The organism is Francisella halioticida (assembly GCF_002211785.1).
Lineage (GTDB): Bacteria > Pseudomonadota > Gammaproteobacteria > Francisellales > Francisellaceae > Francisella > Francisella halioticida.
The window spans coordinates 288,358-346,028 of record NZ_CP022132.1 but is presented as its reverse complement, the minus strand read 5'-3'; the positions used below and the strand labels follow the sequence as shown (position 1 = coordinate 346,028).

Sequence of the window (57,671 nt, the reverse complement as noted above, 5' to 3'; positions counted from 1 at the left end):
CTAGATAAATTAGGAAATAGATAAATGAGTAAAAAAAGAGTAACGTATACAGCTGATTTTAAAGCTAAAGTAATTATAGAATTGCTAGAAGGCGATATGACAGTTAATGAGATAGCAAGTAAGTATGATTTACTTCCTAAAAACGTGCACAATTGGAAGCAGCAATTTTTATCTAATGCTTGCTTAGCATTTGATAAAAGCTCTGTTGTTAAGGAGTATAAGCAGGAAATAGATGAGCTTAGAAAAGATAAAGATGCAACAAGTAAAAAACTAGTCGAGGTAATAGTAGAGAGGGATTTTTTAATGGGAAAGCTAAAAAGCTTGGTATCATCAAATGATAGAGTAAACTCTGTAGATACTAAGCTAGAATTATCTTTAAATAATCAGCTTAAACTATTATCTGTATTTAAGAGTGTGTACTATTATACACCAATATCAAAATTTAGTAGTAATGATGATATTAAACTATTAAATGCAATAGATTTGATACATACTAAACATCCATATTATGGTACGAGAAGGCTAGTAAAGTTGCTAAATAGATTAGGATTTCTAGTTGGAAGGAAGCTAATCAAAAGTGCTATGGAATTCATGGGTATTAAGGCATTGTATCCTAAAAAAAAGACAACTGTCATTAATAAGCAACACAAGAAATATCCATACTTACTTAATGTATTTAAAAATGAGACGAATCAGGTTGTTATAGATAAAGCTAATAAGGTATGGAGTGCTGATATCACGTATATTAGACTAGAATGTGGGTATGCATATTTAGTAGCCATAATAGATTGGCATAGCAAGAAAACACTAGCTTGGAAGATTTCTAATACTATGGATACACATCTAACAACTAGTGTGTTAAAAGAAGCGTTATTTAAATATGGTAAACCTGATATCTTTAACTCTGATCAAGGAACTCAATATACAGCAAAAGAGCATATTAAAATATTATCTGATAATAAAATAAATATATCTATGGATGCTAAAGGAAGATCTATAGATAATATTGCAATTGAGAGATTTTGGAGAACACTGAAATATGAAAATGTTTATCCGGCATCATATATAACTATGAAAGAGGCTAAAGTAGGTATCAAAGAATATATTGATATTTACAACAATGAAAGACTACATTCTAGTATTGGATATATGACTCCTGATGAAGTATATTCTGGTATTTTAGATGCTGCATAAAAGCAAGAAATAAAAATATTTTATAATAGTGGTATTGAATAACAGGGACAGTTTATTTACAAGAAAGACCTGCGTTAGTTATCGCGTCATAGAGTATCTTCTTTACCGTCAATTGTTTAATGTTTAAATCTGTTTTTTCTTTTGCTTCTTCATATATTTTTTTAGAAGATATATATATTAATAACCATAGTTACAACTATTGCAGATATCGTAACTGCTACTAAAAGTTCTACCAACGTTATACCTTTGCTGGAATTATTTTTATTTATATTTTTTTGCATACTACTAAACTTAGATATTAACTCAATTTATTATGTTTAATGACTTCTTTTGATACGGTAATTCCAGACTCCTTATTTTCCCCAACAAACTTCACTAGACTAGAACCTGATCCTTTAAATTTCAAAAAACTATTACCTTCAACAGAGCTCTTATTAAAACTTCCTGTAAGAATATAATGATCTATTTTCTTATTTAGCTCCTGGGATAGCTGTACTCTTTTCTCTGATACAACCGATGTCATTATTGTTGAATTTATTACTAAAAAAGACGATGTTAATATAAATAATCCTATCCCTGCTGAGATCAAGCTCTCTATTAAAGATAATCCTTTTGTCTCTTTATGTTTAAGAGATTTATCAGCATTAGTTAATCTTATTTAAATAAAACTTTTGGAATATATTAACACATCTTTACTTTAAAGCTAAATACGTGTTAATTATTCTCATTTATATATGAATTTTACTATCTTGCTTTGCCTAGTATAGCAACACATAAGATTGTGTTTAGAAATAATAGTATACTCGGCAACATACACAAGAAATACATATAAAAATTTATTTGAGGATAAAATTTGAAGATTGAATAAATAGCTACAGCTAACCCAAATGTTGAAAAAATCAACTTACCGAGATTATCATAAATAATCTGAGGCCAACCCTCAACTTTATCAAAAACCTTGCTTGTAGGTTTCCAGCCTTGCGGCTTATTTAAATAATAATTTATTTCAGCTTTTATACCACACCAAAACACAAAAGATGAGAGCATAAACATTGACACATATATTTGTGATATTTTACTTAAAATATTGCCCTGAATATCTCCATACCAATAGTACCAGAAACTCAAAATAAATAACGGAACAAGAGTTATATTTACAATTAAAACAAATTGAGGGTTTCCTTTAGGAAAAAGCACTAAAAGTAAGGCAAATATTGGAAAACCTGAGGCTACTACCTTAAAAAGAAGATATAACATATCAAGCTTTACTCTAAAATGAAGATTTGGTGATTTAATTATCTTTGACATATGTTTATGCATAACTTGCATACCACCAAAAGACCATCTTAACCACATTTTCTCAAACTCTTTTAAGGATGTAGGCACCCATTCTCCTGTCTTAAGAAATACCGGTTTACTTGTAAAACCAGCCTCATAACATCTAAAACCAGCCGCAATATCTTCAGTTACCATCACTTGTGATTTATAATACTCTTCCCATTTAGATATTGCCTTAAGTGCTTTTTTATTCCAAATACCATTGTGCCCCTGATAATTACAATAACCATGCTTACCTACAAATTCATTAAAATATCTAATTGTATTTTGAAATATACTTGCTACCTTTGTAACTAAGTTAGTACTGTAGTTAGTACTTTCTATAAGAAAACTTATAAATCCTAATTTTGAATCTTTTTTAAACTCGGATAATCCCACCTTAAGTGCATTCGTTGGTAATGTAGAATCAGCATCTAGAAATAATACATAATCAAAACTAACGTTTTCCATAGCAATATCTAGATTTCGAGGTTTAAAACCTTCTGTGCCATTTCTATGAATAAATTTACAAGCTACACCATCATCCATATTTTTCTTGTTGACATACTTACGCCATTTAATAAAATCCTTATTATCCAAGTCACTATTATCTACAACTACTATTTCCTTTCTTTGTGTATGGTAATCTAAATTATATGCTGAATCAAAAGTCATTTTACAAACATCAAAAGGTTCATTGCGAGTTGTAATAACTACTGAACAACTAAGGTCAGATGTTTCTGTAACTAACTTATTTTTTTTTCTAAGCGACTGATATAAGCTGTCAATAAAACAGTGCAAACTTAGGATTATTCTATAACCTAATAAAAAAAATGTTGGTAAAAGGATAACTAGAACTGTTACAGATATAAATGGATGATAATTATAGTCCACCCCTAAAAAAGTCTGTGTCACATAAGCAACAAAGCCAAAGCTCAAAATGGCATATATAATGCCAATAAACTTAAGCTGATCTTTTTTTGAAGATATAAACAAATATAATAAAAATAAGAGTAATAAAGATAGTAAAATTATTGCTGCCATAAATCGTCCTGCAAACGAAACACTATATAATAATACAACTAGTATTATGAAGATTAATGTTCGTTTCATCTAAAAACCACAAAATCAAATGATATGGAATTCTACTGTAAAACAGTCTAAGTAACAATATTATATTTGACTTTATAATGCTTCTTTATATTTATTATATTCAAGCTGTACAGATTCACCTGGCTTCGGAGTTAGTAGACTTACGACTACTATTGCTATACAACTTAGTATAAATCCTGGCACCATAACATAAATCTTAAACCAGCCTCCAAGGCTACCTAATAGAGGTCCCCACGTCAAGACTACAATTGCTCCTACAATAATACCTGCAGCAGCTCCAAACTTATTCATACGTGACCAGAAAAGTGAGAATATAACAACACCCCCAAAAGAACCCCCTAAGCCAGCCCATGCATACCCTACTAAACTCAAAATTGTTGAATGAGGATTTAAAGAAATACATATAGCAACTATTGTTACTATCAGAACAATTAGACGACTTACATTCAGCTGTTCACGATGAGATGCATTCTTTCTAAGAAATTTAGCATATACATCAACAGAAAAGGCACTAGATAAAGATAATAGCTGAGCTGAAATTGTACTCATTACAGCAGAAAGAACGGCCGCTAATAATATACCCTCAACCCATGGATTAAAAAAGGCTGATGACAATTTTAAGAATACAGATTCAGGATTTATTTTATCACCATGATAATAAACTGCTCCTAAAATACCCGTACATGCTGCACCAATAAGAGCTACAATCATCCAAATCATACATATTGCCATAGCTCTATAAGTTTTATTTGGGTTTTTTATTGCCATAAATCTTACAATAATATGAGGCTGTCCAAAATATCCTAAGCCCCAAGCTAATAAAGATATAATAGTTATTAAAGGAACTCCTGAAGTTACATCATAAAAACCTTTAATATCAATACTAGATAAAATGTTTGTAGTTCCAGAGCTATCAAAATTTAAATAAACAACAATAGGAACTAATAGTAATGCAAATAACATTAATGATCCTTGGAAAAAATCAATCCATGATATTGCTAAGAAACCACCAACACAAGTATAAACAAATATTATAATAGCAGTAAGAAATAAAGCACTATGGTAAGAGATCCCAAACATAGAACCAAACAAAACACCTCCAGAAACAAAACCTGCTCCAACATAGGCAGTAAAAAAAACTACTAATACAATTGCTGTTATTGACCTGATTATTCCTGTATCATCGTGAAATCTATTTTCAAAATAAGCAGGAATAGTAATAGAGTCTTTAGCAATCTCTGTATAAACTCTTAATCTTTTTGCAATAACTCCCCAGTTAATAAAAGCACCGATACTTAATCCTAAAGGCAACCAAATTTGGTTAAAACCAGAGGCCATGAACGCTCCTGGAAGAGCCAATAACAACCAGGATCCCATATCAGAAGCTCCTGCACCTAATGCAGCAATAGGTGCACTCAAAGAACGGCCACCTAGCATATAATCAGAAACTTTTTTTGTTTGAAAATAAGAATACAAACCAATTGCAAAAATAATTGCTATATAGATCGCAAATGTGATCCAAAGAATATCTACTCGCATATATTTATCATTTTTTTTAAATTGCTAACAATCTATCATTTTAAAAATTATTTTTAAACCTTGTTCATTAGCATTATTAAGTTTATTTGCTAAATTAATTTAACTAAAACCTAATTTTAATTAAAACAGCAGTTAAAATTTAAGCCGATTTTAGAAAACTACTCATAAAGTGATATTTTACCTGACATAAGAATTCTTTAGAAAGAAACATTAATAATTTTTAAGACATAAACTTCTCTACGCCATCCTTAAAGTCAAAACTATGTTCAGCTGTAATATGACGCACTGTTTTTGTTGTAGAGCGCATAACAACACTATGAGTTACGGCAAAAGAACCTCTAAGCGAACTTTTTACTCTTTTAACTCCTTGTAACATATTTCCATCTGTAACACCTGTTGCAGCAAATAAAATATCTCCTGAAGCTAATTCATCAATATCATATTTTTTATCAAGATCTGTGACTCCCCACTTATGTGCTCTTTTAATTTCATCATCATCACTAAAAAGTAATCTAGCTTGCATCTGACCACCTAAACACTTAAGAGCTGCAGCAGACAAAACCCCTTCAGGGGCTCCTCCTGTACCAATAAAAACATCAATACCTGAACCTTCAGTTGCTGTTGAAATAATTCCTGAAACATCGCCATCATCTATTAAAATAACTCTAGCTCCACATTCACGAGCTTCCTTAATAATATGATCATGTCTAGGTCTATCCATAGTACAAACAACTAGCGCTGACACATGCACACCCTTGTGCTCTGCAATTCTTTTTAGATTTTCTGTTACAGAATCATCTAAATCAACAATCCCTTTTGGAACATTAATCCCTCCTACGGCAATTTTTTGCATGTATACATCAGGAGCATTTAAAAAACCTCCTTTATCTGCCATAGCTAGAACCGTAAGAGCATTTGCTCCACCTTTAGATGTAATAGTTGTTCCTTCAAGTGGATCTAAAGCTATATCAACTTCACACCCGCCGACACCAACTTTCTCACCTATATAGAGCATAGGAGCCTCATCTAGCTCACCCTCACCTATAACAACAGTCCCATTAATATCAACTTCATTAAGAGCTTTTCTCATTGCATCTACAGCTGCTTGGTCTGCAGCAATCTTATCTCCTCGACCCATCTGACTCCAAGATGCTAATGCGGCTAATTCTGTTACTCTAACTGCTTCAAGAGCTACTTTTCTATTCATTGTTTGATCCTTCTTGTTTTATAGTTTCTTAACTATAGGGGTTAAAAAGTTTTCTATTACATTCTTTAGTTGTATTAATTTACCATGAAAAAAATGTCCAACCTCATCCATCTTAACTAGAGTTAGATCAGACCTAACTCTTTTAAGGGTAAAATCAAAAACAGAGTCAGGATTAACTGTATCATCATCAATACCTTGAATAACCAGCCACGGAATAGTCGGTTCATCAAATCTAGTTAAATCAAATATATCAACAGCTGGAGCTATCGTTACAATTGCTACTACTTGATCCAGTTGGCTTAAACCTTTATACGCTATAGCTCCACCGAATGAAAAACCACACAGCAAAATTTTTTTTATGGGAGTATTATCAGCAATCCACTTACAGACAAAAAGTAAATCATCTAGCTCACCTTCTCCTTCACCATATTCACCCTGACTATGGCCAACTCCTCGATAATTAAACCTATATGACTGTATATTATGAGTTTTCATAGCTCTAGAAATAGTAGTTACAACTTTATTATGCATACTACCTTGATATAATGGATGAGGGTGACAAATAACAGCTACAACTTCTTGGTTAGAATCTTTCACCTTATCGTGAGCTAATTCAATTCTCCCAGCCTTACCTTGTATAAAAAAAGTATTCATAACAGCCTCAACTATAACCCTGGAGAAAGGTCACAATCCTCTAGTTTTATTAGCTTTGTTTTTTTAACAAACTTATATAAAAAATATAATATCACAAAAGCAAAAAATCCTACATATGTCGAGAAGAACTCAATAATAACACTTAGCCAACTTCTGCCTTCCATAGTCAAAATATTAACCCCTTGCCCAACTATTACAATACTTACTAAAGCTAATGCTATAATAGGAGCCCAAGGAAAAAACTTTGCCACGAAAGGAAGATCTTTTAGATTTTTATCTTGTTTAATATATGCTCTTCTAAAACGATAATGGCTTAACGCAATCGTAAACCACGCAATAAAGCCTGCTAAACTAGATATATTGACTAGCCATGTAAATATTTGACCACTCCCAACAAAAGAAACAAAAAAGAATGAGCAACCAATTAAACAAGTAATGAGTAATGCTATCATTGGGGTACCTTTAGAATTAACCGTAGCAAACACTTTGGGCGCATGATTAATTTCACCTAAATGCCACAACACTCTTGTAGCACTATACATACTAGCATTACATGCTGATAATATTGCCGTAAGTATTATCACATTCATAATAGTAGCGGCTGAATTTAACCCAACATTTTGAAACACTATGGTAAATGGACTAATTGAGACATCATTGTTTGCACCTGCTTTTATCAAAGAGGGATTATTGTATGGAATTAAGAAACTAATAATGACAACTGCTAATATATAAAAGATAAATAAACGCCAAAATGTTTGCTTGATTGCTTTTGGTATTGAAGTACTTGGATCTTTGGCCTCTCCAGCAGTTACACCAATAAGTTCACTACCCTGAAAAGAGAACCCCGCAATCATAAAAACAGATATGAAACCCCACCAACCATTATGAAATGGTGCATCTCCAATATTCCAGTTTTGAAATCCTACACTTGTATGATTACCTATTAACCCAAGTATTGATAAGAACCCGACTATGATAAAAATAATAACCGTTGAAACTTTTATAAATGATAACCAGTACTCAACCTCACCATAAACACGTACAGAGAATATATTCAAAGAAAAAACTAAAACAAAGAAAAAACCACTCCACAATAGTATAGAGCTTCCTGGAAACCAATACTGCATAATCAAACCTGCTGCAATAACTTCTGTAGCAACTGTTATAGCCCAGTTAAACCAATAGCTCCATCCTGTACTAAAACCTAAAGCTGGGTCAACATATCTAGTTGCATATTCACAAAATGTACCAGTAACTGGACTGTGTGCTGCCATTTCACCTAAGCTTGCCATCAAAAAATAAACCATTATCGCGATAATAACATATGCTAAAACTGTTCCCCCTGGGCCAGCATCAGCGATTGCACCGCCTAATGCAACAAATAAACCAGTACCTATACAGCCACCTAATGCAATCATTGACATATGGCGACTTTGTAAACTACGCTTAAGTTTTTGGGACATTAAACTTTCTTCTCCAACTATTCTTTTTAAAACTCGTACAACACAACAATTAAGACCTGATATCTTAATTTTCTTTTATAAGACACAATATTCATTATCTCATTAATGACATATAAATCAATTAACGTTCTCGTTGTCACGCACTTTTTTATTATCTTTTTGTAGAAAACATCTATTAAACTAACCATTCAGATGCTTTTTTTGATTGACGTACTATTCTTATCTCATTTTTTTTATAGATAACTTCAGCAGGTAATGTATGGCATAGGAAAAAAGGCATACTTTCTGTAAATCCGTACGCACCTGTTTGAGTAAATACTAAATAATCTCCAGCCTCTGTACTCTCAGGCAAAGCAACACTACCTAAATGATCTATTCCTGTACACAAAGGCCCATGAAGCTCCATAGTTAAGCTATTTTCACTATTAGTAGATATATTTGATACAGGGAAAGCTTGATTTGTTATAAAAGGACGACCCAAATGCTGACTTCCACCCTCTAAAACAAGCAAGTTTTTATCATAAACTTTTTTTCTATCTATCACTTGTGTCACATATACCCCACACTCACCAACAGCATAGCGACCTAACTCTAACCAGAAATCAACTTGTGGGTACTTTATCTTTAACTGGTTTAGAGTTTCTACAACATTTTCAACCTTCATCCTATTATCTTGATTATAATAAGGTATTCCTAGCCCACCACCAAGATCTATAACTTTTAGATCCATAGAAATTTGATCTGCTAACTCAACTAAAGTCTCTGTAATAATACTCCAAAGATAGAATAATTTTTCTACATCTAGAATATTTCCCCACTGGAAACAGTGTAAACCTATAATATTAACATACTCATTTTTTATAGGATTCTTAATAAAATAATTTTTCCACTCTACAGGAGATAATCCAAAAGGAGTCACACTATCTCCACCTAAAACATTCTTTTCAGAAGATATATTCCAGCTTATCTGAACACGAAGTAATGATGTAACTTGCACATTATAGTTTCTAGCTGCTTTTAGAAGGTCCTCATACTGTTGTATGCTCTCAAGAACAAAAATTCGCACACCTTTCTCAATAAAATAACAAATCTGCTTATATGATTTTGCTGGGCCTGTATTAAGGATATTTTTAGGATCTACACCCTGTCTTAAAACCTGATCTAGCTCCCCAGAACTGGCAACATCAAAAGATATCTCTTGATCATAAATACTTTGTATTATATTTGATAACGGATTAGCTTTAACTGCATACCAAAGCTTTACAGGCATTTTTTTTAAACTCTCTAGATTATCCTCTAATATATCTAAGTCATAGAGAAAAAAAGGACTATCTATTTCTTTTGCCAAACCAAGTAGATTCTCTTTATGTAAATCTAAAGAAAACATTAGCGTAACGCCTCTTCTAACGTCAAGGCTTTATCACTTTTATCATCACGATATTTGATAATGACTGGACAATAAGATTGTAAACCATATTTTTTTGCCCAACTTGTATTTATTGGTCGTGAGCCAGGCACAACAATAGCTCCTTCAGGAATTTTTTCTCCTTTTTCTAGTACTCTTTCATTAACGCTATCATAAACCCTAACACTTCTTGATAAAGAAACAGATGGTGCAATTACAGATCTTCTACCTACTATAATACCTTCAACAACAATAGCTCCAGCACTTACAAATACGTCATCTTCTATTATCACAGGATTCATCCCTACTGGTTCAAGAACACCTCCAATCTGTACTCCCGCAGATAGATGAACATTTTTACCTATCTGAGCACATGAGCCAACTAGAGCATTACTATCAACCATAGTTCCCTCATCGACATAAGCTCCTGTATTGATGTATGATGGCGGCATAATAATAACTGATGGTGCAACATAAGCTCCTGCTCTAACAGATGATCCACCAGGAACCATTCTGACGCCATCTGATTTACTAAACTTACGAGGAGCTAAATTATGCTTATCAACAAAGCCTATGTAACTCCCATTATAATCCATATTAACACCTGCTCTAAAAGCTTCTAGAATTGCTTTTTTGACCTTAATATTTACTTGCCAGTTTCCATCATCTAACTGCTCTGCTGCTCTTATCTGCCCTGATTGAAGTCCATCTAAAGTTTCCTGCCATCCCATAAATTCTTTCTCCTATTCTTTTTATCCTATAAAATTTGCATAGCTTGCTTTAACTAAATTATTTGCTTTTTTTAAATTTGTAATATCAGTTAACTCTTCAGCCACTAGAGGAGCTCTTAAAGTATTAGATTTTATTACGCCATTATGTTCAAGCCATACTTTGACTGGAATAGGATTAGCAACCTCAAAACAAGCCTTTGTAGCATCTCTCCATGTTTGACAGTAATCTTCTTGTATAGTTTTATTTACACTTTCCTTAACATAGCTTTTGACTTGTTTTGGCCAAATATTTGATATCACAGATATTAATCCAACAGCGCCATAATTAGATAATTCAGGCAGTATCCCATCTTCACCACTGTACATTCTTAAATTTGGAGCTATCTCAGCATATTTTGCAAAACGCTCATAATCACCTGAGGCTTCTTTAATTGCCCATGCATTTTTATGATCTTTTATCTTCTCTAATGCTTCATAACTTAAATTCACACCAGTTCTAGATGGAACATTATAAAAAACACATGGTTTTTGAGCTACATCAAGCAAACTTCTAAACCAGTTGATTTGACCAACAGTCCCAGGCTTAGCATAAAGAGGAGTTACTAATAAAAAGCAATCAACTTGCTGGTTATTACAAAACTCTATCCAACTAATTTGTTGCTCAAGTCTTGATCCTCCCACACCTACCATTATTGGTGTACTTAGTCCTAATGAACATGTAAATTTAACCACTTCACGCTGCTCTTCAAAACTTAATGCTAATGCCTCTCCCGTACTGCCTAAAATTAATATTCCACAATCAGATTGTGCCTGATATTTTAGTATTCTCTCAAAGCTACAATAATCAATTTCGCCATTATCAAGCATTGGTGTCACTATCGCTGTATATAAATCTCTATTAATATTCATTTGCATACTCCTTAGCAACTAGCTCTTCAAACTGAAAAAAACCAAACAAGTTGTGGTTTTGAATAGCATATTTAGCAGCCCAAATAGCTCCTTGAGCAAAAAGCTTTCGATCATGCGCAGTATGCTTTAACTCAATAGTTTCATATTCATGATTTAGTTTTGTTTCATGAATTCCCCTTATATCGCCAAAGCGCTCAGATGAAATAGTACAATTTTCAACATCAAGCCATTTTTGCCAAGATACTGCTGTACCACTTGGAGCATCTATTTTTTTAGTATGATGAGTTTCTTTTATTGTGTACTCTAGCTGGGGTATCAAATGCTTAATTTTACCTAATGAATTTAATGCTTCTTTAATAAAAACCATTGATAAACTAAAATTATTAGCAATAATCCACGCTTGCCTATTGGCATTAATTTTTTCAACAATATCTTGTGTATAGTTAATACCTGTTGTCCCACAGATAATTGGCGTTTTTGTTTCTAATAAAACTGGCAATATCTTTGCTAATACTTCGGCAGAAACAAATACAATAACAGCATCAGCACTATTAAGTTTTTCAGTCACCACAGCATTATTTGAATCAAAAATTTCATAAATATTATCATTACCTAGTAAATCTATAACCGCCTGGCCAGTATTACCTTTTCCTACAACTGCAATTCTCATACCTATACCCCTTTTTCAAAAAACTGATTATAAATCTTTTGCACGACTTGGGATGACTCACTTTGGTCAACTAATAAACACATATTGTGACCACTGGCTCCATGACTAAGTAAACGTATATTGTGATCAGATAACTCAGAAAATATTCTCGAACTAATATTTTTTGTCTGATGAATATTATTGCCAACAATAGCTACTAAAGACAAATCCTCATCAACTTTTATTTCAACATCACCAATCTCATTAAGCTCTTCTAGCAAACTTGGTGTAAGTATAGTATTTCCTATTGATTGGCTACCAATATGATCTAGGGTTAAAGCAATACTTACTTCACTTGTAGTCACAAGATCAATGCTTACTTTATGATTAGCCAAAACTTGAAAAACCTTAGCTAAGAAACCCTGGGTATGAACCATATCATAGCTTTTTATCGTCAACAAAACTTGGTTTTTACGTTCAGCAACAGCTCGAACAACTGGAAGATCTTGATCTAGATTTTTTGTAATCCAGGTTCCAGGATTATCTGGATTAAAAGTTGACCCTATAAATACATTTATATTACTACGTATTGCTGGCCATAAAGTGCTTGGATGTAAAACCTTTGCGCCAAAAGTTGCTAATTCAGAAGCTTCATTATAAGACATTTTATCTATTGATACTGCACTTGGTATAACTCTAGGATCTACTTGATATATACCTGGAACATCAGTCCAAATCAACAAATCTTTTGCGTCTAGGGCCTCGGCAATTAGAGCCGCAGAATAATCACTACCTCCTCGACCTAGAGTGGTCGTCAGACCTTGAGAATCTTGTCCTATAAACCCTTCTGTTACAACTATATTTTCTTCAATCAATGGTACTAATGTCTGCTGCACACTTAAGCAAATATTCTTTGTAATAGGTTTTGCTTGACCATAGTGACTATCTGTTTTGATAAACTCTGTTGCTCTTAAATATCTAGCTTTAACACCTGACTGGACTAAAAACTGAGTCACTATTGTTGCTGAAATTAATTCACCAAAAGATAATATTTCATCTGAAAGCTGAGGGGTTTTTAATCTTAAAGATAATTTTGCAAGAGATTCTAAATCTTTTAAAACCTCATTTATTCTTATTGAAATTCCTGGATTTTTAATGTGCTTTAATATTGGATAAATAATATTTTCTATTTCATGAACTGTCTCTTGTATAGATTTATCACTATCACAATACGTTACAAGATTTACTAAAAGATTAGTTACTCCTGACTGAGCACTTACAACAACTACTTTAACTTGAGATGTATTTTTTATAATCTCAATACATTTTCTAATTGACTCAATATTAGCGACACTTGTACCGCCAAATTTTGCCACATTTATTTGATCTTTCACAAAGTTCTCCATGTTTTCACTAGTGTGGGGAAACTGAGACTTTGCAAAATTAATGCTTAGACCGAAGCGCCCCACGTTTAAGTTCAACGTGACAGTCCTGCTACCTTTCAGCATCAGACCCAAGAACATAGCTCATAACTTCTACATTCTTTCGGCACAATCTTTAGAAATCTAATCATCATTAAGCGTTATGGCTTTCAGATTAGCATTATAGACTGTGCACCTCTTCTTTAAAATTACGTTAGTAAGAAAACTTACTGATCTTGAGTCTAACATAGTAAATTAAAAGCTGTCAAACCCTATTTAGCATTTTTATAATATAAAATTAACAATTATTTTTTCTTTGAAGAATTTATGTATGCTATTTATAGCAAATAAAAGGTTAAGAGATTAATATGATAATATAAAGTTTTTAAATCGTTTAATAGCCTCTTCTAAAACATTTTTTTCAGCCGCAGCACTAATTCTAATATGTCCAGCTAAGCCAAAAGCACTTCCATGCATAACACCAACAAAAGTCTCTTCTAAAAGTTTTATACAGAACTCCTCATCTGTAATCTGCATTTTTAGTAAAATTTCACTTATATCTAAAAATATATAAAAACTACCTTGAGGCATAAAAACTTTAACTTCATCAATCTCTTTTAAATTATTAAAAACAAAAGAAACTCTCTCATGATACTCCTGATTCATATATTCAAGATCTGCTCTTTCTAATTTTAAAGCCTCAATTGCTGCAATTTGTGAAATTGAACAAGCACATGATAAGGATTGTGACTGAAATTTCTTTATAGCATTTATAAATTCCGAAGGTGCCAAAATATGGCCAACACGCCAGCCTGTCATTGCATAATTTTTTGCAACTCCACTGGCAACTATTACACGATCTTTAAGTTCAGGGCAAACCTTTGTAATAGTAATAGGTGCCCTATCCCAATAGATTTGATCGTATATCTCATCACTAATTAATACAATATGTGGATATTTCTTTATTAGCTGAGCCAAAGCCAGCATAGTAGATTCTGAATAAATAGCTCCTGAGGGATTATTAGGAATATTTATTAAAATAGCCTTAGTCTTTGGAGTTATTAAACCTTCTAGTTTGTCAATATTTGGCTCAAAACCATTTTCAATACTAGTTCTCAAAATGACTGGAATACCTCCTGAGAGCATTATCATATCAGGATAGGAAGTCCAATATGGCGCCATATAAATGATCTCATCTCCATCATTAATAATACAATTAAATATATTATGAAGGCTATGTTTAGCTCCAGTAGTAACGCATACTTCATCAAGTTTATAATGTACTCCATAATCATTACTATAACGATTTACTATTGCTTGTCTTAAAGCTTTATACCCATCTACAGTCGTATATTGTGTATGATTATTTTTAATTGCCTCAATACCCGCATTTTTTATCACATCAGGTGAGCTAAAACCAGGTTCTCCAACGTTTAAAGAAAGAATCTTTTCTCCTTTATCAACAAGCTCTTGCACTTTAGATGACATTAGTGCTGTTGCTGAGGGGTTAATATTTGTTACGCGATTACTAACTTGTATAGTCATTTATCTTTCCATTCTCCATTCATTCACCAATATAAAAAAACTAAGACTTTGCAAAATTAATGCTTAGATCGAAGCGCCCCACATTTAAGTTCAACGTGACAGTTCCACTACCTTTCAGTATTAGACCCAAGAATATAGCTCATAACTTCTATACTCTTTCGGCACAGTCTCTAAAAATCTAATCATCACTAAGCACTATGACTTTCAGATTAGTATTATAGACTATGCACCTCTTCTTTAATTACTTTAGTAAGAAAGCTTACTCAATTTGAGCCTAACATAATAAATTAAATTCTGTCAAATACTATTAAGCATTCTTATGATAGGTAATGAAGCAGTTTAAGGAGAAACTTTATAATCTTTTATCAATAGACTTTCGAATCCTAGATGATATTTATACAACTACTGAAGATTAAAATCAAAGTTGCTGACTCTCATAACTCTCTGTTTCAATGGTTTTTTTACTCCGCTCATACATGACCCAATACACAATCCAGGTGCATATATATACAAAAATTCCGCAGAAAATTACATCACTAAAAAAGTGTCCTCCTTGAGCCATTCTCATTAAACCTAAGCCCCCACCTGCTAATATAGCTATTGAAAAAGCTAAAATCTTCTTCTTGCGTGTAGCTGCAAGAGGCATTAAAGCAAAAAGCCAGAATCCCATAGATGCATCCCCGCATAGAAAAGAACAATTAGTAGAACATTGATTAGATATAACAAATGGTTGTTGAAAAATCTTATCTCCATCAAATTGTTGTACCATATACGGTCGAGGCCTACCCCAATGATTTTTAAAAACAGCGTTCACAACAAGTCCTGGCCCTATCCATAAGCACACAGCTATAAAAAATATGACTTTCCTATTTTTTATCCTAAAAGCCTTAATAAACAATGAGCCAAGTAAAAATAAAATAACCGCTATAGAGAACACTATTGGAAACTTAATAGCAAATTTATGTAAAAATCCAAAGAAACCATGATTGGCACTAGCAGCAAAACCATATGAAGGATTATAAAAATCACTTGCTAAAGTTAAATCTAAATGAGGAAATATTAAAAAGAATACCCAAGCGCAGAAGCAAACAATAAAACCTACTATTATATGAAATTTTGCCAAAATTTATCCTTAATTACACACATACTTAATAAATTAGTACTATAGTTTAACATTTTTAAACTTTTTTTGTTAGAATTGTGAATTAGTTTTATGATTAAATAATATTTTATTTATAAGTTAATATGACAGACAATAACACTAATAATACAAACAAAACTCATGCTATTGGTAGACTAAAGATAACATTAGTCGTTATTTTAGCGGCAATTGTAATATATCTTTTCATAGCATTATTTAGCTATAATATAAATGATCCTGGCTGGAGTAGTATTTCCTCAGAAACAACTATTAAAAACTACGCAGGGCCTGTTGGGGCTTATATAGCAAGTTTTATACTCTCAATATTTGGAGTAGTTGGTTTTGTTATTCCTTTTGTATTTATCGATTTTATTAGAGTATTGCTGATAAAAAGAAAAGAACAAAATCTTAGCTACCTGATGTTCACTATTAAAACAATAGGTATTATATTTTTTATCCTATCGTGTTGTGGTATTGCTGAGCTATATTTTAGTTTTGCTAATTACTGGATGCCCCAAAGATCTGGAGGGATTTTTGGCTATGAGACAACAAAGATTTTCATTAAATATTTTGGTACTGTTGGCGGATCATTTGCACTATTAGTATCTTTATTTATAGGCTTAACACTTTATTCTGGTACCACATGGTTACATTTAGCTAAAAAAATTCTTTCCGTATTTGGTAAGTCTGTTAGTCATGTAGCAAAACCTAAAAATAATAAGGATATTACAAATATTAATGACTTTGCAGATTTTAACAATAAAACCAATACCTCTCCACTAACTCAAGATAAAACTTCAACTTCAATAGCTCTTAATGAAAAAAAAGAATCTCCTAGCGAAGATGTCTTCAAAGAAATATTAAAAAATTCTAAAGATAATGATGAACTTTCATTTAAAGACTTTAATAATAAGCTAGCTCAAGATGAGCTGTCACTTACAAACCCAGAACAAAAAAAAAATAATCCCATAGTAGATATTAATACTGTAAAAACACAAAAAGAGCATACATCGCAAGCATCAAAAGTAAATAACTTTAAAAAAGATTGCCTTCCCACTGTCGATCTACTTATTGAACCTGAAGAAAAAAAAATAGCAGTATCCCAAGAACAACTAAAAGGGACGTCTTCTCTATTAGAACAAACTCTAAATGACTTTAACATAAGTGCTAAGGTTGTCGCTGCATATCCAGGCCCTGTTATCACAAGATATGAAATAGATCTAGCAAGAGGAACAAAAGTTAGTAAGCTTACAAATATAGCTCAAGACCTAGCTAGAGCTCTCTCAACGACCGCCGTTAGAGTTGTTGAAGTGATACCTGGAAAACCTTATGTTGGATTAGAATTACCAAACCCAACCAGACAAATGGTTCGCATAAAAGAAGTTTTATCTGCTCCAGAATTTTTAAAATCCAGAGCTTCAACCTTAATGGGAATCGGCGTTGATATTTCTGGAAAACCTACATTTGTTGAACTTGCAAAGATGCCTCATCTATTAGTAGCTGGAACAACAGGTTCTGGTAAATCGGTTGGTGTTAACTCTATGATTATCAGTATGCTTTATAAATGTACTCCTGATGAGTTAAAATTTATCATGATTGATCCTAAAATGCTTGAATTATCTATTTATGATGGCATTCCCCATCTTCTAACTCCTGTTGTCACAAATATGACAGAAGCTGCCAATTCTCTACGCTGGTGTGTTAAAGAAATGGAAAGACGCTATGCTCTTATGTCTGCAGCTGGTGTTCGAAATATTGCTCTATTAAATGACAAAATAAAACAAGCTGAAAAATCTGGTAGGCCTTTAAAAGACACTATGTTTATCAAAATGAATCCAGAGCGTGCTCATGAAGCACCTACTCTTACAAAGATGCCATACATAGTCGTCGTTGCTGATGAGTTTGCTGATATGATTATGGTAGTAGGTAAAAAAGTTGAAGAGCTTATTGCAAGACTAGCTCAGAAAGCTCGTGCAGCCGGAATTCATATAATATTAGCAACCCAAAGACCTTCTGTTGATGTTGTAACTGGACTTATAAAAGCAAATATCCCTACTAGAATGTCCTTCCAGGTATCATCTAGAATAGATTCTAGAACCATACTTGATCAACAAGGTGCAGAACAGTTACTTGGCCAAGGTGATATGCTATATCTAAAACCTGGGTTTGGTGCTCCTATGCGTATCCATGGTGCTTTTGTTGATGATAATGAAGTACATAGAGTTGTTGAATCTTGGAAAGAATATGGTCAACCAGAATATGTTCAAGATATTTTAGAATCTATTGAAGAGTCTGAAAACAACTCTGCAAATGGAGAAGATAATAGTGAAGATCCTCTATATAATGATGCAATTGAAATAGTTATAAAAACTCAAAAAGCATCAATATCAGCTGTCCAACGTAAACTTAAAATAGGCTATAACCGTTCTGCAAGATTAATGGAAGAAATGGAAGAAAATGGTATAGTTTCAGAAATGAATCAAAATGGCATGCGTGATGTGCTAGTAAAAAGAGAATCTTAAATGAAAAAATTAATTCTATTATTAATAACAATTTTTATTAGTGTAAATATCTGTTTTGCTGATGCTGCAGATAGTCTTGTTAAGAAAATTAGAAGTATCAATTCTATGACTGCTGATTTCAGCCAAAGACTTATTAATAACCAAGATGATAATATCACTACACAAGGCAAAATGAGTCTTAAAAAACCTCAATTTTTTAGATGGATTATAACATTACCAAACAACCAACAAATTATTTCTAATGGTAAGAAGCTTTGGATTTATGATGGTGATCTTGAACAGCTTATTATAAAAAAAGTATCAAATAATATTGCCCAATATCCATATCTTATACTTTTATCAAAAAATACAGATAGCATTGATAAATTATTTACGGTAAAAGAAAAAAATGATAATAGCTATGTTCTTAAACCTAAAAGTGATGAAATGATAAATAGCATAGTAATCAAGTTTGATAATGAGAATAAACTTAAATCACTAGATATCTCGACTTCACTAAATCAATTTACCCAAATTAAATTTTCTAATGTTAAAGATAATGCCTCTCTTAACAATACTCTTTTTAATTTTAAAGTACCTAAAAATACAGATGTAATTAATGAAACAAAAGCTTAAATAACCACTGCTTCTTATCATCGTTTATATGATCATACAATTACAGTACAAGAAGTCAGCAATGGCTTAAAAAATTGGTTTTGCTTCTAGAAGAAATAACTCGAATCAAAATATTTTATTTATCTAGAGTTACAAAAGGTTACAGACTATAAATAGTTAAGAAAATTTTATAGATTATTATTCATATTATTACTTTAAAGTTAAGCTGGATAAATAATGCATGACTTTGATTTTATAACAGAAATAGAAGGAAACAGCAAAAGAAAAATTAATATTTCAATTGATGACATGAATGTTAACTACTCTTATACCAAAGAAAAAAGAGATCTTATCGCTAATGATTATTGGATCTTCAAAAAATTTCCAGGATTAACCAATTACTTTGGTAGCTCAATAAGATCTTACAATGGAATCACAACTAACAAATCAAGCGAATCTACTTTTATGCAGAACCTACTTACTCCTCTCAAAGGGATAGGGTCAATTACAACAGTCGCTGCTGCAGTAGGTGGATGTATAGGATTAATGACATCCCCAATCTCTGTTATTCCTATAATTTTAACTACTATGACTTGTCTTAAGGTCCAACAAGATGTAAGACTTACCTCAAAGAAAGTTAAATTAGATACCGAAAATATGCTCCTTTCATCATTTATGTATGAAAAAATATTCCAAGCGTCTATTCTTAATTAGGACTTTTGATGTGTAGTAATCTCTTCCACCTATCAGCGGAATCTCAAATACTATATAATTTTCTAAAATCTGCCTAATTTATATAGGAATTTAACAAATTAGTTTGATGATTTGTTAGTTCTAGAACACTAATTATTTCATTTTTAGACTTTTTCAAAACTATCTTAGAGTCTGGTATTTTTTGTTTTTTACCATACTCACTATTTTCTGATTTTTTATAAGGCTGATAAGAAGCTCTTTTATTTAAAATAGTACCTTGAGCTCGTCCATATCCATGAGATTTATATACACAATGCTTTGCTGGTGAACCAATCTCTTGTAATATGGTTGATAGATTCCTTTGCACTTGATAAGGCGTGGAAATACTATTGTTTTTACGCATTTGTTTTTGCCAAGGATGTAATAAATCCGTATCCAATAAACTTGCACATGCAAGTGAATTTATGTAGGCAAGTACACTAACTTGATTCCAAATATCTAGTGTTGGAGTATCTGGAGTTTCATATTTACCTAAAAGTAAATGTTGCTTAGAAAACCTAAAGAAATGCTCAATATTAAATCTACTTGAATATCTAGAAAATATTTCAAAACTAGTCAGCTTTCCTCTATCTTTGCCAGCTAACATCAACCACATATTTTTGTAGTATACTGGATCTCCATTGTCTTTAAAAACTTGAACTTTAACAATATCAAAACAATTCTCATGCATTGGCATGTTCCTTTTTCCATGAATAATTAAATTATTCCAACGAGTCAATTTTACAGTATATACTTTTCCTCGTGTGGTAACTATTTCACATTGTTCAGAATCAGATGGAGCTGTAGTCCATGTTGATTCATCATTTAATTTAAAAGACTCACCATATTTTTTGAGCTTATTATCACTATGATCTTGAAAAGATAAATTTCTAACAGAGTTAAGCCTGCTTAACAATAATGTATTATTTATAATGTCCCCAGAAAAAGCTACTGATTTTAGAAAGATTTTTATTCCTAGATGTTAAACTTAACTAGATAAATTAGGAAATAGATAAATGAGTAAAAAAAGAGTAACGTATACAGCTGATTTTAAAGCTAAAGTAATTATAGAATTGCTAGAAGGCGATATGACAGTTAATGAGATAGCAAGTAAGTATGATTTACTTCCTAAAAACGTGCACAATTGGAAGCAGCAATTTTTATCTAATGCTTGCTTAGCATTTGATAAAAGCTCTATTGTTAAGGAGTATAAGCAGGAAATAGATGAGCTTAGAAAAGATAAAGATGCAACAAGTAAAGAACTAGTCGAGGTAATAGTAGAGAGGGATTTTTTAATGGGAAAGCTAAAAAGCTTGGTATCATCAAATGATAGAGTAAACTCTGTAGATACTAAGCTAGAATTATCTTTAAATAATCAGCTTAAACTATTATCTGTATCTAAGAGTGTGTACTATTATACACCAATATCAAAATTTAGTAGTAATGATGATATTAAACTATTAAATGCAATAGATTTGATACATACTAAACATCCATATTATGGTACGAGAAGGCTAGTAAAGTTGCTAAATAGATTAGGATTTCTAGTTGGAAGGAAGCTAATCAAAAGTGCTATGGAATTCATGGGTATTAAGGCATTGTATCCTAAAAAAAAGACAACTGTCATTAATAAGCAACACAAGAAATATCCATACTTACTTAATGTATTTAAAAATGAGACGAATCAGGTTGTTATAGATAAAGCTAATAAGGTATGGAGTGCTGATATCACGTATATTAGACTAGAATGTGGGTATGCATATTTAGCAGCCATAATAGATTGGCATAGCAAGAAAATACTAGCTTGGAAGATTTCTAATACTATGGATACACATCTAACAACTAGTGTGTTAAAAGAAGCGTTATTTAAATATGGTAAACCTGATATCTTTAACTCTGATCAAGGAACTCAATATACAGCAAAAGAGCATATTAAAATATTATCTGATAATAAAATAAATATATCTATGGATGCTAAAGGAAGATCTATAGATAATATTGCAATTGAGAGATTTTGGAGAACACTGAAATATGAAAATGTTTATCCGGCATCATATATAACTATGAAAGAGGCTAAAGTAGGTATCAAAGAATATATTGATATTTACAACAATGAAAGACTACATTCTAGTATTGGATATATGACTCCTGATGAAGTATATTCTGGTATTTTAGATGCTGCATAAAAGCAAGGAATAAAAATATTTTATAAAGTGGTATTGAATAATAGGGACAGTTTATACTTCTGATAAGGTATTAGCATACTCATCATCCCATGAATTCCTCAAGGTATTTTCCATAAAATCACTCTCTCTTCTATAATCAAATATGAATTAAGGAATGTATAGAGTTTATTTTAAACTACTATAATTATTCAATGTTTTTTACAGCTATCTTCTCTAAAATTCATTAAATAAACCTATAGTTACAAGCAGCAGAATATTATAGAGTTAGCTTTCTTTAGCTAGAAGATCCATTGAAAGATTTATTGATTATATAAAGCTTTATCAAGCTATATTTCTCCCTACATAACACTTATAATTGAAAATGCTCATATAATGGTTCAATTATAGAAACTAACTCAGCTCAATAGGATCTATATCAAAATAGACTTTAATAGTACCCTTCATGCTACTACATATATTTTGTCTAATCCATTTGATCAACAGGTTTATCTCACCACGTTTTTTTGATGTGAGTAGCAAACTATAACGATAAACATTGTTCTTTTTTAAATGCAATGCAGGTAAAGGTTTAGAGACTTGAACGCTCTCACAATTTTCTAGCTTTGAATATATGTCATTTAGTAAATTTAGAACTTCTTGTTCTTTTTTCGATTCTGCTATTATTTGAGCCTGGTATGAATAAGGAGGATAATTGGCAGAATTTCTTTGCTCTAAAAGATAGTCAAGAAATTCTAAATAATCACTATTTACTAACAAATCTAAAAGTTTATTCTCTGGCTGATAAGTTTGTAATAATACTGTTCCTGGTTTATCTGCTCTACCTGCTCTACCTGAGACTTGAATGATCATTTGAGCCGTCTTCTCTATAGCATGAAAATCAGTACTATATAGGCCAGCATCAATATTTATTAACCCAACCAAGGTAATACTAGCAAAATGGTGTCCTTTTGCGATCATCTGAGTGCCAACAATAATATCAACCATATTATCATTAATCATTTGGTTAATATTATGAAGATCATTAATGGTTTTTATATTTGATCTATCAAAACGAACTATTTTATTATATGGGAATTTTGCTTCTAAACGATATTGAACCTTTTCTGTACCAGTTCCATAAGTAAATAGCTCTTGTTCACCACAACTTGTACATACTGTTACTAAAGGCTTACGAGAACCACAGAAATGGCATTCTAAGTACTGATATGGATGAGTATGTAGAGTATACGGTTTATCACATTTTTTGCATTCGACAACCTCTCCACAACTCTTACAAACTAATGCTTTAGCAAAACCTAACTTATTTATAAAAACTAAAGACTGTTGATGAGCAGTGATATTCTGCTCTAAAAAACTAAAAAGCTTATTACTAATACCATTATCGACTATGCTTGATTTTAAATCTAAAAGTTGAATTTGATTTTTATGATTATTTAGAGCTCTATTTTGTAACTTAAGTAACCTATATTTTCCAGTTAAGCTATTATAATAGCTTTGTATTGACGGTGTTGCACTTCCTAAAATCACTGGAATATCCAACTGATTAGCTCTAAATATAGCAATATCACGAGCATTATATCTAATAGTACTAGTCTGCTGTTTAAAAGAACTATCATGCTCTTCATCAATTATAATAATACCTAAGTTCTTGAAGTCTGCTAAAACTCCACTTCTCGTTGATATAACAATATCTGCCTCACCTTGTTTAATTTTTAACCAATTTGTAAGTCTTGCCCTCTCGGTCAATTTAGAGTGTAAAGCAACAATATTTTTTTGTGGAAACCTACTTTCAAATCTTTTTATTGTTTGAGGTGTAAGGTTTATCTCTGGAACCATTATAAGAACTTGCTTTGAACTATCTAAATAGCTTTTTATAGTTTGTAGATAAACCTCAGTTTTGCCACTACCAGTAACTCCGTATAATAGAAAAACATTAAAGTCCACTTTCGATAATATACTATTTAGTACATTATCTTGCTCTTCAGATAAATCTTTAGGCTTATCATATTCTACGGACTTACTAGACTCCTTTAACTTATATGACTTTCTAAGTATACCTTTCTCAAAAAGCTTATTGATGACATAAGTAGTTCCTAATTGTTTTAGACCCTCATATTTAATAAAGTCACTTTGTTTGAAAGTATTAATAAGTTCTTGTTGTTTATGTGTTAGCTTATGATTTTCTAGATTTTTAGAATCGATATAGACATATGTATCTTGCTGAGGCTTGATAGTTTCACTTTTTAGAAAATCATTTGGTAAAGCTAAACGTATTGCACTATATATATCACAACAGTAATATTGTGAAATCCAGATTATCAGTTTTTGTACATCTACATCTATAGGGCTATCTATAAATTTAACTACTGACTTAACTTTCTCAACTTCATAATTGACTTTAATATTTTTAGCAATTATAAAACCTATTAATTGACGTTTACCAACATTTACTAAGACTCGATCAAATAATCTAACATCATCATTATCAATACTATAATCAAGCATATATAACGGAGGAACAGCTAAAGCTACTTTAACAATCATTACTGGTATCCGCAATAGCTTTTGTATTTTTATACCAGAAATAGAATCCATATATGGCAGTTAAAAGAAAAATTAAATTTTGCAAAACCTGACCATACAACTGCTGCTGATACATTACAAAAACAAAATATAAATCAGAAATTATCCAAACCACCCAATTTTCCATGAATTTCTCTATAGTCATAATAATTGCTATAAATGTAATACCTGTCAACAAACCTGTTGATATAATATCTTTAGAGTCCGTAAAGTAATTAAACGCAATAGAAAACACACACAACACAATAATGTAAAATAGATAACGAAAATAGTCTGGGACTTTCATCCACTTGATAGCATTATCACTATCAATACCTTGTGTGCTCCACTTATACCACCCATAGCTAAAAAATATCACATACACAATCTGTAGCAAAACTAATGAGTAAGTACTCTTCATAGCAAACAAAAAAAGTAATATCACTGCTCCAACAATACCTAAAGACCAAGACCATACTTTTAATCTAGCAAGGTATACTGTGTATAAAACATTTATTATAAGTGCTGAATAATCAAGAATTTTAAATAACATAAACTATAATGACCTATTTAGAAACATTCATATAATTTTATATCAAGATCTTTATATAAATCTGATTTTATCGTATTAATCTTTCTAATTGTACTAGTTTTAAAGTTAATTGTTGGATTAAATGCCAAATAAACCTTATGTAGATTAAGATCAAAAACATCACAATTTAAATAGCATATATCTTGCGCAGTAATTCTAATAATACTTGCCTCTTCTAAAGTATACAAAACTTGTTTTACTTTATCATAATCAGCAACTGCAGTTTTTTTATAGATATTAGAAATACTCATACCATTTTTTAACTCTCGTTGAACAATGTGTAGATCTTTAAGAATATTAACACTTATACTCAAATCATCTCTTTTGACTTCTTTCTTAAAATTTAAAGTCACCTTCATATATTGCATTGCTCTAATCATAACAGCTCCTAATAGAGTTATATGCCAAGTAACATAAACCCAAAGAATAAATATAGGTATCAAAGAAAGTGAGCCATAGATAACAGAATATGTTGGCACATAAAACATATACAAAGAGAAAACTTTTTTGGCAATTGAGAAAACTATAGCAACCAGAAATGCCGCAAAAAAAGCCACTTTTGAGTTAATTCTTGTATTAGGGAGAATTTTATAGACCACAAAGAAACCACCAGTTAGGAAGATAATTGATAAAAAGTTTAATAAATATTGTTCAATACCAACCCCCTTAAAAAACCATGTCATTGATATAACATAAGTAGTTGATATAAAAACAAAACCCATCAGTAATGGCCCCATTGTCATCAATGCCCAATACACTAATAAACTTTGAATCATAGGTCGTTGCTTATTTACGTAAAATATCTTATTTAACGTGATCTCTAATCTTTTTATCATCAAAAAAATTACAACTAATAAAACTATAACTGAAGTAACAGGTAAACTAATCATTTTCTTAGAAAGAACCATGATATATTGCTGAACCATTGCTGCTGTTGCTGGAAGCATATTTTCAAATAAAAAATTCTGAATATTATCCGAAAGAGAACTAAATGCATTAAAAGCATTCAAAATATTTATTATAATGAAAAAAGCTGGTACGATAGCAAACAAACTTGTAAGAGTTATAGACGCTGCTACTGTTGGACATTCTTTACGGAAATACTCCTTAAACACCCAAATCCAATAGTTTTGAAAAATAATTAAATATTTTTTACATAATCTAATATTAAACATAGAATATACAACATGAAAAACATACTAATACTATACTACAGCCAAGGTGGAAGTACAAAGAAAATGGCTCATACCATAGCTCTAGACGTTGAGGCTTCAGGAGCTACTGCAGTAATACGAACTATTCCTAACATCTCTACTAAAACAGAAAAGATAGACTCTATAATTCCAGAAGACGGAGATTTATATGCAACAAAAGAAGACTTAGCCAACTGTGATGGCCTTATAGTAGGTAGTCCAGCATATTTTGGTAATATGGCATCTCCACTTAAATATTTTTTAGAAATAAATAGTGACTTATGGTTCAAAGGTAGTCTTATTGGTAAACCTGTTGGTTTTTTTACAACCGCATCAGGAATGCATGCAGGACATGAAAGCACTTTACTATCAATGATGATTCCCTTTATGCATCATGGTTGCTTAATTGTAGGCGTACCATATAGTGAACAAGCTCTAGAACATACTCGTACTGGTGGAACCCCTTATGGAGCCTCTCATCTAAATACTTTTTCACCAAACAAAACAATGTCTGATGATGAAATAAAGATATGTAAAACTTTAGGTAAAAGAATTTCTGAAATTGCTAATAAACTATCAAAATAAGAATCATCCATAAATTTGCAGATTTATGAGACGTTAGATACTTAACTTTATACGGATTCTCAAAAGAGGTAGCCGGGATCTGCACATCTTTAATTTTTATAGGTGTATGTATAGATACTAGCCTTTTATGAGAAATTCTAGCTTCGATAAAGGATGATGAGAAAAGATTTTTAATGATATCCCCGCATTAGGACTCTTTGTTGTAACGTATATTATCTTTTTTAACCATAGTATATAACTATAGCCTTTATATTATGTATTTTATTTGGAGCATTTCAAGCAGTCCAGTGCTTAATTACTCTGCTCTTAGAAATACTGTTTCAACAATCCAAATAGCTACAGGGTTGCTGTTATTAATATGTTTCTGCCATTAAGTGGTTGGTATACTACAATCACTAACAAGTTCTATTATTACTCACTTAAAACATGACTTTGGATACTCTTCTTTGCAGTCATTCCAATTAACCTTAATATTTATTCCTGTTCTAATGATTTTTTCTTTTATTATTACTTTATTTATGAAAGATTCTAAAGACTAAAAATATACTCCTTTACTATACATTTTTTTTACTTTATTATTTGTTTTACAATTTTCAATAAAGTAGAAATTTATGAAAAAAACTATCTTAATAATTGTTGTAGTCATTGCTATAGTTGGTTTACTTGTTATAAACTTTTTACCTAATGAAAAACCTCAAACAACAAAAGGCTCTCATGATATAAATGTTGTAGCCGCAGAAGATCAGTATGGTAGTGTGGCTAAACTTATAGGCGGAAGTAATGTCAAAGTCACAAATATAATTAATAATGCTGATGGTGATCCTCATACATTTATTTCCTCCGTAAAAAATGCAAAATTACTAGCCCAAGCAGATATTATTATATATAATGGTGCGGAATATGATTCTTGGATACAACCTATTCTTAAAAGCAACACTGGCGCTGTAATCATTAAGGTGCAAGATCTTCTAAGCTATCAACAAACTCATATCTTTGGTATAAACCCTCATCTTTGGTATAACCCTAAAACATTTCCTACGTTAGCAACTAAACTAAAAGATATCTTTATTAAGAAAGATCCTAGAGATAGAAGCTTATATGAAAAGAACTATGAAAATTTTAACAACAAATATGAAAAAGTATACAAACTAGTAAAACAAATAAAACAAAATTACAAAGGTACCCCTGTTACAGCAACAGAGCCGCTTTTTGGCTACATGGCAAGCGCTCTTGGGCTGAATATGAAAGGACTTGCTTTTCAATGGGTAATAATGAATGATTCTGAGCCAAGTCCTAAGATGATGATAAACTATCAAAAACTATTTAATGACAAAGAAGTTAAAGTTCTATTCTATAATGAACAAGTTACTGATAATGTTACACACAATATCTTGAAACTGGCAAGTAAAAATGAGATTCCAGTAGTAGGTATTACTGAGACAATGCCAACTAGTGATAATGCTATAGACTGGATGATAAATACATTACAAGCAACAGCAATAGTTCTAGAACAATCTAAAAATATAAAATGATTAAATGCTCAAACTTAGTTATTGGCTATAACAAGCCGATAACATCTCCTCTTAACTTAGAGATTCCAACCAACTCATGGGTTGGAATAGTTGGTAAAAATGGCATTGGAAAATCCACTTTTTTAAAAACCATTTTAGGTAAAATACCTAGCATCTCAGGATCAATAACTATAATCAACTCAAAGGTAGATGATAATGTTAGCTATATTCCTCAAGAAAGAGAAATAAATTTTGAAGAAAAAACTTCTGGATACACTCTGATAAAATATAGTTATAAACCTAAATCTTGGGGATTGCCTTTATTTAACAATGAGTTTAAAGATAAATTAAACTACCTTATTAAATTGACTCAAACTCAAGGTTACATACACAACCCTTTCAAGAACCTATCAGGTGGACAAAAGAAACGTATATATCTAATCCAAGCATTAATAAACGAGCCTAAAGTGCTACTTCTGGATGAACCACTATCAGATCTTGACCCTGATGCAAAACAAAAATTTATTGCTTGTCTTAAAGAAATTCACAAAAAAGAAAATATTACTCTTTTAATAATATCTCATGATATGAAAGAAATTGGTTCTCAACTAGATGCTTTTATTCATTTTAAAGATGGTAAATGCCATTACTGTAATGAGATGCCCTGTCTACAGGAGGATATCTGTGTTTAATTATACTTTTATGATATATGCATTTATAGCAGGCACTATAATAGCTATCATATGTGGAATTATTAGTTTTTTTGTCATTATTAGAAGGTTATCCTTTGCATCGCATGCTTTAGGCCATATTAGCCTAACGGGAGCTTCTGGTGCTATCTTACTTAATTTATCAGCTATGACTGGTCAGCTTTTTATAAATATAATAGCAGGGACTCTCATGGGTGCATTTGGTGATAAAATCAAAAAAAATGATATTTCTATAGGAATTGTCTTAACATTTTTTTTAGGATTAGGAACATATTTCCTATTTTTATATCAAAGTGGTTACTCTGGCTCTGTAATGTCAATCCTGGTTGGAAATATACTAACAGTCAGCCTTGAACAAATATATATTTTACTTGGGTTGGCTATATTTACTATAGTTGTACTCGCAATAATAGCAAGACCTTTATTTATATCATCTATAGATCCTGTTTTTGCTGAATCAAGAAAGGTTCCCAATAAACTTTTATCTATTCTTCTTTTTGTTTGTATCGCTATAACTGTATCAATGGCTTGTCAAGTTGTTGGAATATTGTTAGTTTTCTCACTTTTAATAGGCCCTGCTGCAGTCTCAACTCAGTGGGTTGATGGTTTTTATAAACCTATTGCTCTTAGTACTATAATTTCTGTATTTACAGTTTGGTCAGGAATAACTGCTGCCTACTACATAGATGTTCCTATTAGTTTTTTTATAACTACAATAATTTGCTGTTTATACCTTATAAGTATTGCAAAGAGTAAGCTAACATAGACTTATTTTTATCCATATATTATTTTCTTTTTTCACCTATTGTATTTATACTTATGCTAACTTAACCACAATTTAGATATAAAATGATAATAACAAAAGAAATTGAATATAGTGGAGATGGTATACTATTAAAAGGTTTCTGTGCGTACCCTGACAAAGGGTCACACTTACCTACAATATTAATAGCTCCAACATGGGCGGGTAGAGATAAATTTGCTTGTGATAAAGCAATTGCTATGGCGAAAAAAGGCTACTTTAGTTTTGCCTTAGATATTTATGGAGATGCTAAAGTAGGCTCATCAAAAGAAGAGAATGCCGCCTTAATGAATTCTTTATTAGAAGATAAGCATGCTCTTATGACAAGACTTAGAACAGCCTACAGTGTCGTGAAAAAAATACCTAGAGTAGATAAGTCAAATATCTCAGCAATCGGTTTTTGCTTTGGTGGTAGATGTGTGTTGGACATGGCAAGATCTAACATGCAATTAAAAGCAGCTATTAGTTTTCATGGCTTACTTGAATCAACGATAAGCAAAGAACAAAATATCGACACCAAAATATTAGTGTTACATGGTTATAATGACCCTATGATAACCCCTGAGCAAGTTAACAAATTTCAACAAGAGATGGATAAGCGTAAAGCCGACTGGCAATTACACAGCTTTGGTAATACCTATCATGCATTCACAAACCCAAGTGCTAATGATCTTGAGTCCGGTACAGTTTTTAATGCTACATCAAATAAAAGAGCTTGGAAATTAGCCGAAGACTTTCTTAGAGATGCTTTTGTGAGTGGATACCCATTCTAAAATTTAAGAAATTTATTTAATAAGTCCTATATAAGGAAGTTCACGATATTTTTCATCAAAATCTAAGCCATATCCAACTATAAATTTATCTTCTATCTCAAAGCAAATATAGTCAAGATTTACTTCTCTTTCTAACCTTGCTGGCTTAAAGAGTAACGTAGCAAACTTCAAAGTTTTAGGACTATACTTATTTATACCATCTATTAGCTTATGGTAAGTATGTCCAGTATCAACTATATCTTCAACTATTATAATGTTTTTGTCTTTAACAAACTCTTCTTTGAGAGATGTTTCTGTCAAAGTTACTTTTCCAGTGCTAGTTATCCCTGAACCATAAGATGATGCTGTAATAAACTGCGTTCTTAGATCAACTCTTAGCTTTCTTGCAAGATCAGCAAAGAACATAAAAGATCCTTTTAAAACACATACAAGAGTAACTTCTTGACCTGAGTAATCTTGATTAATTTCTTCAGCTAATTTAGTAATAGCATCTTCAAGCTGTTGAGGTGTTATATAAACATCAGTATTTTCTGCAGAATAGCTCATAATTAATCCTTTTTGAAATAGTCTTCAAAGAATAAAATTTGTTCTCTAGATGGACCATATGCTAGTGAAGAAATAGGAATACCTATATGATTTTCTATAGTTCGTAAATATGTTACAAGAGCATTAGACATATTATCTTTAGTGACTATTTTATCAATAGAGAAAGGCTCTAAATCAACTAGTATTGGCTCAACTTTGTATAAATCTATACCAGGATATGCACAATATATTTCTTTACCTTCATATTTATAACCAATACAAATCTTTAAAATATCCATATCTGATAATACATCAACTTTTGTTAAAGCAACAGATGTCAAATTTGAGCACTTTGCTGAATACTTTAACAATGGTAAATCTAACCAACCACAACGGCGAGTTCTACCAGTAGTTACACCTATTTCACCACCTTTCTTTTGAATAAAATCTCCCACATTGTCAAAAAGCTCTGTAGGGAAAGGTCCTTCACCAACTCTTGTTGTATAGGCTTTTGTAATTCCAATCACATGATCTAAATCACTACCTGCAGTTGTAGCTCCAGAGTAAACGCCTGCAACAGAAGTATTTGATGATGTTACAAAAGGATATGTTCCATAATCAACATCCAAAAGTACACCCTGGGCACCCTCATAAACTATATTTTTACCTTCTGAAATAGCTGAATCTATAATCGAAAAAGTGTCTTTTGCATATTGTTTGAGTTTTTGGCCTAAAGAATAAAGCCTGTCAAATTCTTCTTCAATTGATGGATATTCAACGTTATATAAATCTCTAAATAATGTCTCTTTTTCAGCTAAAGATATTTCTAATCTTGATCTTAATAGATCTTTATCAAATAGATGCTTAAACTTAATTGCCTTACGAGATACCTTGTCTTCATACGCTGGACCAATACCTTTTCCAGTTGTACCTATTTTTTCAGTATTACTATTCTCTCTGACAGCATCTAGTAGCTTATGATAAGAGGTGATAACTGTACAAGATTCCGAAACAAAAAGATTATCTGCTGAAATACTTATACCAGTTTCTTGCAAACGTATAATCTCACTATCAAGAGCCACAGGGTCTAGTACTACACCATGGCCAATTACACATTTTGTATGCTTATGTAAAACACCAGATGGAATAAGATGCAAGAAAGTTTTCTTACCATCTACAACTAGTGTATGACCAGCATTATTACCACCTTGATAGCGTACAACTAAATCTGATTTCTCTGCTAATGTATCCGCTATTTTACCTTTACCTTCATCGCCCCATTGAGCACCAACAATTACAATTTTTGACATATTAAAACTGAATATTCTGAGATTAAAGTTTAGATACATAGCATGGTAATATATTAGCGACAATTTTGCTAGTAAAATTGGTTACCTTAAACCTCAAATAATTCTTTGAAGATATCCCAAAAATATTTTTTTTGAGATATACTAAAACCTAGTGTATTAATTTTTTAGTCTTTAATGTACCTCATGATGGATAAATCTTATTCAAATCAATATAAATATGTATATCTTTTTATAATTGCCTGCTTATTTACAGGTCTTTCTGTTTTTTTACAAGTCGTTCCTATGTCAATATTTGACTACACCAAACATACTTTTTCTATTGATAGTTCAACATTTGCTAGCTTAACCTCCCTATATTTTATTTCCTATGCTATCTTACAGATACCTAACGGTATAATTCTAGACAGATTTGGAATAAAAAAAATCCTGATAATAGGAATCCTCATAACACTCATTGGAAATATTCTATATTGCTTCTCTCCAAATATTTTTCTTATTGGTGTCAGTCGCCTTATTATTGGTATAGGATGTTCGATAGCATATCTAGGAGCCGCTTTTATTGCTGCGAGGTTTTTTAGTCCAAGATTTTTACCTCTTTGCATTGCTTTAATAGAAGTTTTTTCTACAATTGGAGCAATCTTAGCTGAAGAAATATATTCATCTGTTATCAAACTATTTGGATGGAACATTTCTAATGCCATCATTATAATAATAACTTTTTTAATTTTAGTGTTATCTGTATTTTTTCTAAAAAAGATACCTTCTAATAAAAAGACCTCACCTGATCATTTTAATTTTCTGGAGGTTTTACACTCAATTAAAAACCTTATGGGAAATAAACTACTATTAGGAATATTTATATATTCGTTTTTTTGTTGGGGTATACTTATGGGATTTGCTGGCTTCTGGTCTTATAACTATTTCAGCAAAATGCATAGCTACTTACTAAATGAAGCATTCAAACTGTCAGAGGTATATTGGTTTAGCTTCCTGTTTTTCTCTTTATTTATAAGCCTTTTTATGAAGAAGATTAATACAATAAAAAAGATTCTAGTACTTTTATCATTCCTAGGTTTTGCTAGTTATGCTATAATGAGTTTTCCGGCGCTATTCAATGATTTTCAATTAGATATATTTTGCATTGCTGTAGGCTTATCGGCATCTGGTATCGTCCTAGGTTTCGCGTTAATCACCTATTTAGTTGATAACAATATGATAGGAAGAGCGATGGCTCTTAACAATACCTTCATTGTATTGGGCGGCTATGTTACACAAATACTATTTGGATATGTCAAAAATATTGAAGCCGACTACTCAGCCGTAATATTGGAGAAAACAAACGCGACTGTCAACAGTGGCTACTACAGTGAATTACTACTCTTACTCTTACTCTTACTCTTACTCTTACTCTTACTCTTACTCTTATTCTTATTTTCATTCTTATCGTTATCAGCTATATCTTTCACTATTTTTAATATGAGAAAATTAAATTTAAGCAGCCCCATATAATCCTATTTGATAAATTATATAACACATTAACACTACTTTAAAACAAGAGGTAAATATGTCAAAAATAAAAAGAGTTCTAATATCTGTTTCAGATAAAACAGGTGTTGTCGATTTTGCCAAAGAATTAGCTAAATACAACATAGAAATTCTTTCAACAGGAGGAACATCTAAAATCTTAAAAGAAGCTGGTTTAGCCGTCAAGGATGTATCTGAGCACACTCATTTTCCAGAGATAATGAATGGCCGTGTTAAAACACTTCATCCTCTTATCCACGGTGGTATCTTAGCTGATAGAGACAACTTCGAACACCTTCAAGCAATGCAAGAGAATAGTATTGGCCAAATAGATATGGTTGTTGTTAATTTATACCCTTTTGTTAATACTGTTAAATTTGGAGCTGGTTTTGATACATGTATTGAAAATATTGATATAGGTGGGCCATCAATGGTTCGCTCATGTGCAAAGAACCATAAACATACAACGATAGTCACAAACCCTACTCAATATGAAGCAGTAACAAAAGAAATGGCGCAAAATGACGGTCAAACAACCCTAAAAACACGTAAGAAATTTGCCAAAGAAGCTTTTGCTCATACAGCAGAATATGATAGCCATATTGCAAATTGGTTTAGCAGAGAATTAGACGAAGAGTATCCAGAAAAACTTTTTTCAGTAGGAACTCTTAAGCAAGTTCTAAGATATGGTGAAAATCCACACCAGAAAGCATCAGTCTATTCAACAAATACAGATTGTATAAGCATCACAAATGCTAAACAACTACAAGGTAAAGAACTATCATACAATAATTTAAATGATGCTGATGGTGCGTTTGAAATAGTTTGTGAATATTCTGAACCATCTTGTGCAATTATCAAACATGCCAACCCCTGCGGTATAGCCTCTGGTGAAAATGCTTACGAAGCCTGGAAAAAAGCTTTAGCTTGTGATCCAATTTCAGCATTTGGTGGTATTGTCGCTTTTAACTGTGAAGTTAACAAAGAATGGGCTGAATCTTTAGGAAAGATGTTCTTAGAAGTTATAATAGCTCCAGGCTTTACTCAAGAAGCTTTAGAAATTTTAGCTGCTAAGAAAAACTTACGTGTACTAGAAACAGGCAAAGTTTTTGATACAAAATCATCACGTATGATAAGCAAAAACATCCATGGTGGAATATTATCTCAATCATATGATAATGGTGGTGTTGAGATAAAAGACTGCAAAGTTGTTACAGATAGAATACCTACTGACAAAGAGTGGGCTGATTTAATGTTTGCTTGGAAAGCTGTTAAATATGTTAAATCAAATGCCATTGTGTATGCTAGAGATATTCAAACAGTTGGTATAGGTGCTGGACAAATGTCTCGTGTAGATTCTGCTAGAATTGGTGCTGAAAAAGCTCAAGCTCATGAAAGCGCTAAAAACTCTGTTGTTGCATCTGATGCTTTCTTCCCTTTTGCTGATGGCTTAGAAGAATGTATCAAAGCTGGCACGACTGCAGTAATTCAACCAGGTGGGTCGAAAAATGATCAAGAAGTTATTGATGCTGCTAACAAAGCTGGTATAACTATGGTATTCACAGGAATGAGACATTTTAGACATTAATTAACTCTTTATAACTTTGATCTACCCCGTCAATTTGGGACAGTTTACTATTTCATTTTCCATTATATATTCAAATTGATATGGAGTCATATAATTTATTGTAGAATGTCTCCTTTTTGTATTATAGTAAGCTTCAATATATTCAAATATTGATAGTTTAGCTTCTTCTCTAGTTTTATAGCTTTCATCATGTACTAACTCTACTTTTAAAGTTCCAAAGAAACTTTCACAAGCAGTATTATCGTAACAGCATCCTTTAGAGCTCATACTTGATAGTAGCCAGTGTTCTTTAATAATGTCTTGATATTGTTTGCTACAGTACTGTGACCATTTATCAGAGTGTATAATCACACCACTAGGAAAATTTCTTCTAAATAATGCCATATTTAAAGCATTACAAACTAAATCCGCTTTCATCCTAGAATCCATTGCCCAACCAATAACTGATCTTGAGAATAAATCTATAATCACACAAAGATACAGCCACCCCTCTTGTGTAGGTACATAAGTTATATCTGTAACCCACCTATGATTTACAGATAAAGCAGTGAAGTTTTGTTCTAATAAATTATCAGAAACATATTTGTTGTGGTTAGAATCTGTAGTTTTCTTATGCTTACGAGCCGCTTTAGCATGTAAGCCAAGTAATTTCATACGTTTAGATACTCTAGGTTGAGTAACTTTCCAACCCATATCTTTAAGCTCTTTGTATATCCTAACACTTCCATATCTAGATTTATGTTCATTAAAATAGCATCATCTAGTTCAGCATCATTATATTGCCTTTTACCTATAGGTTTATGAATCCATCTGTAATATGAAGATGTGCTCACATTCAAAGATTTACATAGTGTTGTTACTGGCATAACTTTATAATGCTCCTTAATAAAGGCGTACCTTACAGATTTTGCTTTGCAAAGTACGCTGCTGACTTTTTTAGTATTTCACGCTCTGTTTCTGCCTGTTTGAGTTTTTTCTTCAAATCAGTATTTTCAAAAGATAGTTGCTGGTACTGCGTTTTATAATCTATCTTTATTTCTTTCTGAGGGTTTGACATGGCTTTGGATATCCAACTGCAAATGGTTTTATATTTAACCCCTAAATTATCTGCTATTTATCGTCTATTTGCATCTGGTTGTAAACATAATTTAACAGCTTCATCTTTAAACTCTTTTGTATATCTCATCTTGTCTCCTTTTCTTAACACCTAAGTGTCCCAAATAGGAGGGTATGATCACTTCATATTCTTCTATTATTTTCTGAATTTAGATTTAATATAGTTTTTCTACTCTACGACAATGCTGATGTCAACAGTGGAGATATAACTAAAACGACACCTATAAAAATAATAAAATAAATACTTTTAGTACGATACTTCTTTAAGCTTGATGTTTTAAAAACTATATACGCAGGAACTAAGCATCCCAATATACCAAATATAGGCCCAGATAAAGGTACTAGTTTATATATTGGTGCATTAAAAACTATCGAAAGCCATGTTAATAAGAAAATTATGACTACTACTATAGTATTGAGACTGAATAAACCTTTTCCTTCAATAGCTAAACCATTTTTCCTAAGCTTATCTCTTAAAATTCCCCTTAAAGATTCCTCCATGCCTGCTAAGATACTTAAAAAAGATGTCAAGATAGCACATAAGCTGATAATAATTCCACAAATATATAATATATTATTTGATACTCCATTCTTCTCCAGCAATATAAAAGCTGACTGATTATTTGCTGTTGCCTGCAATGCTTGAGTCTTTGGAATGACTAGCGAAAAAGATAACACATAGAAACCTATAATTATAACCAAAATACCAAATGCTATACTCATAGTTATAAGAGTTTTATTTAAGACAAAATTCTTATCCAGGTCAGAATAGTGAGATCTATAGCCAATAACCATAGGACTTAGCGATTGAATAAATAAGATTGATGTTAAGGAGAATGGCAGCATTATAATACTTTTAGCCACAAACTCGCCACTATTATGAGGTAGTATCAAAAGATTATTAACCGACCATAATGGTATTAAACAAAAAGATACGATAATAATAGCTACTATCAGTATAGTTACTAAAAATGTAGATATTCTTACAAAAACCTTTTGGCTTTTCATTCCTAAAAATATCAAAATAATCATCAAGATAGCACTATATAAAGCACTTTGCTCAAGGTGCGGATTTGTAGTTAGCTTAAACATATACAAGTATGATGCCAAAGACTTTGTAACAACTTCAGCATATATCACTGTCCATATTATCATCATAAATAAGTACAAAGCCCCTAAGAAAGCTGACCACTTACTTCCTAATAGTTCAGCGACAACTTCTTTATAATCTTTAGGGTGTTTTGATTCAAATAATGTTTGAATATAAAGCTTTTGAAAAAGATATATCCCAGGGTAAGCTATCAATATTGATATCGCAAAAACAGCAAAACCAACAACACCTACACTTACAGGAACAAGAACAATACCAGCCCCTACAGCCATTCCTATACTAACAACAAGCCAGCTTAGATCGAATTTATTAAACTTATAAGATTGAGACACTAATACTTTTAAGGTAGAAAAAATGTATGTATATTTTACATTTTTTTAAAAAAATTTAAATAAAAAATTATTGTTTAACCCACACTAGCTTACTAGTATTATATCCAAGTTCTTTTGCTTTTTTAACAAAATCTTGCTTTACATTTTTAGGAACTATTTTAGTTCTAGAAAGTAGCCATAAATAATTCTTATTATCGCCAGCAACATAAGCATACTTATAATTATCATCTAACTTAAATACAACATATGCACCATAGAACGGTCTAAAGAATGAAACTTTTAAATATGCAGTATTTTTATTTTCAACAAATTTTGCGACACCCTTTGCATAGCTTCTTTTACCTGTAGAAGGGGTGATTCCACTATTTACCACTTTTATAGAACCATTAGGATTTAAACTATATTGTGCATAAACATTTGTCATACCTTTTTCAAAACTATTATCAAAACGTGCTATTTCATACCATTTACCTAAATATTTACCTGCTTGAAAGTTCTTTACAGGCTCAATACCATCAGGCTTTGTTACACATCCAGAAAGCAATATCACAAATACACTTACTAATATCACGAATAGCTTTTTCATATTTAAATCTCTTTTTTAAATTTCTAATAGGTATACAATATAGTAAACTAAATATTCGTTATAAGAATAGTTAAATTTTTTTAATATTATGGAACTAAGTTACTTTGATTTTCTAAAAAGAAATGATCTTACAGATTACAAGCTATTTATTATAACTGGAGATGAGCCTCTACAAAAACATAATATTATTGAAAAAATAACCAAGCAATTTAAACAAAAAGAGTTTGAAATCTCTTATCATGACTTAACTGAACAAAACTTAGATGTATTATATAATGAAACAAATAGTCTAAGTCTATTTTCAATGGATAAATTTATTCAATTTAACTTTGAAAAACCTCCACAAAAAAACCTTCAGTATGGTCTAACTGAAAACCTATTAAGAGATGATGAAAATGTTTACCTACTTGTTTTTAGTGGTATGAAAAAACAAAACACCTCCGCAAAATGGTTTCAAAGCCTTACAAACAAAGCCATACACGTGAAAATATATCAACCAAACTTCACCAATGCTATAAATATAATAGATAACGAAGTAGCAAATCTAAACATTAACATTACTAGACAAGCGGTAGAACTCTTAACACAAAAAACAGAAGGCAACCTTATTGCTACAAAGCAAATACTAAAACTTCTGTCTAGACAGAACACTCCTTTTTTTGATGAGAATACAGTACGTCCTTTTCTTTATGAACATGCAAACTATGATGTATTTGATCTTTCTGAAGCTATCCTTAAACAACAAAGAACTAAAGCTTTAAAGATTTTGAACAATATTCTAAATGAAAATGATAAGCCTCCTTTAATATTATGGTGTCTAAAAAAAGAGCTAAGAATTCTTTCACAACTAAAAAACACTCAAATAACATATCATCAGAAAATATTTAAAGATAATAATATCTGGCAATCAAAACAAAAATTTTATACAAGCTTGGCAAATAGAATTGATTCAAACATAATATCACAATGTTTGGAAATGTGTCTTGATACTGACTTATCCATAAAGGGAGCTAAAAAATCAAATATCCGATTGCAGTTGAATGAAATAATTTTTCAATTATTTAGTTAGTTCAGGGTTGAATTTTATCAAAACTTATGATTTTTTTATAAAGTTACTATAGTTTATTATTTACTTTTTTTAGACACTTGCTATCATTTATATTGTTGAGCCAATGAAAGTTAAGGAAGCTAGAGTAAAAATGAAAATAATAACCGCGGAATATATCTGGATTGATGGTACAGATCCAGTACCTGAACTTAGATCAAAAGCAAGAGTATTACCTTTTAAAGAGATTGCTAATGCTCAGGACTTCCCTGAATGGAGCTTTGATGGCTCCTCTACAAACCAGGCTACAGGTAGCGATTCTGATTGTATAATCAAACCAGTCAATTTTGTAATTGACCCTTTAAGAGAATGTGGTTATATCGTTTTATGTGAGGTTTATAATCCAGATGGGAAAACTCCTCACAAAACAAACAATAGAGCGAAATTAAGAGAGATTTTGAATAATGCTGGCGAAAGCCATGAAATGTGGGCAGGATTCGAGCAAGAATACACTATGTTTAAAGATAATCGTCCACTAGGATGGCCTACTGATGGCTTCCCTGGCCCTCAAGGCCCATACTATTGCAGTGCAGGAGCAAGTAAGACTTTTGGACGTGACTTAGTAGAGACTCATATGCAAGCTTGCTTAGATGCTGGAATTTTATTCTATGGGATCAATGCTGAAGTAATGCCTGGCCAATGGGAATTCCAAATAGGTTATAGAGGTATTGAAGGAGAAGATGCTGGTATATTAAACGTATCTGATCATACTCATATTGCTAGATGGCTACTAGAAAGGCTAGGTGAAGAATATGACATAACTATCTCTTTTGATAATAAGCCTATTAAAGGTGATTGGAATGGCGCTGGCTTACACACTAACTTCTCTACCAAAAAAACTAGAGATCCTCAACAAGGTAAACAAGCAATTTCAGATATAGTTAAAAATTTAGAAAAGAATCATACCAAGGATATTCTAAACTATGGCTTTGACCTTCATGAAAGATTAACCGGTGAGTATGAAACATGTGATATTGATACATTTAAAGTTGGCGATGCTGACAGAGGGTGCTCTATTAGAATACCACGACCTGTTGCATTAAAAGGTTATGGATACTTTGAAGATAGAAGGCCTGGTGCAAACTCTGATCCATATTTAGTAGCTATAGCTCTTGCAACAGCTACTATTAATTAATATTTTTCTAAACAAATCTCATCTATCTGTATTAAGACCATTTTTTTCTGTAGAATACACACAATTACTACTCTTTAAATAATTATACAAATAGAGAGGCTTAATAATGACAAGTTACTCAATTAGTGAAGATTACTGCAAAAATATTTTTGATGCTATTTGTGATAAAGATGGATTTATTACTAAAAATGATGTTTTAGATGCTTTACGTGAATCTGGTATAGTTACGGATGATCCTCGGATTAGTAAACTTATAGTAAAACTAAATAAATTTTCACGTATTGATAAAATTAATTTTGAAACTTTCTTGGACTTCAGTTGTGATAGTATTAGTCTTATTGAAAAATCCATCAATAAAGGATTTATAATTTCTGATTTTAAGGATTTCAAAAAAGAAATTATCGAAATATATGATGAAATCAAGAAAAATGAATCTGGTCAAAATGCTAATTACATACCTCAACTAGCAAGAGTTGACCCAGACCTTTTTGCTGTAGCTTTTTGTAGTGTTGATGGACAGATGATTACTCTAGGAGACTACCTCCACCCTTACTGTGTACAGTCAACTGCAAAAGCAATAACCTACGGTATAGCAACTGAACTAAATGGTGAAGAAAAAGTTCATAAGCATGTAGGTAGAGAGCCAAGTGGAATAACTTTTAATGCAATAGCTCTAAATAAACATAATCTTCCTCACAACCCTATGATTAACTCTGGCGCTATTATGACTTGTTCACTAATAAAGCCTGAGTGGAATCTTGCCAATAGATTCGAATACATCACCCAAGTTTGGAAAGATCTTGCTGGTGGAGAATCAATTAGCTTTGATAATGCAACATATCATTCTGAAAAAGAAACTGCAGATAGAAACTATGCTCTGGCACACTATATGAAAGAAGTTGGAGCTTTTCCTAAAGATGCTAATATTCATACAGCTTTAGATTTTTATTTTCAGACATGTTCAATACAAGTTAATGCAAAAAAAATGGCAAAGATAATGGCTTCAATCGCAAATGGAGGCATATGTCCATTAACTAACAAAAAAGTATTCTCTCCAATTACTGTTCGTAACTGCCTATCAATGATGTATTCATGTGGTATGTATGATTTCTCTGGAGAGTATGCTTTCTCAGTTGGATTACCTGCTAAATCAGGAGTTTCTGGAGCCTTAGTTATAGCTATACCTAATGTCGGAGGTTTTGCTATATTCTCACCTAGACTAGACTCTAATCATAACTCTGCTAGAGGAGTTGAGTTTAGTAAAAGACTGGTTAATAAATTTAGTTTTCACAACTATGATCATTTAGATTGTAGTAATAAGATCAACCCAGTAGAAAATCGCATGATTGCAGGGTCAAACCTAACATTTGAGCTAATTTGGGCAGCCAGTACTGGAGATATATCAGAGATCAAAAGAGTTATCGCCTTAGGAACAGATATAAATAAAGGAGATTATGATAAAAGAACAGCCCTACACCTAGCTGCTGCTGAAGGTCATCTTAATGTTGTGAAATACCTTATTAATAAAGGCGCTGATATTAACTCTAAAGATAAACGAAGTAAAAAACCTATTGATGATGCCAAAACTAATAGTAATACTGATATAGTTGAGCTCCTTGAAAAAGTTACCTCTTAATAAATGAATATTTTTATTATCTACTTTACATATATACTAATAGGCTTCTCTCTAGCTACTTTGTGGTTCAAAAAATATAAAAAAATTGGAGAAATATTATTCTGTCTCTCATTAGTATTAGCTATTATTAGTGGAATAATAAATTATACGGGAACCTTAATAATTGCCCTATCCGCAATACTTATTTACTTAAACTTCAGACATAAGAGTCAAAAAATAGCTACTGTCATTTTATTTATCATAACTACTATCTTTTTATTACTTAACTATATACATATACTGCCTGGCTTCAACAATATATGTATTATCAAAAAGACACATATTTCATTAGATGCGATCACTTTTACGTTATATTTAAATTATAACTCTTTAGTACTTACATATCTTATACTACTATTTTCATCAGAGATTAATCTTTTAAATAAACTAAACAAAATACTCCCTACTCTTAAATCAGGGTTTTTATATGGCTTAATAGCAGTATTAATATTATTACCAATAAGCTACACATTTAGTTTTATAAGATACGACTTTAAGCTAACTAACTACACTTTAATTTTTATTTTTGTAAATTTAATATTTACTTGCATTCCAGAAGAGATATTCTGGAGAGGATTTATTCAAACAAAAGTTCAAACATATACTAACCCTATTGTAAGTGTTTCAATAATATCTTCAATATTTGCTCTGATACATATACTTTTTGCTGGGATATTTTTTGCAATACTTGCTTTTATTGCAAGCATTATTTATGGTTTAGCATATATAAAAACCAAAAAAATTGAAGTTAGCATCATTTGTCATTATTTAGTTAACATTGGACAATTTATATTTTTTACTTATTCTATCTTATCTAGGCCTATCCAACTTAAGCTTAAAGTTTTGGATTACAGATAATAATTAGAGCTATTACCAAAATTTAAAGAGTCAAAACTATTAGCAAAGATAGAAAACTGTATTTTGGTTTCTGTTGTGTATACTACTATAAAGAAATGTTTTGATAGTATTTACAATCAGTAGAGAAATGTTAATGTCTGCTCACTCGTCGTATATTAGTGTCTCTCTAAAAACTATTAGAAGCTGGAAAAGAAGCTGAACTTTTTATACAAAGATCATAAAAAGCTTTTACTATTGGTGGGAGTGTTTTATTAGTTAAATAAGACAAGCCAATATCTCTATAAATATTAGAAGATTTTAATGGCAACCATACTAAATCAGTATTTTTATTTGAAAAGGCTAGCTTAGGTAATGTCGTAACACCAATATTATGCTCTAAAAAAGAGTAAAGAGCAGTAATATTTTCTACAGAATAGGTCGCATTTTTAGCAAGAGTGTTAATTTCTGACCCTTCTAATAATACACAGGTACCATTTCGAATAAATGGATAATTTAATAATTGATCTAAACCTACTCCTTTTTTATTTTTAGATAAAGGATTCTTAACAGAACAAACAACTCCTACAGGATCAGAAAATAGATAAGTAAACCCTATATTTTCATTCTCTATTTGTAACTTATTTCCCAAGGAGAGATCAACTTTTTCGGTTAATAATTTTTCTTCTACTTTTTTAGCATCTTGATCAATCAAAACAATTTCAACTTCTGGATATTCATGTGCAAACTCAGATATTATCTGTGGTATAAACTTAGCTGCAACAGATGGAACGCTTCCAATCTTAAGTTTCCCTACCTCACCATTTGCTAGACTCTGTAACTCAGCATTAAAATCATAATAATTTCCCAAAAAACGTTTAATATTTGGCAGAATATCCTCGCCAAAAGAAGTTAGTTTAGCCTTATAACTCGGCTCAAATAATTTTTGTCCTATGATTAATTCTAATTCTTTGATAGAACTAGATAATGCTGCTTGTGATCTATTTGCTTTCTTAACTGCTGCACGAAACCCTCCTGACTCAACAATTAAAACAAAATATCTAAGTTGCGATAACTTTAAATTAATCATCATAATAAATCTCAACGATAGTAATCCTAATATTATACCACTCAGAAGATAAGAAAAATCTATCAAATGATAAAAATAATAGAATTGATTTAACATAAATATAATTCTAAAATTTTTATATTACTATTTAATTTCTAAAATAATATGAATTATAAAAAACCTATAAAAACAAATTTATTTCAATCTAAAGCTCCTTTGGAGTGGGCTGTAACTAGCAATAAAGTTTTATATACTGCACAAATCCCTATTAATGAAAATGGTGTTGTAGTTGAAGGTGGAATTGAAAAACAGTCTTATCAAGTTATGGAGAATCTAAAAGATACTTTAGAATCGGCAAATTTAACAACTGATGCAGTTTTACAAGTACTAATATATGTCACAGATAGAAAGTACCTCTCAACTTTCAATAATATATATGCCAAATACTTTAGAGCACCCTATCCAAACAGAGCTGCCATAATCGTTGCAGGTCTTGCTAGAGAAGAAATGCTCGTTGAACTTGTTGTTTATGCTGCAACAACACAAGAATAATATTAAAACAAAAACTAATAGGAATTATTATGTTACATCAAAAAAGTGAAAAATCTATCTATATCAATGGGCAATGGTATGAAGGTCAAAATACTATTAAAAATATAAATCCCTCAAATATTAAACAAAATATTGGAGATTTTGCCCAAGCTTCATCTGATCAAGTAGAATTAGCCATAGATGCAGCAAACGCAGCTCAACCTGTATGGGAAAAAACAAGCCTTGAGCATAAACAAAGAGTTCTACAAGCTATCGGAGATGAATTAATTTCTCGCTGTAATGAAATTGGTAAAGTTATAGCTCTAGAAGAAGGTAAAACATTAGCAGAGGGGATAGGAGAAACTTACCGTTCAGGCCAGTTTTTTCAGTATTTTGCTGCTGAAGTTTTACGCCAAATAGGAGATTATGCTGATTCTGTTAGAAATGATGTAACTATTGAAGTAACTAGAGAAGCTGTTGGTACTGTAGCTATAATTTCACCATGGAATTTCCCAATAGCAACAGCTGCATGGAAGATAGCCCCTGCTTTAGCTTTTGGTAACAGTATAGTATGGAAGCCTGCAAACTTAACTCCGGCAAGTGCTGTTATTTTAACTGAAATAATACATAAACAAGATCTGCCAGCAGGGACGTTTAACTTAATTCTAGGAAGTGGATCTAATGTTGGCAACCAACTTATAAACTCCAAGAGAATCCAAGCTGTCAGTTTTACAGGTTCGAGCGATATTGGTAAGAAAGTTGCTGAAGCCACATCAAAAAACTTTGCTAAATGCCAACTTGAAATGGGTAGTAAAAATGCACTTTATATCGCAGATGATGCTAATATTTCAACAGCTATTGAAGCAACTATTAGTGGTTCTTATTCAGGTACTGGTCAAAAATGTACAGCATCTTCTCGTTTAATTGTTTCAAACAAGATTTACGATCAGTACGTTGAAGCTTTAATACAAAAAATAAAGACTCTTAAAGTAAGACACTCTCTTGACAAAGATGCTTTCATGGGCCCTGTTGCTAGTGACTCACAACTACAGTCAAATCTAAAATGGGTTAAGCGAGCAGAATCATTAGGTGCAGAACTTTTGATTGGAGGTGAGCAGTTACACTTAGAGCACGAAGGTTATTATATGGCTCCAACTTTATTTACTAACACAAATAATAAATGGGATATCAATCAAGAAGAAATTTTTGCTCCAATGGCATGTATTATCAGAGCTGATGATTTTGAACATGGATTAGAGCTTGTTAACCAAACAAGATTTGGCTTAACCTCAGGGATTATCACTCAGAGTCTCAAAAATAGTTCTTTATTCAAAAGACATGCTCAAACTGGCTGTGTAATGGTTAATTTACCAACAGCTGGCACAGATTATCACGTACCATTTGGTGGTAGAAAGGAATCTAGCTTTGGATCAAGAGAGCAAGGCCAATATGCAAAAGAATTTTACACTATAGTTAAAACGACCTATCAACGTCCATACTAATAAAAGGTAATGCTTATGTATAACGATAATATAATTATTGACGGTTTACAATATTGCTTCTGGGATAAGGAATACTTCTTAAATCTAAAAGTAAATGGTATTACTGCTGTTCATGTAACTCTTGTATATCATGAATCTGCTCGACAGACTCTCACAAGATTTGCTGAATGGAACAAAAAATTTGAGCTCTATAGTGATTTGATTATGCCCGTAATGAATATGGATGATGTACTAGTCGCTAAAAAAACTAATAAGGTTGGGATTTTCTTTGGTGCTCAAAACTGCTCTCCAATCGATGATGAAATCGGTTTGATTGAAGTTATGCGGAAACAGGGCTTGCTCATTATGCAGCTAACTTACAATAATCAAAGTTTACTTGCAACTGGCTGTTACGAAAATAATGACTCTGGGCTTACAAGATTTGGTAAACAGGCTATTAAAGAAATGAATAGAGTCGGTATGATAATAGATATGTCTCATAGTGCTGAACACTCAACATTAGAAGCCATAGATGAATCTTCTAGAGCAATTTGCATCAGTCATGCTAATCCTAGTTTCGCTAAACCTGCTCTACGTAATAAATCAAACGATGTAATTAAAGCACTAACTAAACGTGGAGGGTTGTTTGGATTTAGTTTATATCCCTTCCATTTACCTAATAATAGTGACTGTACTCTTGAAAATTTCTGTCAAATGATTGCTGATACTACTGAATTAGTTGGTGTTGATCATTTGGGTATTGGTAGTGATCTATGCTTAAAGCAGCCTCTTCATATATTAGAATGGATGCGCAATGGGCGCTGGTCAAAAGAAATGGATTATGGTGAAGGCTCATCAACAAATAATGACTGGCCAGCTAACCCTTCTTGGTTTAGAGACAATAAAGGTTTCAAAAACATTTACTCTGGACTACTAAAGCAAGGTTTTCATGAAGATGAATGTAATAAAATACTTGGTAGAAATTGGTTTAATTTTTTAAATGATGGTTTAAAGAGAAACAGCTAATGTTGACATAAGAATTAACTTCATGGTGAAAAAAAATGCTCAATGAAAAAAAAAAATCCAATCAACGTTTTAAACAAATATGCAAAGATTTGCAACTTAATAACCCTGCTTTTTTATTAAGTGGTGGTTTTATTTTACTATTTATAATTGCTGACTTAATAAATAGTCAATGGTTAACTAAAGCAGTTAATACTGGGTTTGCTTGGTGTACTAGTATGTTTGGACCATTCTGGCAGTTACTTCTATTCTTAACATTCTTTATTGCTCTTTTCTTAGCTATTGGAAAAACTGGTTGCGTAAAATTAGGTGGGCTTGATAAACCAGAGATCAATGCTTTTAAATGGGTTTCAATGATTGTTTGTACATTACTAGCTGGTGGAGGTGTTTTTTGGGCTGCAGCAGAGCCCATAGCTCACTATGTATCACCATCACCTATATTCCTAAGCACTCATTCTTCATATCAAAATGCTATCAATGCTCTAGCCCAATCATTTATGCATTGGAGTTTTCTTGCTTGGAGCATCTTAGGGAGTTTAACTTCTATTGTATTAATGTATTTACATCACAACAAAGGGTTACCTTTAAAACCGAGAACTTTACTCTATCCTGTTTTTGGAGCAAGAGTTTTAACAGGTTTTTGGGGAGGGTTAATAGACGCATGTTGTATTGTATCTGTTGCAGCTGGCACAATAGGACCAATAGGTTTTCTTGGTTTACAAATAGGATATTCCTTAAAAGAATTATTGCATATCCCTAATGACCTTATAACACAATCCATCATCATTCTAATTACTATTATTATATATACATTATCAGCCCTTACAGGCATGAATAAAGGTTTACAATTCCTTAGTCGTTGTAATGTAATATTAGCTGTCGCACTAATGGTTTATATTTTAATATTTGGTCCTACCAGTTTTATTATTAATGGATATATACAAGGCATGGGAACTTTGATACAAAATTTCGTTCCAATGTCTATGTACCGAGGCAATGAACATTGGCTAAGTCAATGGACAGTATTTTTCTGGGGATGGTTTTTAGGTTATGGCCCAATGATGGCTATTTTTATTGCTCGAGTTTCACGTGGAAGAACTATTAGACAATTATTTATAGCTATTAGTATTATTGCGCCTTTAGCTACTTGTTTTTGGTTCTCTATAGTTGGAGGCACAGGTATTGCTCTAGAGATTACTCACCCAGGAACTATTAGCCAGGCTTATATTCATGGTAGCCAGCCAGCTGCTTTGATAGCTATTGCATCATATTTGCCAGCACATTTGATAATAACAATACTATTTTTAATTCTTACTGTAATATTTATTGTTACAACAGGAGATTCCATCACTTATACTATTAGTGTTGTTTTAAGTGGTAGTTATCGACCAAATAAAATGATCAGATGTTTATGGGGTATTTTAATGGGGCTAACTGCACTTATATTGATTTCTATGAATAAAGGAGGTATCGGCTCTTTGCAATCATTCATCATTATTACAGCAGCCCCTGTATCTTTGATTTTGTTACCTTCTCTTTGGAATGCTCCAAAGATAGCTAATAAGATGTTAAAAAACCAAAAAGCAACAGAAAGATTAACCTTATTAAAACGAGAAAATATTCATGAAAAATAAACTAAATAATTCAGACAAAATTCCTATGCGCAAACCCGAAGTTGTTATGAATATAAAAAGACTTGGTTCAATGCACCAAAGTCGTTTAAGTTTTGCTCGTAGATTAGTTCGTAGAATGTTTAAGCATAATTGGAAAGTATCTATTACAACTTGGAACTTATCACCTGAGGGTTTTGGTTCTGCTATTTATAGATTAGACACAAAAAATGGCTCTTATCACTTAGTGATATTTTCTAATAAAATCAGAGATGATGAGCGTAATGATAGAGTTATTGCTGAAAAATGGGATGTAACTTTTGCTCTTGTACAAGGTGAGGTTGATGATAACTTATATAAAGATTTATACAATAATGTTCCTAAGCAAGAATACGGTAGGAATTCTAATAAAATATTAGTCTTGGCAAGAGCTAATAAAAGTTTAAGAATTTTTGACCATATTTTACAAAAGTTACAGTCAGGAGAACAGCCTAACCCAGAGCTACTTTCTGAGGTTGGATATATATTAAGAACCACAGCAGTCTACGGTAATGGAAAGTTTGGTATTTCTGATTTTAAATTATTAGAAAATAATCCCGACTTTAATTTAACTTTTAGCGCTCAAATGTTTTCAGTCTACTTATTACGTCAATTTAGTCTAGACTGGGTACATTTTATTTCAAAAGAGCAAGCTAGAGAGTCTGCAGTAACTATTGATAAAGAGTTTCAACGTTATATTGGTGTTGGTAATGCAACAGGCCTAGGTATGGCCCCATATCTTATAAATCACCCCTGCGTAATCGATCAATGGTTATCAGAACGCGAACTAGCATTAACCTTGATATCTAACCTAGATATTACTATAGAGAGAAAAAATAAAGTTATTTCTTTAATACGCAAAGCTCTGCAATACTTATCGGAAGTAGTAACTATAGATGAACAACAAAACAATATCAATGCTCAAGCTGTTAAAGACATAGATACAATAATACCTATTCTAGAAAATATTAAACATAATAGTATTCAGTGGGGAAGTGTTTTAAAAGATCTTGAGTTCTTTGAATACGAATCCCAAGAAATACTTATCTCCTGCTTATTAGAAGTTTATCCCGAGCATTCTGACCCTCATGCACTAAACATGAAATCAGTAGATCAAACCTTAGAGTTAACTCCTAGTATAACAATTGCTGAAACACTAAAAATATTAGAAAATAGATACGCCTGGGCTATTAATACTGACTTTACCAAACTTGAAAATAGTTATTGGTTTTGGTATATCTCAGAGGATAAGGAAGAGCCTCGACTAGGAGTTAGAGGAAAAGATTTAGGTGAAGATAAAGAACTCCCTTTAGACATAGCTAGACAGGTTTCAAACCTTTATAAAGCAATTAGCTCTGAACATCCAGAAACTAAATTAGTACAGTTTTTAATAGATAATCCTCCGTATAGTCCTATTGCTAGAAGAGTTTGTACTATGGGAAATCGATTGATGGGTGACATACAAATGAATATTTTGGCTAAAGATATGTTACCTATTGATTTATTGAGGTGTAAATTATCATTCTTAGGAGCAACCAAGTTCGATCCAAGGTCAGATCGTTGGGTACGTGTCACCTTCTTTCAAGGAGCTCCTCTATTAAATGAAATAAATGATGATAATTGGCTATTTCCACTTTGCCCAAACTTACACTAAAAACATAAAAAACGCTTAAAACTTAATTTTAGTACACTATTTTATAAGGAGATTTGAAAATGTATGTTTCGCACAATGAAATCACTAATGTCTGTAGAAAAGCTTTCCAAGGATTGAAAACTCCATATGGTGATGCTGTTATTATTTCAAATATTATTGCTGATTTAGAATTAATTGGACTAGATGGAATTAAAGGCTTTATTAAAGCACTAGACTCTCTTAAAAGAGATACGTATCAACCTGCTAAAATAGAAACTTACAATGCAAATATCTCTGTTAATCTTAATGATGATAGCATACTATGTTACCTTCCTAATTTATTGGCATATTCTTATGACGTTTTAGCCGATTATAGTGAGGTGAGTTTAAATATAGAAAACTGCCGCGATCGTTTATTAGCATGTGGTCTATTAGACAAACTAACAAAAAAAAGACTATCTATAAAAGCACAATGGTTAAATAGGTCTTCTCCTAAAAAGATTGTATATATAATGAATTCAAAAGATACAACTCCAAACATTTATTTATCAGATAAACCATGCATTAACAATCAAGACTTAAACATAAATATTAGTAAAAATCAGATAGAATTACCTAATACTAATTCATATGATATTTGCTTAGATTCTAAAACACTCTTGAAAAAAAGAAATGAAATCCTTGAAAAAGGTATTTATATTTCTGAGCAAAACTGGAATACGGTAGCAAAAGCTGCCAGATCTATATTAGTACCAAACTCAAATCAATCAAAGCTTGGTGCAGGTGGCATATAAATTCTATAATTGTGAAATTCATAGAGATAGTTTCAATAGCTAATACAAAGCTTCTCTAAAGATTAATCGATTTTAGAACACTTTCCTTCTTCAACTAATATTAGCAACTAATCTCTAAATACATACAGTAAGCAAAATAGTATTAATAACCCAATAAATAAAATACTTTATAGACCAAATACGACTGTAGCTATTTTTGGAACTTTGATCTACCCCGTCAATTTGGGACAGTTTACTATTTCATTTTCCATTATATATTCAAATTGATATGGAGTCATATAATTTATTGTAGAATGTCTCCTTTTTGTATTATAGTAAGCTTCAATATATTCAAATATTGATAGTTTAGCTTCTTCTCTAGTTTTATAGCTTTCATCATGTACTAACTCTACTTTTAAAGTTCCAAAGAAACTTTCACAAGCAGCATTATCGTAACAGCATCCTTTAGAGCTCATACTTGATAGTAGCCAGTGTTTCTTTAATAATGTCTTGATATTGTTTGCTACAGTACTGTGACCCTTTATCAGAGTGTATAATCACACCACTAGGAAAATTTCTTCTAAATAATGCCATATTTAAAGCATTACAAACTAAATCCGCTTTCATCCTAGAATCCATTACCCAACCAATAACTGATCTTGAGAATAAATCTATAATCACACAAAGATACAGCCACCCCTCTTGTGTAGGTACATAAGTTATATCTGTAACCCACCTATGATTTACAGATAAAGCAGTGAAGTTTTGTTCTAATAAATTATCATAAACATGTTTGTTGTGGTTAGAATCTGTAGTTTTCTTATGCTTACGAGCCGCTTTAGCATGTAAACCAAGTAATTTCATACGTTTAGATACTCTAGGTTGAGTAACTTTCCAACCCATATCTTTAAGCTCTTTGTATATCCTAACACTTCCATATCTAGATTTATGTTCATTAAAATAGCATCATCTAGTTCAGCATCATTATATTGCCTTTTACCTATAGGTTTATGAATCCATCTGTAATATGAAGATGTGCTCACATTCAAAGATTTACATAGTGTTGTTACTGGCATAACTTTATAATGCTCCTTAATAAAGGCGTACCTTACAGATTTTGCTTTGCAAAGTACGCTGCTGACTTTTTTAGTATTTCACGCTCTGTTTCTGCCTGTTTGAGTTTTTTCTTCAAATCAGTATTTTCAAAAGATAGTTGCTGGTACTGCGTTTTATAATCTATCTTTATTTCTTTCTGAGGGTTTGACATGGCTTTGGATATCCAACTGCAAATGGTTTTATATTTAACCCCTAAATTATCTGCTATTTATCGTCTATTTGCATCTGGTTGTAAACATAATTTAACAGCTTCATCTTTAAACTCTTTTGTATATCTCATCTTGTCTCCTTTTCTTAACACCTAAGTGTCCCAAATAGGAGGGTATGATCAATTTTGGAGAACACTGAAATATGAAAATGTTTATCCGGTATCATATATAACTATGAAAGAGGCTAAAGTAGGTATCAAAGAATATATTGATATTTACAACAATGAAAGACTACATTCTAGTATTGGATATATGACTCCTGATGAAGTATATCTGGTATTTTAGATACTGCATAAAAGCAAGAAATAAAAATTTTTTATAAAGTAGTATTGAATAACAGGGACAGTTTATATATAATTTTCATTAAACACAGTCTGCACTTCTTTGAAAAGCTTTTAGGACAACGTATAAACGATTTAGAAAAACTACTTTTTTACACTTCAATTAGTTAACTTAACGGTGCCATGACAAACTTGCTATTTAAACAATGCTAATGGAAAATAGGTTCTGGAATTAACCTACTGTGGAGATATGGAATGAAAGTATTATGTATTGATGGAGGAGGTGTAAAAGGTATTATTCCCGCACAAATTCTTTATTGTATAGAAAAAGATTTTAGAATTAATATTCAAGATCATTTTCAATTAGTATCTGCTACTAGCACTGGTGCTTTAATTGCTATACAAATGAATATAATGAAAAAATCTGCTAAAGAAATTCTTGATACTTATACTGATCACTCTTTGTTAAGTAAAGTATTCCATAAAAACATTCTATCCTTTTTATCTTCTATTTATGGTTCGACTTTTTCTGGAGAATCCAAATACAAAGCACTTATAAAAATGCTAGGAACCAGTCAGTTCTCTACAGCGATTATGCCAACTTTGATAACATCTTATAATTTAACAAAAAATAAAGCAGTTTTATTTAAAAGTACAGCTATGACTCAAAATTTAACCTCCGCACAGGTTGGAAATGCATCTAGTTCAGCACCAACCTATTTTCCTCCATTTAAGATAAATAATAACTATTATATTGATGGTGGAGTCACTGCAAATAATCCTAGTATGTTAGGTGTTGCATATGCTGTGGAACTTGGATCTAAGCTTGATGATATTTCTATACTATCATTAGGAACAGGCTATTCAGCTAAAGATAATAAAGCTATAAAAAAGAGATTATCTTCAGTTTATAAGTGGGGAGGGTTATCATGGTTAGCTAATGGTATTATAGATGATTTCATGAATGGAGATACTAATTCCTCAACCTACTCAGTAGATATGATTATGAGTGAAAATAAACATCTTCGCATCAATCCTGACCTTGGTATGGCGAGCTCAGATATGTCTGATATTAGTGAAGATAATATTAAAGAGCTTGTTAAAGTAGGTCTAGATACTTATAGTGAAAATAAAGCTAATATTAAAAAATGGTTACAAGTATAGCTATGCTTCACCCTTATCTTAAAATAAATTAATAATTTAACCAAAAAACCATCTTATAAAGATTCATAATAATCTAAGTATGAGTTTTATCAATATTGCTCTTAATGTACTGTGCTAATACTTGGTGAAGATATGAAGTAGGATGGATATTTCCCTCAAATAAATAAGTACTAGCTCCTTGTTTTGATAAATCTGGCACACAGATTAAAGCATTTGGATCTGTTGGACTCCCAGTTTTACATAAACCATCAGTTACATTACTAAATAGATATGTTTTGCCATTTATAGTTATTTTCTTATTTTTAACAATCTTATTTAAGAAACTCACCACATCTATTAAATGATATTTTTTTGATTTTAATAAGCTATTAAGCTCACTATTAAATATTTTAGATTGTGCATTCATCGGCGTAACAGTTTTTGTACTTATAGCTAATGGAGTTATTCCTAAATCTGGTAGGTTAGCTATATATATATTGTTAGCACTCGCCCCTTTACTAACTAAATAATCAGCATCATAAATAACATCTTTTGCAGCATCCTGCATGTTGTAACCTTGAAAAACATTATTAGCACCTCCCCAGATAATGTATACCGAGCTAGAGTTTGCCTTTCCATTATTTTTTAAATAACTATCAATTTGATTATACTTTTCTATATCAGATTAAACTGTCCCTATTATTCAATACCACTTTATAAAATATTTTTATTCCTTGCTTTTATGCAGCATCTAAAATACCAGAATATACTTCATCAGGAGTCATATATCCAATACTAGAATGTAGTCTTTCATTGTTGTAAATATCAATATATTCTTTGATACCTACTTTAGCCTCTTTCATAGTTATATATGATGCCGGATAAACATTTTCATATTTCAGTGTTCTCCAAAATCTCTCAATTGCAATATTATCTATAGATCTTCCTTTAGCATCCATAGATATATTTATTTTATTATCAGATAATATTTTAATATGCTCTTTTGCTGTATATTGAGTTCCTTGATCAGAGTTAAAGATATCAGGTTTACCATATTTAAATAACGCTTCTTTTAACACACTAGTTGTTAGATGTGTATCCATAGTATTAGAAATCTTCCAAGCTAGTATTTTCTTGCTATGCCAATCTATTATGGCTGCTAAATATGCATACCCACATTCTAGTCTAATATACGTGATATCAGCACTCCATACCTTATTAGCTTTATCTATAACAACCTGATTCGTCTCATTTTTAAATACATTAAGTAAGTATGGATATTTCTTGTGTTGCTTATTAATGACAGTTGTCTTTTTTTTAGGATACAATGCCTTAATACCCATGAATTCCATAGCACTTTTGATTAGCTTCCTTCCAGCTAGAAATCCTAATCTATTTAGCAACTTTACTAGCCTTCTCGTACCATAATATGGATGTTTAGTATGTATCAAATCTATTGCATTTAATAGTCTAATATCATCATTACTACTAAATTTTGATATTGGTGTATAATAGTACACACTCTTAGATACAGATAATAGTTTAAGCTGATTATTTAAAGATAATTCTAGCTTAGTATCTACAGAGTTTACTCTATCATTTGATGATACCAAGCTTTTTAGCTTTCCCATTAAAAAATCCCTCTCTACTATTACCTCGCCTAGTTCTTTACTTGTTGCATCTTTATCTTTTCTAAGCTCATCTATTTCCTGCTTATACTCCTTAACAACAGAGCTTTTATCAAATGCTAAGCAAGCATTAGATAAAAATTGCTGCTTCCAATTGTGCACGTTTTTAGGAAGTAAATCATACTTACTTGCTATCTCATTAACTGTCATATCGCCTTCTAGCAATTCTATAATTACTTTAGCTTTAAAATCAGCTGTATACGTTACTCTTTTTTTACTCATTTATCTATTTCCTAATTTATCTAGTTAAGTTTAACATTTAGGAATAAAAATCTTTCTAAAATCAGTAGCTTTTTCTGGGAACATTATATTATGTACCTACACAAGAGGGGTGGCTGTATCTTTGTGTGATTATAGATTTATTCTCAAGATCAGTTATTGGTTGGGCAATGGATTCTAGGATGAAAGCGGATTTAGTTTGTAATGCTTTAAATATGGCATTATTTAGAATAAATTTTCCTAGTGGTGTGATTATACACTCTGATAAAGGGTCACAGTACTTGTAGCAAACAATATCAAGACATTATTAAAGAACACTGGCTACTATCAAGTATGAGCTCTAAAGGATGCTGTTACGATAATGCTGCTTGTGAAAGTTTCTTTGGAACTTTAAAAGTAGAGTTAGTACATGATGAAAGCTATAAAACTAGAGAAGAAGCTAAACTATCAATATTTGAAGGATTAACTGATGTCTTGGCTACACATGCTACTGTTGTAACAGCTAATAAGGATACTAATATTAATTTTTTTTCATTTTTTTCTTTAAACTTAATATTGATAAAAGATCACTTTTAATTTCTAATCTTATAGTATACAAATTACTATTCAAACAAGTTTCTAGCACTCAAATTATTCTGGTTTCATATGTGGAAATAAAATTACATCTCTAATAGATTGTGAATTTGTTAGATACATTACAAGCCTATCAATACCAATACCTTGACCAGCGGTCGGTGGCATACCATATTCTAAAGCTCTAATATAATCTTTATCATATGGCATCGCTTCATCATCACCAGAAGCTGCTGCTGCGACTTGTTTTCTAAATCTTTCTGCTTGATCTTGGGCATCATTAAGTTCAGAGAAACCATTAGCAATTTCACGTGCCCCGATAAAGAATTCAAATCTATCTGTAAACTCTGGATTGCCATCTTGTCGACGTGCTAACGGTGAAACTACTG

General features: G+C 31.6%; 57 protein-coding genes, 1 pseudogene and 2 riboswitches (1 of these 60 running past the window's edge). Of the genes and pseudogenes, 25 read left to right on the top strand and 33 right to left on the bottom strand.

What is annotated here, in order from left to right; all coding sequences use genetic code 11:
• Positions 1-24: 24 nt before the first annotated feature.
• On the top strand, positions 25-1,194 hold the full coding sequence (locus CDV26_RS01855; RefSeq protein WP_088771851.1) for an IS3 family transposase: 1,170 nt from the start codon (positions 25-27) through the stop codon (positions 1,192-1,194).
• 161 nt (positions 1,195-1,355) lie between these two features.
• Here the strand turns inward: CDV26_RS01855 and CDV26_RS12820 are convergent, their stop codons facing one another.
• The 14 genes from CDV26_RS12820 to lpxF form a co-directional block, all read right to left on the bottom strand.
• On the bottom strand, positions 1,356-1,475 hold the full coding sequence (locus CDV26_RS12820) for a PulJ/GspJ family protein (RefSeq protein WP_245806480.1): 120 nt from the start codon (positions 1,473-1,475) through the stop codon (positions 1,356-1,358).
• A gap of 17 nt (positions 1,476-1,492) precedes the next feature.
• Positions 1,493-1,717, bottom strand: coding sequence for a hypothetical protein (locus tag CDV26_RS12815; RefSeq protein ID WP_245806479.1), 225 nt, complete (start codon positions 1,715-1,717; stop codon positions 1,493-1,495).
• Between the two features lie 221 nt (positions 1,718-1,938).
• Positions 1,939-3,624, bottom strand: a complete 1,686-nt coding sequence (locus CDV26_RS01840; protein WP_088771849.1) for a glycosyltransferase family 2 protein — start codon at positions 3,622-3,624, stop codon at positions 1,939-1,941.
• A 72-nt stretch (positions 3,625-3,696) separates the two neighbouring features.
• Positions 3,697-5,163 (bottom strand): sodium/proline symporter PutP, encoded by a 1,467-nt coding sequence (putP, locus tag CDV26_RS01835; protein WP_088771848.1) that lies wholly within the window; start codon positions 5,161-5,163, stop codon positions 3,697-3,699.
• Positions 5,164-5,383: 220 nt separating this feature from the next.
• Positions 5,384-6,370: a class II fructose-bisphosphatase gene (gene glpX, locus CDV26_RS01830; RefSeq protein ID WP_088771847.1), complete on the bottom strand. Its 987-nt coding sequence runs from the start codon at positions 6,368-6,370 to the stop codon at positions 5,384-5,386.
• An 18-nt stretch (positions 6,371-6,388) separates the two neighbouring features.
• Complete coding sequence (locus CDV26_RS01825) at positions 6,389-7,024, bottom strand: alpha/beta hydrolase (RefSeq protein ID WP_088771846.1); 636 nt, start codon at positions 7,022-7,024, stop codon at positions 6,389-6,391.
• Between the two features lie 11 nt (positions 7,025-7,035).
• Entirely contained in the window at positions 7,036-8,490 is a 1,455-nt protein-coding gene (locus CDV26_RS01820; RefSeq protein WP_088771845.1) for an amino acid permease, read from the bottom strand.
• Between the two features lie 175 nt (positions 8,491-8,665).
• Positions 8,666-9,877: a PLP-dependent decarboxylase gene (locus CDV26_RS01815; protein WP_088771844.1), complete on the bottom strand. Its 1,212-nt coding sequence runs from the start codon at positions 9,875-9,877 to the stop codon at positions 8,666-8,668.
• Positions 9,877-10,626, bottom strand: coding sequence for a 2,3,4,5-tetrahydropyridine-2,6-dicarboxylate N-succinyltransferase (locus CDV26_RS01810; RefSeq protein ID WP_088771843.1), 750 nt, complete (start codon positions 10,624-10,626; stop codon positions 9,877-9,879). The genes CDV26_RS01815 and CDV26_RS01810 overlap by 1 nt, the downstream gene beginning before the upstream one ends.
• A 21-nt stretch (positions 10,627-10,647) precedes the next feature.
• Positions 10,648-11,535, bottom strand: a complete 888-nt coding sequence (dapA, locus tag CDV26_RS01805) for a 4-hydroxy-tetrahydrodipicolinate synthase (protein WP_245806478.1) — start codon at positions 11,533-11,535, stop codon at positions 10,648-10,650.
• Positions 11,525-12,205: a dihydrodipicolinate reductase C-terminal domain-containing protein gene (locus CDV26_RS01800; protein ID WP_088771841.1), complete on the bottom strand. Its 681-nt coding sequence runs from the start codon at positions 12,203-12,205 to the stop codon at positions 11,525-11,527. Before CDV26_RS01800 ends, dapA begins: the two co-directional genes overlap by 11 nt.
• Before the next feature lie 2 nt (positions 12,206-12,207).
• A complete protein-coding gene (lysC, locus tag CDV26_RS01795) occupies positions 12,208-13,578 on the bottom strand; it encodes a lysine-sensitive aspartokinase 3 (RefSeq protein ID WP_245806477.1) in 1,371 nt (456 codons plus the stop codon).
• Between the two features lie 56 nt (positions 13,579-13,634).
• A riboswitch (Lysine riboswitch) is annotated at positions 13,635-13,814 on the bottom strand.
• Positions 13,815-13,968: 154 nt separating this feature from the next.
• Positions 13,969-15,150 (bottom strand): pyridoxal phosphate-dependent aminotransferase, encoded by a 1,182-nt coding sequence (locus CDV26_RS01790; RefSeq protein WP_088771839.1) that lies wholly within the window; start codon positions 15,148-15,150, stop codon positions 13,969-13,971.
• A 63-nt stretch (positions 15,151-15,213) separates the two neighbouring features.
• A riboswitch (Lysine riboswitch) is annotated at positions 15,214-15,393 on the bottom strand.
• 175 nt (positions 15,394-15,568) lie between these two features.
• A complete protein-coding gene (lpxF, locus tag CDV26_RS01785; protein WP_088771838.1) occupies positions 15,569-16,273 on the bottom strand; it encodes a lipid A 4'-phosphatase LpxF in 705 nt (234 codons plus the stop codon).
• A 122-nt stretch (positions 16,274-16,395) separates the two neighbouring features.
• On the opposite strand from lpxF, the gene CDV26_RS01780 reads away from it, so the two are divergent.
• The 3 genes from CDV26_RS01780 to CDV26_RS01770 all read left to right on the top strand — a co-directional run bounded on the left by CDV26_RS01780 (position 16,396) and on the right by CDV26_RS01770 (position 20,121).
• Complete coding sequence (locus tag CDV26_RS01780; RefSeq protein WP_088771837.1) at positions 16,396-18,813, top strand: DNA translocase FtsK; 2,418 nt, start codon at positions 16,396-16,398, stop codon at positions 18,811-18,813.
• Positions 18,814-19,428 (top strand): outer membrane lipoprotein periplasmic chaperone LolA, encoded by a 615-nt coding sequence (gene lolA, locus CDV26_RS01775; RefSeq protein WP_088771836.1) that lies wholly within the window; start codon positions 18,814-18,816, stop codon positions 19,426-19,428.
• 216 nt (positions 19,429-19,644) lie between these two features.
• Positions 19,645-20,121, top strand: a complete 477-nt coding sequence (locus CDV26_RS01770) for a hypothetical protein (RefSeq protein WP_088771835.1) — start codon at positions 19,645-19,647, stop codon at positions 20,119-20,121.
• 73 nt (positions 20,122-20,194) lie between these two features.
• Here the strand turns inward: CDV26_RS01770 and CDV26_RS01765 are convergent, their stop codons facing one another.
• The gene (locus CDV26_RS01765) at positions 20,195-21,055 is read right to left on the bottom strand and encodes a hypothetical protein (protein WP_088771834.1); all 861 of its coding nucleotides are present in this window, start codon (positions 21,053-21,055) and stop codon (positions 20,195-20,197) included.
• Between the two features lie 100 nt (positions 21,056-21,155).
• On the opposite strand from CDV26_RS01765, the gene CDV26_RS01760 reads away from it, so the two are divergent.
• On the top strand, positions 21,156-22,325 hold the full coding sequence (locus CDV26_RS01760; RefSeq protein ID WP_088771833.1) for an IS3 family transposase: 1,170 nt from the start codon (positions 21,156-21,158) through the stop codon (positions 22,323-22,325).
• A 390-nt stretch (positions 22,326-22,715) separates the two neighbouring features.
• On the opposite strand, the gene priA is transcribed toward CDV26_RS01760, so the two are convergent.
• Genes priA through CDV26_RS01745 form a run of 3 tightly spaced genes read right to left on the bottom strand, consistent with a single transcriptional unit; the run spans position 22,716 to position 26,654 of the window.
• Positions 22,716-24,869 (bottom strand): replication restart helicase PriA, encoded by a 2,154-nt coding sequence (priA, locus tag CDV26_RS01755; RefSeq protein WP_088771832.1) that lies wholly within the window; start codon positions 24,867-24,869, stop codon positions 22,716-22,718.
• Entirely contained in the window at positions 24,859-25,440 is a 582-nt protein-coding gene (pnuC, locus tag CDV26_RS01750) for a nicotinamide riboside transporter PnuC (RefSeq protein ID WP_088771831.1), read from the bottom strand. The genes priA and pnuC overlap by 11 nt, the downstream gene beginning before the upstream one ends.
• Before the next feature lie 17 nt (positions 25,441-25,457).
• A complete protein-coding gene (locus tag CDV26_RS01745; RefSeq protein ID WP_088771830.1) occupies positions 25,458-26,654 on the bottom strand; it encodes a YhjD/YihY/BrkB family envelope integrity protein in 1,197 nt (398 codons plus the stop codon).
• Positions 26,655-26,666: 12 nt separating this feature from the next.
• Between CDV26_RS01745 and wrbA the strand changes: the two genes are divergently transcribed.
• The 5 genes from wrbA to CDV26_RS01720 all read left to right on the top strand — a co-directional run bounded on the left by wrbA (position 26,667) and on the right by CDV26_RS01720 (position 31,053).
• Complete coding sequence (gene wrbA / locus CDV26_RS01740; RefSeq protein ID WP_088771829.1) at positions 26,667-27,257, top strand: NAD(P)H:quinone oxidoreductase; 591 nt, start codon at positions 26,667-26,669, stop codon at positions 27,255-27,257.
• Positions 27,258-27,868: 611 nt separating this feature from the next.
• Entirely contained in the window at positions 27,869-28,789 is a 921-nt protein-coding gene (locus CDV26_RS01735; RefSeq protein WP_088771828.1) for a metal ABC transporter solute-binding protein, Zn/Mn family, read from the top strand.
• Positions 28,786-29,460 (top strand): metal ABC transporter ATP-binding protein, encoded by a 675-nt coding sequence (locus tag CDV26_RS01730; RefSeq protein ID WP_088771827.1) that lies wholly within the window; start codon positions 28,786-28,788, stop codon positions 29,458-29,460. The genes CDV26_RS01735 and CDV26_RS01730 overlap by 4 nt, the downstream gene beginning before the upstream one ends.
• The gene (locus tag CDV26_RS01725) at positions 29,402-30,244 is read left to right on the top strand and encodes a metal ABC transporter permease (RefSeq protein WP_088771826.1); all 843 of its coding nucleotides are present in this window, start codon (positions 29,402-29,404) and stop codon (positions 30,242-30,244) included. The genes CDV26_RS01730 and CDV26_RS01725 overlap by 59 nt, the downstream gene beginning before the upstream one ends.
• A gap of 83 nt (positions 30,245-30,327) precedes the next feature.
• On the top strand, positions 30,328-31,053 hold the full coding sequence (locus CDV26_RS01720) for a dienelactone hydrolase family protein (protein ID WP_088771825.1): 726 nt from the start codon (positions 30,328-30,330) through the stop codon (positions 31,051-31,053).
• 12 nt (positions 31,054-31,065) lie between these two features.
• Here the strand turns inward: CDV26_RS01720 and hpt are convergent, their stop codons facing one another.
• Positions 31,066-31,599: a hypoxanthine phosphoribosyltransferase gene (gene hpt / locus CDV26_RS01715; RefSeq protein ID WP_088771824.1), complete on the bottom strand. Its 534-nt coding sequence runs from the start codon at positions 31,597-31,599 to the stop codon at positions 31,066-31,068.
• A gap of 2 nt (positions 31,600-31,601) precedes the next feature.
• The gene (locus tag CDV26_RS01710; RefSeq protein WP_088771823.1) at positions 31,602-32,888 is read right to left on the bottom strand and encodes an adenylosuccinate synthase; all 1,287 of its coding nucleotides are present in this window, start codon (positions 32,886-32,888) and stop codon (positions 31,602-31,604) included.
• Positions 32,889-33,074: 186 nt separating this feature from the next.
• Between CDV26_RS01710 and CDV26_RS01705 the strand changes: the two genes are divergently transcribed.
• Together CDV26_RS01705 and purH are read left to right on the top strand one after the other, a co-directional pair.
• The gene (locus CDV26_RS01705) at positions 33,075-34,397 is read left to right on the top strand and encodes an MFS transporter (RefSeq protein WP_169709698.1); all 1,323 of its coding nucleotides are present in this window, start codon (positions 33,075-33,077) and stop codon (positions 34,395-34,397) included.
• A gap of 55 nt (positions 34,398-34,452) precedes the next feature.
• Entirely contained in the window at positions 34,453-36,000 is a 1,548-nt protein-coding gene (purH, locus tag CDV26_RS01700) for a bifunctional phosphoribosylaminoimidazolecarboxamide formyltransferase/IMP cyclohydrolase (protein ID WP_088771821.1), read from the top strand.
• A 21-nt stretch (positions 36,001-36,021) separates the two neighbouring features.
• Here purH and CDV26_RS01695 read toward each other — a convergent pair whose 3' ends face one another.
• The 5 genes from CDV26_RS01695 to CDV26_RS01680 all read right to left on the bottom strand — a co-directional run bounded on the left by CDV26_RS01695 (position 36,022) and on the right by CDV26_RS01680 (position 39,145).
• Positions 36,022-36,693 (bottom strand): IS3 family transposase, encoded by a 672-nt coding sequence (locus CDV26_RS01695; RefSeq protein ID WP_088773427.1) that lies wholly within the window; start codon positions 36,691-36,693, stop codon positions 36,022-36,024.
• A complete protein-coding gene (locus CDV26_RS01690) occupies positions 36,651-36,866 on the bottom strand; it encodes a hypothetical protein (protein ID WP_088771820.1) in 216 nt (71 codons plus the stop codon). Before CDV26_RS01690 ends, CDV26_RS01695 begins: the two co-directional genes overlap by 43 nt.
• Positions 36,867-36,898: 32 nt before the next feature.
• The gene (locus CDV26_RS11835) at positions 36,899-37,057 is read right to left on the bottom strand and encodes a hypothetical protein (protein WP_157671347.1); all 159 of its coding nucleotides are present in this window, start codon (positions 37,055-37,057) and stop codon (positions 36,899-36,901) included.
• Positions 37,058-37,290: 233 nt separating this feature from the next.
• A complete protein-coding gene (locus CDV26_RS01685; RefSeq protein ID WP_088773426.1) occupies positions 37,291-38,499 on the bottom strand; it encodes an aromatic amino acid transport family protein in 1,209 nt (402 codons plus the stop codon).
• A 127-nt stretch (positions 38,500-38,626) separates the two neighbouring features.
• Entirely contained in the window at positions 38,627-39,145 is a 519-nt protein-coding gene (locus tag CDV26_RS01680) for a lipocalin family protein (RefSeq protein WP_088771819.1), read from the bottom strand.
• 88 nt (positions 39,146-39,233) lie between these two features.
• On the opposite strand from CDV26_RS01680, the gene holA reads away from it, so the two are divergent.
• From holA to CDV26_RS01660, 4 genes are all read left to right on the top strand, one after another.
• The gene (holA, locus tag CDV26_RS01675) at positions 39,234-40,214 is read left to right on the top strand and encodes a DNA polymerase III subunit delta (RefSeq protein ID WP_088771818.1); all 981 of its coding nucleotides are present in this window, start codon (positions 39,234-39,236) and stop codon (positions 40,212-40,214) included.
• A 130-nt stretch (positions 40,215-40,344) separates the two neighbouring features.
• Positions 40,345-41,385, top strand: coding sequence for a glutamine synthetase beta-grasp domain-containing protein (locus CDV26_RS01670; RefSeq protein ID WP_088773425.1), 1,041 nt, complete (start codon positions 40,345-40,347; stop codon positions 41,383-41,385).
• 106 nt (positions 41,386-41,491) lie between these two features.
• On the top strand, positions 41,492-43,021 hold the full coding sequence (gene glsA / locus CDV26_RS01665) for a glutaminase A (RefSeq protein WP_088771817.1): 1,530 nt from the start codon (positions 41,492-41,494) through the stop codon (positions 43,019-43,021).
• A 3-nt stretch (positions 43,022-43,024) separates the two neighbouring features.
• Positions 43,025-43,918, top strand: a complete 894-nt coding sequence (locus CDV26_RS01660) for a CPBP family intramembrane glutamic endopeptidase (RefSeq protein WP_088771816.1) — start codon at positions 43,025-43,027, stop codon at positions 43,916-43,918.
• A gap of 166 nt (positions 43,919-44,084) precedes the next feature.
• On the opposite strand, the gene CDV26_RS01655 is transcribed toward CDV26_RS01660, so the two are convergent.
• On the bottom strand, positions 44,085-44,984 hold the full coding sequence (locus CDV26_RS01655) for a LysR family transcriptional regulator (protein WP_211276376.1): 900 nt from the start codon (positions 44,982-44,984) through the stop codon (positions 44,085-44,087).
• A 144-nt stretch (positions 44,985-45,128) separates the two neighbouring features.
• On the opposite strand from CDV26_RS01655, the gene CDV26_RS01650 reads away from it, so the two are divergent.
• Genes CDV26_RS01650 through CDV26_RS01625 form a run of 6 tightly spaced genes read left to right on the top strand, consistent with a single transcriptional unit; the run spans position 45,129 to position 52,074 of the window.
• Complete coding sequence (locus CDV26_RS01650; RefSeq protein WP_088771815.1) at positions 45,129-45,515, top strand: RidA family protein; 387 nt, start codon at positions 45,129-45,131, stop codon at positions 45,513-45,515.
• Between the two features lie 29 nt (positions 45,516-45,544).
• The gene (locus tag CDV26_RS01645; protein ID WP_088771814.1) at positions 45,545-46,996 is read left to right on the top strand and encodes an aldehyde dehydrogenase family protein; all 1,452 of its coding nucleotides are present in this window, start codon (positions 45,545-45,547) and stop codon (positions 46,994-46,996) included.
• Positions 46,997-47,011: 15 nt separating this feature from the next.
• A complete protein-coding gene (locus CDV26_RS01640) occupies positions 47,012-48,001 on the top strand; it encodes a membrane dipeptidase (protein ID WP_088771813.1) in 990 nt (329 codons plus the stop codon).
• Positions 48,002-48,036: 35 nt separating this feature from the next.
• Entirely contained in the window at positions 48,037-49,632 is a 1,596-nt protein-coding gene (locus CDV26_RS01635) for a BCCT family transporter (RefSeq protein WP_088771812.1), read from the top strand.
• The gene (locus CDV26_RS01630) at positions 49,622-51,301 is read left to right on the top strand and encodes a hypothetical protein (RefSeq protein ID WP_088771811.1); all 1,680 of its coding nucleotides are present in this window, start codon (positions 49,622-49,624) and stop codon (positions 51,299-51,301) included. Before CDV26_RS01635 ends, CDV26_RS01630 begins: the two co-directional genes overlap by 11 nt.
• Before the next feature lie 59 nt (positions 51,302-51,360).
• A complete protein-coding gene (locus tag CDV26_RS01625; protein ID WP_088771810.1) occupies positions 51,361-52,074 on the top strand; it encodes a DUF3726 domain-containing protein in 714 nt (237 codons plus the stop codon).
• 209 nt (positions 52,075-52,283) lie between these two features.
• On the opposite strand, the gene CDV26_RS14110 is transcribed toward CDV26_RS01625, so the two are convergent.
• Genes CDV26_RS14110 through CDV26_RS11825 form a run of 4 tightly spaced genes read right to left on the bottom strand, consistent with a single transcriptional unit; the run spans position 52,284 to position 53,320 of the window.
• On the bottom strand, positions 52,284-52,529 hold the full coding sequence (locus CDV26_RS14110; RefSeq protein ID WP_088771809.1) for an IS3 family transposase: 246 nt from the start codon (positions 52,527-52,529) through the stop codon (positions 52,284-52,286).
• Positions 52,519-52,956: an IS3 family transposase gene (locus tag CDV26_RS01615; RefSeq protein WP_088773423.1), complete on the bottom strand. Its 438-nt coding sequence runs from the start codon at positions 52,954-52,956 to the stop codon at positions 52,519-52,521. Before CDV26_RS01615 ends, CDV26_RS14110 begins: the two co-directional genes overlap by 11 nt.
• Positions 52,914-53,129 (bottom strand): hypothetical protein, encoded by a 216-nt coding sequence (locus tag CDV26_RS11830; protein ID WP_088771820.1) that lies wholly within the window; start codon positions 53,127-53,129, stop codon positions 52,914-52,916. The genes CDV26_RS01615 and CDV26_RS11830 overlap by 43 nt, the downstream gene beginning before the upstream one ends.
• A 32-nt stretch (positions 53,130-53,161) precedes the next feature.
• Positions 53,162-53,320 (bottom strand): hypothetical protein, encoded by a 159-nt coding sequence (locus tag CDV26_RS11825; RefSeq protein ID WP_157671347.1) that lies wholly within the window; start codon positions 53,318-53,320, stop codon positions 53,162-53,164.
• Between the two features lie 154 nt (positions 53,321-53,474).
• Between CDV26_RS11825 and CDV26_RS01610 the strand changes: the two genes are divergently transcribed.
• The gene (locus CDV26_RS01610; RefSeq protein WP_088771808.1) at positions 53,475-53,663 is read left to right on the top strand and encodes an integrase core domain-containing protein; all 189 of its coding nucleotides are present in this window, start codon (positions 53,475-53,477) and stop codon (positions 53,661-53,663) included.
• Positions 53,664-53,914: 251 nt separating this feature from the next.
• Entirely contained in the window at positions 53,915-54,823 is a 909-nt protein-coding gene (locus CDV26_RS01605) for a patatin-like phospholipase family protein (RefSeq protein ID WP_088771807.1), read from the top strand.
• Positions 54,824-54,896: 73 nt separating this feature from the next.
• On the opposite strand, the gene CDV26_RS01600 is transcribed toward CDV26_RS01605, so the two are convergent.
• Entirely contained in the window at positions 54,897-55,463 is a 567-nt protein-coding gene (locus CDV26_RS01600) for an SGNH/GDSL hydrolase family protein (protein ID WP_255321931.1), read from the bottom strand.
• Positions 55,464-55,542: 79 nt separating this feature from the next.
• Entirely contained in the window at positions 55,543-56,712 is a 1,170-nt protein-coding gene (locus tag CDV26_RS01595) for an IS3 family transposase (protein ID WP_088771805.1), read from the bottom strand.
• Positions 56,713-56,789: 77 nt separating this feature from the next.
• Here CDV26_RS01595 and CDV26_RS12810 point away from each other — a divergent pair.
• A pseudogene (locus CDV26_RS12810) lies at positions 56,790-57,168 on the top strand (IS3 family transposase); the annotation flags it as partial.
• A 171-nt stretch (positions 57,169-57,339) separates the two neighbouring features.
• On the opposite strand, the gene lysS reads toward CDV26_RS12810, so the two are convergent.
• Positions 57,340-57,671: the final stretch of a lysine--tRNA ligase gene (gene lysS / locus CDV26_RS01580; protein WP_088771802.1), read on the bottom strand. Its footprint extends 1,351 nt past the window's final position; only the last 332 of its 1,683 coding nucleotides appear in the window; its start codon lies beyond the right edge, outside the window; the stop codon is at positions 57,340-57,342.

Bases quoted from the DNA above. Each gene is read 5' to 3' on its own strand.
- CDV26_RS01635 (WP_088771812.1), top strand. From the start codon at position 48,037: ATGCTCAATGAAAAAAAAAAATCCAATCAACGTTTTAAACAAATATGC.
- CDV26_RS01690 (WP_088771820.1), bottom strand. From the start codon at position 36,866: ATGCCAGTAACAACACTATGTAAATCTTTGAATGTGAGCACATCTTCA.
- CDV26_RS01625 (WP_088771810.1), top strand. From the start codon at position 51,361: ATGTATGTTTCGCACAATGAAATCACTAATGTCTGTAGAAAAGCTTTC.
- CDV26_RS14110 (WP_088771809.1), bottom strand. From the start codon at position 52,529: ATGAGCTCTAAAGGATGCTGTTACGATAATGCTGCTTGTGAAAGTTTC.
- wrbA (WP_088771829.1), top strand. From the start codon at position 26,667: ATGAAAAACATACTAATACTATACTACAGCCAAGGTGGAAGTACAAAG.
- CDV26_RS01730 (WP_088771827.1), top strand. From the start codon at position 28,786: ATGATTAAATGCTCAAACTTAGTTATTGGCTATAACAAGCCGATAACA.
- CDV26_RS01770 (WP_088771835.1), top strand. From the start codon at position 19,645: ATGCATGACTTTGATTTTATAACAGAAATAGAAGGAAACAGCAAAAGA.
- CDV26_RS01745 (WP_088771830.1), bottom strand. From the start codon at position 26,654: ATGTTTAATATTAGATTATGTAAAAAATATTTAATTATTTTTCAAAAC.
- CDV26_RS12815 (WP_245806479.1), bottom strand. From the start codon at position 1,717: ATGACATCGGTTGTATCAGAGAAAAGAGTACAGCTATCCCAGGAGCTA.
- pnuC (WP_088771831.1), bottom strand. From the start codon at position 25,440: ATGTTATTTAAAATTCTTGATTATTCAGCACTTATAATAAATGTTTTA.
- CDV26_RS01840 (WP_088771849.1), bottom strand. From the start codon at position 3,624: ATGAAACGAACATTAATCTTCATAATACTAGTTGTATTATTATATAGT.
- CDV26_RS01810 (WP_088771843.1), bottom strand. From the start codon at position 10,626: ATGGGATGGCAGGAAACTTTAGATGGACTTCAATCAGGGCAGATAAGA.
- putP (WP_088771848.1), bottom strand. From the start codon at position 5,163: ATGCGAGTAGATATTCTTTGGATCACATTTGCGATCTATATAGCAATT.
- CDV26_RS01820 (WP_088771845.1), bottom strand. From the start codon at position 8,490: ATGTCCCAAAAACTTAAGCGTAGTTTACAAAGTCGCCATATGTCAATG.
- CDV26_RS11830 (WP_088771820.1), bottom strand. From the start codon at position 53,129: ATGCCAGTAACAACACTATGTAAATCTTTGAATGTGAGCACATCTTCA.
- CDV26_RS01640 (WP_088771813.1), top strand. From the start codon at position 47,012: ATGTATAACGATAATATAATTATTGACGGTTTACAATATTGCTTCTGG.
- dapA (WP_245806478.1), bottom strand. From the start codon at position 11,535: ATGAATATTAATAGAGATTTATATACAGCGATAGTGACACCAATGCTT.
- CDV26_RS01650 (WP_088771815.1), top strand. From the start codon at position 45,129: ATGAATTATAAAAAACCTATAAAAACAAATTTATTTCAATCTAAAGCT.
- CDV26_RS01670 (WP_088773425.1), top strand. From the start codon at position 40,345: ATGAAAATAATAACCGCGGAATATATCTGGATTGATGGTACAGATCCA.
- CDV26_RS01685 (WP_088773426.1), bottom strand. From the start codon at position 38,499: ATGGCTGTAGGGGCTGGTATTGTTCTTGTTCCTGTAAGTGTAGGTGTT.
- CDV26_RS01615 (WP_088773423.1), bottom strand. From the start codon at position 52,956: ATGGGTTGGAAAGTTACTCAACCTAGAGTATCTAAACGTATGAAATTA.
- CDV26_RS01800 (WP_088771841.1), bottom strand. From the start codon at position 12,205: ATGAGAATTGCAGTTGTAGGAAAAGGTAATACTGGCCAGGCGGTTATA.
- CDV26_RS01695 (WP_088773427.1), bottom strand. From the start codon at position 36,693: ATGGGTTGGAAAGTTACTCAACCTAGAGTATCTAAACGTATGAAATTA.
- purH (WP_088771821.1), top strand. From the start codon at position 34,453: ATGTCAAAAATAAAAAGAGTTCTAATATCTGTTTCAGATAAAACAGGT.
- CDV26_RS11825 (WP_157671347.1), bottom strand. From the start codon at position 53,320: ATGTCAAACCCTCAGAAAGAAATAAAGATAGATTATAAAACGCAGTAC.
- hpt (WP_088771824.1), bottom strand. From the start codon at position 31,599: ATGAGCTATTCTGCAGAAAATACTGATGTTTATATAACACCTCAACAG.
- CDV26_RS01735 (WP_088771828.1), top strand. From the start codon at position 27,869: ATGAAAAAAACTATCTTAATAATTGTTGTAGTCATTGCTATAGTTGGT.
- CDV26_RS01655 (WP_211276376.1), bottom strand. From the start codon at position 44,984: ATGATTAATTTAAAGTTATCGCAACTTAGATATTTTGTTTTAATTGTT.
- glsA (WP_088771817.1), top strand. From the start codon at position 41,492: ATGACAAGTTACTCAATTAGTGAAGATTACTGCAAAAATATTTTTGAT.
- CDV26_RS01705 (WP_169709698.1), top strand. From the start codon at position 33,075: ATGGATAAATCTTATTCAAATCAATATAAATATGTATATCTTTTTATA.
- CDV26_RS01725 (WP_088771826.1), top strand. From the start codon at position 29,402: ATGGTAAATGCCATTACTGTAATGAGATGCCCTGTCTACAGGAGGATA.
- CDV26_RS11835 (WP_157671347.1), bottom strand. From the start codon at position 37,057: ATGTCAAACCCTCAGAAAGAAATAAAGATAGATTATAAAACGCAGTAC.
- CDV26_RS01710 (WP_088771823.1), bottom strand. From the start codon at position 32,888: ATGTCAAAAATTGTAATTGTTGGTGCTCAATGGGGCGATGAAGGTAAA.
- lolA (WP_088771836.1), top strand. From the start codon at position 18,814: ATGAAAAAATTAATTCTATTATTAATAACAATTTTTATTAGTGTAAAT.
- CDV26_RS01630 (WP_088771811.1), top strand. From the start codon at position 49,622: ATGAAAAATAAACTAAATAATTCAGACAAAATTCCTATGCGCAAACCC.
- CDV26_RS01790 (WP_088771839.1), bottom strand. From the start codon at position 15,150: ATGACTATACAAGTTAGTAATCGCGTAACAAATATTAACCCCTCAGCA.
- CDV26_RS12820 (WP_245806480.1), bottom strand. From the start codon at position 1,475: ATGCAAAAAAATATAAATAAAAATAATTCCAGCAAAGGTATAACGTTG.
- CDV26_RS01645 (WP_088771814.1), top strand. From the start codon at position 45,545: ATGTTACATCAAAAAAGTGAAAAATCTATCTATATCAATGGGCAATGG.
- CDV26_RS01680 (WP_088771819.1), bottom strand. From the start codon at position 39,145: ATGAAAAAGCTATTCGTGATATTAGTAAGTGTATTTGTGATATTGCTT.
- CDV26_RS01595 (WP_088771805.1), bottom strand. From the start codon at position 56,712: ATGAGTAAAAAAAGAGTAACGTATACAGCTGATTTTAAAGCTAAAGTA.
- holA (WP_088771818.1), top strand. From the start codon at position 39,234: ATGGAACTAAGTTACTTTGATTTTCTAAAAAGAAATGATCTTACAGAT.
- CDV26_RS01720 (WP_088771825.1), top strand. From the start codon at position 30,328: ATGATAATAACAAAAGAAATTGAATATAGTGGAGATGGTATACTATTA.
- CDV26_RS01855 (WP_088771851.1), top strand. From the start codon at position 25: ATGAGTAAAAAAAGAGTAACGTATACAGCTGATTTTAAAGCTAAAGTA.
- CDV26_RS01605 (WP_088771807.1), top strand. From the start codon at position 53,915: ATGAAAGTATTATGTATTGATGGAGGAGGTGTAAAAGGTATTATTCCC.
- CDV26_RS01780 (WP_088771837.1), top strand. From the start codon at position 16,396: ATGACAGACAATAACACTAATAATACAAACAAAACTCATGCTATTGGT.
- CDV26_RS01815 (WP_088771844.1), bottom strand. From the start codon at position 9,877: ATGTTTTCTTTAGATTTACATAAAGAGAATCTACTTGGTTTGGCAAAA.
- priA (WP_088771832.1), bottom strand. From the start codon at position 24,869: ATGATTGTTAAAGTAGCTTTAGCTGTTCCTCCGTTATATATGCTTGAT.
- CDV26_RS01660 (WP_088771816.1), top strand. From the start codon at position 43,025: ATGAATATTTTTATTATCTACTTTACATATATACTAATAGGCTTCTCT.
- glpX (WP_088771847.1), bottom strand. From the start codon at position 6,370: ATGAATAGAAAAGTAGCTCTTGAAGCAGTTAGAGTAACAGAATTAGCC.
- CDV26_RS01825 (WP_088771846.1), bottom strand. From the start codon at position 7,024: ATGAATACTTTTTTTATACAAGGTAAGGCTGGGAGAATTGAATTAGCT.
- CDV26_RS01760 (WP_088771833.1), top strand. From the start codon at position 21,156: ATGAGTAAAAAAAGAGTAACGTATACAGCTGATTTTAAAGCTAAAGTA.